The organism is Streptomyces sp. NPDC093261 (assembly GCF_044753645.1).
Classification (GTDB): domain Bacteria; phylum Actinomycetota; class Actinomycetes; order Streptomycetales; family Streptomycetaceae; genus Streptomyces.
Map to the genome: position 1 here is coordinate 80,605 of NZ_JBIVNO010000008.1, position 54,538 is coordinate 135,142.

44 protein-coding genes, 1 tRNA gene and 2 pseudogenes are annotated in these 54,538 nt (G+C 71.6%); 23 read left to right on the forward strand and 24 right to left on the reverse strand.

Annotation, left to right across the window (positions count from 1 at the left end; all coding sequences use genetic code 11):
- Window positions 1-169: 169 nt before the first annotated feature.
- On the reverse strand, window positions 170-2,452 hold the full coding sequence (locus ACIP94_RS18815; RefSeq protein ID WP_402426403.1) for a catalase: 2,283 nt from the start codon (window positions 2,450-2,452) through the stop codon (window positions 170-172).
- 216 nt (window positions 2,453-2,668) lie between these two features.
- Between ACIP94_RS18815 and ACIP94_RS18820 the strand changes: the two genes are divergently transcribed.
- Window positions 2,669-3,070, forward strand: a complete 402-nt coding sequence (locus ACIP94_RS18820; protein ID WP_402426405.1) for a hypothetical protein — start codon at window positions 2,669-2,671, stop codon at window positions 3,068-3,070.
- A gap of 12 nt (window positions 3,071-3,082) precedes the next feature.
- On the opposite strand, the gene ACIP94_RS18825 is transcribed toward ACIP94_RS18820, so the two are convergent.
- Both ACIP94_RS18825 and ACIP94_RS18830 read right to left on the reverse strand, forming a co-directional pair.
- Entirely contained in the window at window positions 3,083-3,385 is a 303-nt protein-coding gene (locus ACIP94_RS18825) for a plasmid stabilization protein (RefSeq protein WP_402426407.1), read from the reverse strand.
- 141 nt (window positions 3,386-3,526) lie between these two features.
- Window positions 3,527-5,296 (reverse strand): thiamine pyrophosphate-binding protein, encoded by a 1,770-nt coding sequence (locus ACIP94_RS18830; RefSeq protein ID WP_402426409.1) that lies wholly within the window; start codon window positions 5,294-5,296, stop codon window positions 3,527-3,529.
- Window positions 5,297-5,499: 203 nt separating this feature from the next.
- Between ACIP94_RS18830 and ACIP94_RS18835 the strand changes: the two genes are divergently transcribed.
- The 3 genes from ACIP94_RS18835 to nrfD are packed head-to-tail and all read left to right on the forward strand — an operon-like array spanning window position 5,500 to window position 9,240.
- On the forward strand, window positions 5,500-7,140 hold the full coding sequence (locus ACIP94_RS18835; RefSeq protein WP_402426411.1) for a cytochrome bc complex cytochrome b subunit: 1,641 nt from the start codon (window positions 5,500-5,502) through the stop codon (window positions 7,138-7,140).
- Between the two features lie 25 nt (window positions 7,141-7,165).
- Window positions 7,166-8,212, forward strand: a complete 1,047-nt coding sequence (locus ACIP94_RS18840) for a 4Fe-4S dicluster domain-containing protein (protein ID WP_402426413.1) — start codon at window positions 7,166-7,168, stop codon at window positions 8,210-8,212.
- The gene (gene nrfD, locus ACIP94_RS18845) at window positions 8,209-9,240 is read left to right on the forward strand and encodes an NrfD/PsrC family molybdoenzyme membrane anchor subunit (protein WP_402426415.1); all 1,032 of its coding nucleotides are present in this window, start codon (window positions 8,209-8,211) and stop codon (window positions 9,238-9,240) included. Before ACIP94_RS18840 ends, nrfD begins: the two co-directional genes overlap by 4 nt.
- Before the next feature lie 19 nt (window positions 9,241-9,259).
- On the opposite strand, the gene ACIP94_RS18850 is transcribed toward nrfD, so the two are convergent.
- Window positions 9,260-9,652, reverse strand: coding sequence for an HAD family hydrolase (locus ACIP94_RS18850; RefSeq protein WP_402426417.1), 393 nt, complete (start codon window positions 9,650-9,652; stop codon window positions 9,260-9,262).
- Between the two features lie 391 nt (window positions 9,653-10,043).
- Here ACIP94_RS18850 and fdh point away from each other — a divergent pair, with 391 nt between their 5' ends.
- On the forward strand, window positions 10,044-13,304 hold the full coding sequence (fdh, locus tag ACIP94_RS18855) for a formate dehydrogenase (RefSeq protein ID WP_402426419.1): 3,261 nt from the start codon (window positions 10,044-10,046) through the stop codon (window positions 13,302-13,304).
- A gap of 25 nt (window positions 13,305-13,329) precedes the next feature.
- On the opposite strand, the gene selD is transcribed toward fdh, so the two are convergent.
- The gene (gene selD / locus ACIP94_RS18860; protein WP_402426421.1) at window positions 13,330-14,355 is read right to left on the reverse strand and encodes a selenide, water dikinase SelD; all 1,026 of its coding nucleotides are present in this window, start codon (window positions 14,353-14,355) and stop codon (window positions 13,330-13,332) included.
- A gap of 190 nt (window positions 14,356-14,545) precedes the next feature.
- On the opposite strand from selD, the gene ACIP94_RS18865 reads away from it, so the two are divergent.
- Together ACIP94_RS18865 and ACIP94_RS18870 are read left to right on the forward strand one after the other, a co-directional pair.
- Window positions 14,546-14,641, forward strand: a tRNA-Sec gene (locus ACIP94_RS18865).
- A 354-nt stretch (window positions 14,642-14,995) separates the two neighbouring features.
- Window positions 14,996-15,589: a DUF4352 domain-containing protein gene (locus ACIP94_RS18870; RefSeq protein WP_402426423.1), complete on the forward strand. Its 594-nt coding sequence runs from the start codon at window positions 14,996-14,998 to the stop codon at window positions 15,587-15,589.
- A 74-nt stretch (window positions 15,590-15,663) separates the two neighbouring features.
- On the opposite strand, the gene ACIP94_RS18875 is transcribed toward ACIP94_RS18870, so the two are convergent.
- The 6 genes from ACIP94_RS18875 to ACIP94_RS18900 all read right to left on the reverse strand — a co-directional run bounded on the left by ACIP94_RS18875 (window position 15,664) and on the right by ACIP94_RS18900 (window position 21,142).
- Window positions 15,664-16,125, reverse strand: coding sequence for an excalibur calcium-binding domain-containing protein (locus ACIP94_RS18875; protein ID WP_402426425.1), 462 nt, complete (start codon window positions 16,123-16,125; stop codon window positions 15,664-15,666).
- Window positions 16,126-16,200: 75 nt separating this feature from the next.
- Entirely contained in the window at window positions 16,201-18,006 is a 1,806-nt protein-coding gene (locus ACIP94_RS18880; RefSeq protein WP_402426427.1) for a SelB C-terminal domain-containing protein, read from the reverse strand.
- A gap of 4 nt (window positions 18,007-18,010) precedes the next feature.
- The gene (selA, locus tag ACIP94_RS18885; protein WP_402426429.1) at window positions 18,011-19,393 is read right to left on the reverse strand and encodes an L-seryl-tRNA(Sec) selenium transferase; all 1,383 of its coding nucleotides are present in this window, start codon (window positions 19,391-19,393) and stop codon (window positions 18,011-18,013) included.
- A gap of 129 nt (window positions 19,394-19,522) precedes the next feature.
- Window positions 19,523-19,837, reverse strand: coding sequence for an ANTAR domain-containing protein (locus ACIP94_RS18890; protein ID WP_402426431.1), 315 nt, complete (start codon window positions 19,835-19,837; stop codon window positions 19,523-19,525).
- Between the two features lie 36 nt (window positions 19,838-19,873).
- Window positions 19,874-20,524, reverse strand: coding sequence for a hypothetical protein (locus ACIP94_RS18895; protein ID WP_402426433.1), 651 nt, complete (start codon window positions 20,522-20,524; stop codon window positions 19,874-19,876).
- Between the two features lie 30 nt (window positions 20,525-20,554).
- Window positions 20,555-21,142 (reverse strand): hemerythrin domain-containing protein, encoded by a 588-nt coding sequence (locus ACIP94_RS18900; RefSeq protein WP_402426435.1) that lies wholly within the window; start codon window positions 21,140-21,142, stop codon window positions 20,555-20,557.
- Window positions 21,143-21,226: 84 nt separating this feature from the next.
- On the opposite strand from ACIP94_RS18900, the gene ACIP94_RS18905 reads away from it, so the two are divergent.
- From ACIP94_RS18905 to ACIP94_RS18915, 3 genes are all read left to right on the forward strand, one after another.
- On the forward strand, window positions 21,227-21,508 hold the full coding sequence (locus tag ACIP94_RS18905; protein ID WP_402426437.1) for a hypothetical protein: 282 nt from the start codon (window positions 21,227-21,229) through the stop codon (window positions 21,506-21,508).
- Window positions 21,509-21,553: 45 nt separating this feature from the next.
- Window positions 21,554-22,021, forward strand: a complete 468-nt coding sequence (locus tag ACIP94_RS18910) for a MarR family winged helix-turn-helix transcriptional regulator (RefSeq protein ID WP_402426439.1) — start codon at window positions 21,554-21,556, stop codon at window positions 22,019-22,021.
- 128 nt (window positions 22,022-22,149) lie between these two features.
- Window positions 22,150-23,859 (forward strand): MFS transporter, encoded by a 1,710-nt coding sequence (locus ACIP94_RS18915; protein ID WP_402426860.1) that lies wholly within the window; start codon window positions 22,150-22,152, stop codon window positions 23,857-23,859.
- 113 nt (window positions 23,860-23,972) lie between these two features.
- Here ACIP94_RS18915 and sbnA read toward each other — a convergent pair whose 3' ends face one another.
- From sbnA to ACIP94_RS18940, 5 genes are read right to left on the reverse strand one after another with little or no spacing between them, the layout of a single operon-like run.
- On the reverse strand, window positions 23,973-25,001 hold the full coding sequence (sbnA, locus tag ACIP94_RS18920) for a 2,3-diaminopropionate biosynthesis protein SbnA (RefSeq protein ID WP_402426441.1): 1,029 nt from the start codon (window positions 24,999-25,001) through the stop codon (window positions 23,973-23,975).
- 37 nt (window positions 25,002-25,038) lie between these two features.
- Complete coding sequence (gene sbnB, locus ACIP94_RS18925; protein ID WP_402426443.1) at window positions 25,039-26,109, reverse strand: 2,3-diaminopropionate biosynthesis protein SbnB; 1,071 nt, start codon at window positions 26,107-26,109, stop codon at window positions 25,039-25,041.
- Window positions 26,106-27,110: a TauD/TfdA family dioxygenase gene (locus tag ACIP94_RS18930; protein ID WP_402426445.1), complete on the reverse strand. Its 1,005-nt coding sequence runs from the start codon at window positions 27,108-27,110 to the stop codon at window positions 26,106-26,108. Before ACIP94_RS18930 ends, sbnB begins: the two co-directional genes overlap by 4 nt.
- Before the next feature lie 40 nt (window positions 27,111-27,150).
- The gene (locus ACIP94_RS18935) at window positions 27,151-30,414 is read right to left on the reverse strand and encodes an amino acid adenylation domain-containing protein (RefSeq protein ID WP_402426447.1); all 3,264 of its coding nucleotides are present in this window, start codon (window positions 30,412-30,414) and stop codon (window positions 27,151-27,153) included.
- 12 nt (window positions 30,415-30,426) lie between these two features.
- The gene (locus ACIP94_RS18940) at window positions 30,427-33,036 is read right to left on the reverse strand and encodes a Pls/PosA family non-ribosomal peptide synthetase (protein WP_402426449.1); all 2,610 of its coding nucleotides are present in this window, start codon (window positions 33,034-33,036) and stop codon (window positions 30,427-30,429) included.
- A gap of 708 nt (window positions 33,037-33,744) precedes the next feature.
- Between ACIP94_RS18940 and ACIP94_RS18945 the strand changes: the two genes are divergently transcribed.
- Both ACIP94_RS18945 and ACIP94_RS18950 read left to right on the forward strand, forming a co-directional pair.
- Window positions 33,745-34,326, forward strand: a complete 582-nt coding sequence (locus ACIP94_RS18945; RefSeq protein WP_402426451.1) for a GNAT family N-acetyltransferase — start codon at window positions 33,745-33,747, stop codon at window positions 34,324-34,326.
- A gap of 103 nt (window positions 34,327-34,429) precedes the next feature.
- Complete coding sequence (locus tag ACIP94_RS18950) at window positions 34,430-34,885, forward strand: hypothetical protein (RefSeq protein ID WP_402426453.1); 456 nt, start codon at window positions 34,430-34,432, stop codon at window positions 34,883-34,885.
- Window positions 34,886-34,918: 33 nt separating this feature from the next.
- Here ACIP94_RS18950 and ACIP94_RS18955 read toward each other — a convergent pair whose 3' ends face one another.
- Complete coding sequence (locus ACIP94_RS18955) at window positions 34,919-35,983, reverse strand: biotin/lipoate A/B protein ligase family protein (RefSeq protein WP_402426455.1); 1,065 nt, start codon at window positions 35,981-35,983, stop codon at window positions 34,919-34,921.
- A 294-nt stretch (window positions 35,984-36,277) separates the two neighbouring features.
- Here ACIP94_RS18955 and ACIP94_RS18960 point away from each other — a divergent pair, with 294 nt between their 5' ends.
- Complete coding sequence (locus ACIP94_RS18960; RefSeq protein WP_402426457.1) at window positions 36,278-37,999, forward strand: SpoIIE family protein phosphatase; 1,722 nt, start codon at window positions 36,278-36,280, stop codon at window positions 37,997-37,999.
- Window positions 38,000-38,183: 184 nt separating this feature from the next.
- Here ACIP94_RS18960 and ACIP94_RS18965 read toward each other — a convergent pair whose 3' ends face one another.
- Together ACIP94_RS18965 and ACIP94_RS18970 are read right to left on the reverse strand one after the other, a co-directional pair.
- Complete coding sequence (locus ACIP94_RS18965; RefSeq protein ID WP_402426459.1) at window positions 38,184-38,390, reverse strand: DUF6417 family protein; 207 nt, start codon at window positions 38,388-38,390, stop codon at window positions 38,184-38,186.
- A gap of 218 nt (window positions 38,391-38,608) precedes the next feature.
- A pseudogene (locus ACIP94_RS18970) lies at window positions 38,609-38,800 on the reverse strand (D-cysteine desulfhydrase family protein); the annotation flags it as partial.
- Window positions 38,801-39,052: 252 nt separating this feature from the next.
- On the opposite strand from ACIP94_RS18970, the gene ACIP94_RS18975 reads away from it, so the two are divergent.
- A complete protein-coding gene (locus ACIP94_RS18975) occupies window positions 39,053-39,964 on the forward strand; it encodes an SGNH/GDSL hydrolase family protein (protein WP_402426461.1) in 912 nt (303 codons plus the stop codon).
- A 135-nt stretch (window positions 39,965-40,099) separates the two neighbouring features.
- On the opposite strand, the gene ACIP94_RS18980 is transcribed toward ACIP94_RS18975, so the two are convergent.
- Window positions 40,100-41,002, reverse strand: a complete 903-nt coding sequence (locus tag ACIP94_RS18980) for a hypothetical protein (protein WP_402426463.1) — start codon at window positions 41,000-41,002, stop codon at window positions 40,100-40,102.
- A 175-nt stretch (window positions 41,003-41,177) separates the two neighbouring features.
- Between ACIP94_RS18980 and ACIP94_RS18985 the strand changes: the two genes are divergently transcribed.
- The 7 genes from ACIP94_RS18985 (at window position 41,178) to ACIP94_RS19015 (ending at window position 47,629) form a co-directional block, all read left to right on the forward strand.
- Window positions 41,178-41,351 carry a CsbD family protein gene (locus ACIP94_RS18985; RefSeq protein WP_402426465.1) on the forward strand — a complete coding sequence of 58 codons (174 nt, stop codon included), beginning with the start codon at window positions 41,178-41,180 and terminating at the stop codon, window positions 41,349-41,351.
- A gap of 189 nt (window positions 41,352-41,540) precedes the next feature.
- Window positions 41,541-41,894 (forward strand): STAS domain-containing protein, encoded by a 354-nt coding sequence (locus ACIP94_RS18990; protein WP_402426467.1) that lies wholly within the window; start codon window positions 41,541-41,543, stop codon window positions 41,892-41,894.
- A complete protein-coding gene (locus ACIP94_RS18995) occupies window positions 41,891-42,826 on the forward strand; it encodes an anti-sigma factor RsbA family regulatory protein (protein WP_402426469.1) in 936 nt (311 codons plus the stop codon). Before ACIP94_RS18990 ends, ACIP94_RS18995 begins: the two co-directional genes overlap by 4 nt.
- A gap of 374 nt (window positions 42,827-43,200) precedes the next feature.
- Window positions 43,201-43,392, forward strand: a complete 192-nt coding sequence (gene tgmA / locus ACIP94_RS19000) for a putative ATP-grasp-modified RiPP (RefSeq protein WP_402426471.1) — start codon at window positions 43,201-43,203, stop codon at window positions 43,390-43,392.
- 16 nt (window positions 43,393-43,408) lie between these two features.
- On the forward strand, window positions 43,409-44,380 hold the full coding sequence (gene tgmB, locus ACIP94_RS19005; RefSeq protein WP_402426473.1) for an ATP-grasp ribosomal peptide maturase: 972 nt from the start codon (window positions 43,409-43,411) through the stop codon (window positions 44,378-44,380).
- Between the two features lie 129 nt (window positions 44,381-44,509).
- Window positions 44,510-45,469: a LysR family transcriptional regulator gene (locus tag ACIP94_RS19010; protein ID WP_402426475.1), complete on the forward strand. Its 960-nt coding sequence runs from the start codon at window positions 44,510-44,512 to the stop codon at window positions 45,467-45,469.
- Window positions 45,470-45,631: 162 nt separating this feature from the next.
- Window positions 45,632-47,629, forward strand: a complete 1,998-nt coding sequence (locus ACIP94_RS19015; RefSeq protein WP_402426477.1) for a collagenase — start codon at window positions 45,632-45,634, stop codon at window positions 47,627-47,629.
- Between the two features lie 109 nt (window positions 47,630-47,738).
- Here the strand turns inward: ACIP94_RS19015 and ACIP94_RS19020 are convergent.
- Both ACIP94_RS19020 and ACIP94_RS19025 read right to left on the reverse strand, forming a co-directional pair.
- Window positions 47,739-48,110, reverse strand: a pseudogene (locus ACIP94_RS19020) (aldo/keto reductase); the annotation flags it as partial.
- A gap of 40 nt (window positions 48,111-48,150) precedes the next feature.
- Window positions 48,151-48,903, reverse strand: a complete 753-nt coding sequence (locus tag ACIP94_RS19025) for an SAM-dependent methyltransferase (RefSeq protein ID WP_402426863.1) — start codon at window positions 48,901-48,903, stop codon at window positions 48,151-48,153.
- 143 nt (window positions 48,904-49,046) lie between these two features.
- On the opposite strand from ACIP94_RS19025, the gene ACIP94_RS19030 reads away from it, so the two are divergent.
- Together ACIP94_RS19030 and ACIP94_RS19035 are read left to right on the forward strand one after the other, a co-directional pair.
- Window positions 49,047-50,453 (forward strand): PP2C family protein-serine/threonine phosphatase, encoded by a 1,407-nt coding sequence (locus ACIP94_RS19030; protein WP_402426479.1) that lies wholly within the window; start codon window positions 49,047-49,049, stop codon window positions 50,451-50,453.
- 274 nt (window positions 50,454-50,727) lie between these two features.
- A complete protein-coding gene (locus tag ACIP94_RS19035; protein ID WP_402426481.1) occupies window positions 50,728-51,432 on the forward strand; it encodes a hypothetical protein in 705 nt (234 codons plus the stop codon).
- 22 nt (window positions 51,433-51,454) lie between these two features.
- Here the strand turns inward: ACIP94_RS19035 and ACIP94_RS19040 are convergent, their stop codons facing one another.
- Together ACIP94_RS19040 and ACIP94_RS19045 are read right to left on the reverse strand one after the other, a co-directional pair.
- Complete coding sequence (locus tag ACIP94_RS19040; RefSeq protein WP_402426483.1) at window positions 51,455-52,189, reverse strand: LmeA family phospholipid-binding protein; 735 nt, start codon at window positions 52,187-52,189, stop codon at window positions 51,455-51,457.
- 2 nt (window positions 52,190-52,191) lie between these two features.
- A complete protein-coding gene (locus ACIP94_RS19045) occupies window positions 52,192-54,408 on the reverse strand; it encodes an MMPL family transporter (protein ID WP_402426866.1) in 2,217 nt (738 codons plus the stop codon).
- Window positions 54,409-54,538: the final 130 nt, after the last annotated feature.

Consider the following 54,538-nt stretch of genomic DNA (forward strand, 5'->3'; position numbering starts at 1 on the left):
CGCCGGGGGGGGGGGGGGGGGGGGGCGGGGGGGGGGGGGGGGGGGGGCGCGGCCCCGCCCCGGGGGGGGGGGGGGGGCCCGGGGGGGGGGGGGGGCCCGGGGGGGGGGCCCCCCGGCCCCCCCCCACGGCCTGGGAGGAGCCCGGGTCCGGTGCCGGTGGCACCAGCCCTCAGCCTCCCGAGGTGAAGCGTTCCCAGACGCGGTGGGCGCCCAGCAGGCCGGTGAGCTGCTGCAGGGTGGCGGTGCCCCTGTCGCCGATCACCACTCCGGGCGCGTCCGTGGGTACGCCGGCCGCGTTCAGAGCGGCCTCGCCGCCCGCCCAGGCCCCGATGGCCTTGCCGTGGCGGAAGGCTTCGGACAGCAACAGGCTCACCCGCGGATCGGATGTCGCCTGCCGGGGAGCGGCGGGGGCGCCCTTGGCGTCCCGGGCGCCGTAGGCGTCGCCGCCCACGCCGGGTGTTCCGGCCACGAGGAGGGCGTCGAACTCGACGGAGCGCGCGGTGACGTAGGTACGCTGCACCGTCAGCGCGCCGTCGCCCGCCCCGACCTTGCCGCCGGTGGGCGCCACCACCAGTGGCACCATGCCCGCTTGAAGCACCGCGTCGCGCACGGCTCGGACACCGTCGAGGTCGCCGTCCGAGCCGGTCACGATGCCGATGACGCGTCCGCTCGTGGGCCATGTGTGGCCGACCTGGGAGAGTGCCGGGCTGGGCTCGACCTCGGCCAGGGGCATGGTGGGCTTGGGCTCCGGCAGCCCGAGGCCGACGGCGACCTGCGCGCACAGTTCGGGATCGATATTGGCCAGGACCTGCAAGGCCCGTTCCTTGACGGCCTGTTCGTAGCACTTGCCCAACTCGAAGGTGTAGGCGCCGATGATGTGCTCGCGTTCCACCGGGCTCATGCTCAGCCAGAAACGGCGGGGCTGGCTGAAGTGGTCCGCGAACGACTCCGGGGCCTGACGGACCTTGGTGGCTTCCGGAACGCGCACCGGCGCCTCGACATACGCACCGTTGTCCGCTCCCGCGACGAACGGGCAGCCGCCGTCGAGTGAGTTGGGCCGGTACGGCGCGACGCCCCGGTGCACGGCCGTCTGGTGCATGCCGTCGCGCAGCATGTCGTTCACGGGGGCGTGCGGGCGGTTGATCGGCAGCTGCGGGAAATTGGGGCCGCCGAGGCGCGTGATCTGGGTGTCCAGATAGGAGAAGAGCCGCCCCGCGAGCAGCGGGTCGTCGGTGATGTCGATGCCGGGGACGAGGTGGCCCACGTGGAAGGCGACCTGCTCGGTCTCGGCGAAGAAGTTCGACGGATTGCGGTTCAGGGTCAGCAGCCCGATGGGCTGCACGGGGGCGAGTTCCTCCGGGACGATGTTCGTCGGGTCCAGCAGGTCGATGCCCTCGAAGGTCTGGTCCGAGGTGTCGGGGAAGGTCTGGATGCCGAACTCCCACTGCGGATGGGCACCCGCCTCGATGGCGTCGGCGAGATCCCGGCGGTGGAAGTCGGGGTCGACGCCGTTGATGATCTGCGCCTCCTCCCACACCAGGGAGTGGACGCCGAGCTTCGGCTTCCAGTGGAACTTCACCAGTGTCGTCCCGCCCTTCGAGTCCACCAGGCGGAAGGTGTGAACGCCGAACCCCTCCATCATGCGGAACGAGCGCGGGATGCCGCGGTCGGACATGTTCCAGAGCGTGTGGTGGGTGGCCTCGGTGTGCAGGGTGACGAAGTCCCAGAATGTGTCGTGCGCGCTCTGCGCCTGGGGGATCTCCCGGTCGGGATGCGGCTTGCCGGCGTGGATGACGTCCGGGAACTTGATCGCGTCCTGGATGAAGAACACCGGGATGTTGTTGCCGACCAGATCGAAGACGCCCTCGCTGGTGTAGAACTTGGTGGCGAATCCCCGGGTGTCGCGGACGGTGTCGGACGATCCACGAGATCCCAGCACCGTGGAGAACCGGACGAACACCGGGGTCTCGATGTCTTTGGCGAGGAAGGCGGCCTTGGTCACGGAGGCCGCCGTGCCGTAGCTCTGGAAGACACCGTGCGCGGCCGCGCCACGGGCGTGCACCACCCGCTCCGGGATGCGCTCGTGGTCGAAGTGCATGACCTTCTCACGCAGGTGGTGGTCCTGGAGCAGTACGGGGCCACGGGGCCCGGCCTTCAGCGAGTGGTCGGTGTCATACAGCCGGGCGCCCTGCGCGGTCGTCAGATAGCTGCCTCCCTGGGCCATCACCGCCTGGTCGGCACCCGTGGGCTGACCCGTCGGTGACATGGTGTCGGGACCGCTCTGGTCCGGCTTCGGCGGAAGCGGGTCCCTGGGCTCGGTCGGCTCCTCGAGCGGCGGTGACTCAGGTCCGGGCTTCCCCGGAATGCCCTCCTCCGGACCTGCGCCGTCGCTGCCGTGCATGCTGCCCGCGAGCTTCCGCGCCGCACGCTTGGCGGGATTGGCCTCGGCCATACGGTTCCTCCTGAACATAACAAACGGGGTAAATGGGCGAATTCCGCGGTAAATCTCTCACGCCGCATGGCCGCGCGCAGCGGCGCGCCCCCAGAGACGAGCCGGTGCGTTTCGCCGTCGGCACGCCGGGCAACTCGTAGGACTCGACTGTCCGGGGAGTCGGCACGCCCGCGTCGGACAGTGCGCACGGTGTCGCTTTCCTTCCCGGGAGGCCCGATGAGCAGGCGGAAGAAGGGCGCAGCACGCGCCGAGACATCTCCGGTGGAGTTGTGCGATCTGTGCGCCGCGACCTTGCCGGCCGGCGACGCGGTGCGCGGCTATGTTCCGGACTCCTCCTCCGCGCAGTCGGGTGACGACTGGTTCGACGGTCTGCGCCTCGTCACCGCGTGCGGCGACGCTCATTTCCAGGCCGTCCGTGAGACGTACCGGCGTCGCCCCTTCGTGACGGAGGAGCTCTGGGCGGCCAAGATCACCCGGGCCCTCACCAACGGCCCGCCGGTGCTGTCCCTGGTACAGCTCGCATCCCGCACCGGCTTGCAGGAGCCACAGATCCGGCGGGCCGTCGCGTGGCACAACGAACGGCTGCGGCGGCAACGGCAGCGGCCAGTCGATCCCTGACCCGCCTTCCGGTCAGCGCCCAAGGGCCCTGGACAGCTGTGCCTTGTTCATCGAGGACCGTCCCTCGATGCCCTTGCGCTTGGCCTCTTCGTACAGTTCCTCGCGGGTGGGTCCCGACCGCGAACCGGCACCCGAGGAGCCGCTCCTGCTCGAGGAGGACCGGGACGACTTCGCCTGGCCCGCCTGGGCTCGCTGCTTGTTCACCGTTCGCGCCGCCATCTCCTTGGCCCGCCCGGTCGAGGCCCCGCGTTCCTGGGCGCTCTCCTTGATGTGCTCGTACTGCCGTTCCCGCTTGGAACCTGACTTCGCCGCCATGAGGGACCAACTCCTTAGGTTCGTGCGGCGCCGCCACCATCCCGCCGCGACGCCGCTTCCTGGGTTTCCCGCCTCACGGCACCGAAACGGCGGCACGCACGCCATTCGGGTGATGTCGTCGGCCAACTTCTCCCCCGCCCGTCACGAGGAAGGGAACAGGTCCCCGACCGCCGCGTGGACCTTCCGACGCAGAAGGCCGCGGGAGATCCTCGGCAGTGGCCGGTCCCCGCCACGCCGTGTTCCCTCGGCCGCCGCCCAGTCCGGCGGTGTCTCGCCGTCCACGACGAACTCCAGTACGGTCGGCCCCGCCGTCGCCAGGGCCTCCTCCCAGACCGCGCCCACCGCGGCCGGGCGCTCGCAGCGGACTCCCGTCAGGCCCAGCAGCCGCGCGTACTCCGCGTACGAGACATCGGGAACCTCCTGCGACGCGGGCAGAAGCGGGTCGCCGGCCTCGGTGCGGCGTTGCCAGGTGAGCCGGCTGAGGTCGTGATTGTTGAGGACGCAGAACACCAGTGGCGGCACCCCTTTCAGCCGGGCCCCATGGCGCCGCACGGTGATCAGCTCGTTCAGGCCGCTCGCCTGCAACGCGCCGTCACCGACCAGGGCGATCACCGGGCGGCCGGGGAACGCCAGCCGGGCGGCGACCGCGCCGGGCACGGACGCCCCGGGCATGGCCGGGTGCCCCGACACCACGGCGCTCATTCCGCTGCGGAGTTCCAGGTGCCGCGTCCACCAGTCCAGCGCGGTGCCGGAGTCCGCGACGACCACGGCCCGGTCGGGGAGACGCGCCGACAACTCGGCCACCACGGAGCGCGGATTGACCGTAGTGCCGAAGAACCGCTTCGCTCTCGCCCTTCCCTCCGTCCGCCACTCGCGCACCGCGCGTTCGACGTCCCCGCGCCATCCGCGGTCGCTCTTGCGCCGCAGCAGCGGCAGAAGCGCCTCGAGCGCCGTGACGACATGGCCCGTCACCCGCACCGGACCGTCGGGGCGCAGGCCGGCTCCGGCGTCCGTGTCGACGGTGACGACGCGCGACGAGGCCGGGTGCCGCACCCGGTCGAGATCGGTGTCCCCCGCTCCCACGAGCAGCAGCGTGTCGCATTCCCGCAGCAGGGCCGCGGCCAGCTCGCTGCCGAACGGGCCGACGACGCCCGTGGAACAGGGCAGGTCATCGGGCAGCGCATCACGGGCGAGAGGGGTCTTGGCCAACCCCGCACCGAGAAGTTCCGCGATGCCCGCCACCTGTTCGGAGGCTGCCACACCGTCGCGTCCCACCACGACGGCGACCCGGCGGCCCTCGTTCAGCACCTGGGCCGCCCGCGATACGGCCCGCTCCTCGGGCCGCCGCACCGGGGGCCGGAAGCCCACGCGCGCGGACCTCGGGCCGTCCTCACCGGCCAGGCCGCGCGCCTCCGCCTCGAGGAGACGGCGGGACATGACGAGTGTGCCGACACCCCGGTCACTCAGCGCGGCACGGAACGCCCGGTCCAGCGCGTCACCGACCACCTCGGCGTCGGTCACCAGCTCGCAGAACTGGGACACTTCCGCGCAGAGGCGGGTCGTGCGGACCGTGCGCCGCCCGCGCTCCACCCCCGGTACCGGGTCCTCCTGGCCCACGATGGCCACCACCGGCTCGTGGTCCAGCGCCGCGTCGTACAGGCCGCCCAGCAGACGCAGCGCGCCCGCACCCGACGGGACGAGACAACATCCGGCCGTGCCGGTCAGCTTCGCATGGGCACCGGCCATCAGAGCGGCCGACTCCTCGTGCCGCACCTGGACAAACTCCGGGCGGCCCTTGCCACCGCCGAGCGCGGTGACCAGCGCGTCGACCTCACGGCCGGGAAACCCGAACACCCTGTCCACGCCCCAGGTCCGCAGACGCGTCGCGACAAAGTCCGAGACAGTGGGCACGTGGGACCTCCCGCACCGGCCGGCGGCCGCTCCGCACCCGAGTAGCCAACACCACCACCGCCAAACAACGACCCCGCCGGCGAAACCGCGTTCCCGGCGGTTTCCCGCGCGCGACCCCGGGGGACTCGTGCCAGGCTCGAGGCGAAGGCGCACCATGGCGCACGGCGAGCGGCGAGGACGACCGGCAGGAGGGCGGACGCACCGTGGCGGTGTCTGACGAGGACGGCTCATCCCGGGCCGCTGCGCGCGGGCAACGAGTGGTGACGGCGCTCGACAAACGGCTGCCGGTCAGCTCCGCCTGCAAGGAGTTCCTGCGCAAGGCGTTCCCCGACCACTGGTCGTTCCTGCTGGGCGAGATCGCTCTGTACAGCCTGCTGATCCTCGTCCTGACGGGCGTGTTCCTGACCTTCTTCTTCCATCCGGACATGACGGAGCGGCCCTACACCGGCTCCTACGGGCCGCTGCGCGGCGTGATCACCACCGAGGCGTACGCGTCGGTCGTCAACCTCGGCTTCGACGTCCGCGGCGGCCTGCTCATGCGGCAGATCCACCACTGGGCCGCGCTGGTGTTCGTCGCGGCGATCGGTGTGCATCTGCTGCGGATCTTCCTCACCGGCGCCTTCCGGCGGCCCAGGGAAGTGAACTGGACGATCGGCGTCACGCTCTTCCTGCTGTCCCTGCTGGAAGGCTTCTGCGGTTACTCGCTGCCCGACGACCTGCTGTCCGGCACGGGCCTGCGCACGGCCCAGGGCATCATGCTCTCGATCCCCGTGGTCGGCACATACGCCTCCTTCTTCGTCTTCGGCGGCCAGTTCCCGGGGCAGCAGATCATTCCGCGCATGTACGCGGCGCACATCCTGCTGCTGCCCGGTCTGCTCCTCGCGCTGGTCACGGTGCACCTGGCGTTCGTGGTCTACCACAAGCACACCCAGTGGGCCGAGCCCGGCCGCACCAACCGGAACGTGATCGGCAAGCCGATGGTCCCCCAGTACACGGCGAAGTCCACCGGCCTGTTCTTCGTGGTCGCCGGCGTTCTCGCCCTGATGGGCGCGGTGATGCAGATCAACCCGATATGGGCCTTCGGCCCCTACCGTGCGGACCAGGTCACCCTGGACGCCCAGCCGGACTGGTACGTCGGCTTTCTTGAGGGCGCACTGCGCCTGATGCCCGCCGCGGAGACGAACTTCGCGGGGCACACCCTCGTGTGGGACGTCTTCCTGCCGGGTGCCGTCCTGCCCACGACAGTGTTCCTCGTGCTGTACGTCTATCCGTTCTTCGAACGGTGGATCACCGGCCCCCGGCCCGAGCAGCATCTGTGCGACCGGCCCCGCAACCAGCCCACCCGCACCGCCCTCGGTGCCGCCGCGGTCTCCGCCTATGCCGTTCTGCTGCTGGCGGGCGGACAGGACGTCATCGCCTACGTGTTCAAGGTTGCGTTGGAAGGGCTGACGTACACCCTGCGTGCCGCCCTGTTCGTCGTGCCCTTCCTGACCTATCACGCCACCAGGCGGGCCTGCCTGGGCCTGCAGGCGGCCGACCGCCGCCGTCTGCTGGAGGGTCAGACCGCCGAGGAGGTCCGGCGCACGGCCCGCGGCGGGTACCAGGAGGCGCGCATGCTGCTGCCCGCGGCCGAGGCGTACCGCATCCTCGTACGCGACGAGCCCCGGCCGCTCGCCCACGGGACGGAGGTCTGGCGCTGGTTCCGCAGGCACCGGATCCGCAACGCGCTGAGCCGGTGGTACTACGGCCGACGGGTCGAGATGCCCGCCACCGAATGGCAGCGCCGCCGCATCGACCTGGTGCGGGCCGGTCCGGGCGAGGCGGGCAGCGGCGACGAAAGCTGAGCAAGGCGAGCAAGGAGATCTGAGGATGACGCAGGTCAGCGCCGGGAAAGCAGGGGGGCCGGCCGGGGACGCGGTGCGCGGCAACCTGCTGTTCGGCCCGCAACCGGATGTGGCGGCGGCATCCGGGTACACCGACACCCCGCCGCGCATGGGCTTCTTCACGGACACCTCCGTCTGCATCGGCTGCAAGGCGTGCGAGGTGGCGTGCAAGGAGTGGAACGCCGTGCCGGAAGACGGCCTCGAGCTGACCGGCATGTCCTACGACAACACGCAAGGGCTCAGCGCGGACACCTGGCGGCATGTGGCGTTCATCGAGCAGCGCAAGCAGCTCGGCGGGCAGGAACCCGGCGTCGGCCACCAGGACGTCGACGTCTTCGACGCGGCCCGGCGGCTCGGCACCTCCCCTTCCTCCCCGGGCCCCGGAGCCACCGCCCCCGCGCCGGACGCGGCGCCCGCCGGCGCACCGAGCGGGGAGATCTCGCCGGTGTCGCCGGACGGACGCACCGAACTGCGCTGGCTCATGTCCTCGGACGTCTGCAAGCACTGCACGCACGCGGCCTGCCTGGACGTGTGCCCCACCGGCTCACTGTTCCGCACCGAGTTCGGCACGGTGGTCGTCCAGGAGGACATCTGCAACGGCTGCGGATACTGCGTGCCCGCCTGCCCCTACGGTGTCATCGATCAGCGCCCCGGCGACGGGCGGGCGTGGAAGTGCACCCTGTGCTATGACCGGCTCGGCGTCGGGATGGAGCCGGCCTGCGCCAAGTCCTGCCCCACCGACTCCATCCAGTTCGGCCCGCTGGAGGAGTTGCGCGAGCGTGCCGCCGTCCGCGTGGCGCAGCTCCATGCGGCCGGCGTGACCGACGCCCGCCTGTACGGGGAGAGCCCCGACGACGGTGTCGGCGGCGACGGGGCGTTCTTCCTGCTGCTGGACGAGCCGGAGGTGTACGGACTGCCGCCCGACCCGGTCGTCACCACCCGGGACCTGCCCGCCATGTGGCGGCACGCGGCGGCGGCCGCCGTGTCGCTCGCCGCGCTGGCCGTCGCCGGCTTCGTCAGGAGGCCACGATGAGCGGATCGGATGTCACCCGGGGCGGGATGGAGGGGGCCCGGCCCGGACGGGACGCCCTCACCGGCGCGTCCACCGGTCGCCGCCGGCGCCGCCGCGGACGCGGCGAGCAAGCCATGGTGCCCGAGGCGCAGTTCTCCTCCTACTACGGCAAACCGATCCTGAACCGGCCGACCTGGTCGGCGCTCGACATCGCGGGTTATCTGTACCTGGGCGGTCTAGCCGGCGCGTCGTCGCTGCTCGCCGCCGGGGCGCACGCCACCGGCCGTCCGGCACTGGCCCGGACGGCGAAGCTGGGCGCGGCGGGGGCGATCTCCTTGTCCCTGGCGGCGCTCGTGCACGACCTGGGCCGGCCCGCCCGCTTCGTCAACATGCTGCGCGTCCTCAAGCCCACGTCGCCCATGAGCGTGGGCTCGTGGCTCCTGGCCGGATACGCGCCGCTCACCATGGCCGCCGCGGCCACCGATGTCGCGCGCCGCTACCGCCTCGTCGGCGCCGCCGCCACGGCGGGAGCCGCGGTCCTCGGCCCCGCGGTCGCCACCTACACCGCCGTTCTGGTCGCCGACACCGCGGTTCCCTCCTGGCACGAGGGCTACCGCGAGTTGCCGTTCGTCTTCGCGGGATCCGGTGCGAGCGCCGCCGCCGGACTGGCCCTGGCCTGCGCACCGGCCGGGCAGACGCAGCCCGCGCGCCGCATGGCCGTGCTGGGAGCCGGCCTGGAGCTGTGCGCCTTCCGGGTGATGAAGCACCGGATGGGTCTGGCGGCCGAACCGTACGAGCAGGGCAGGCCCCGTGCGCTGCTGCGCTCGGCGGAGGCTCTCACGGCGGGCGGCGCCGCGCTGGCGGTCCTGGCGGGGCGACAAGCGGGCCTACGACAAGGACGGCTGCTCGCGGCGGCGGCCGGGGCGGCCCTGATGGCCGGCTCGGCCGCCCTGCGGTTCGGGGTGTTCCATGCCGGGGTGGCCTCGGCCGAGGACCCCAAGTACACCGTCGTACCCCAGCGGGAGCGGCTGAACGGGCGCTCCCGCTGACGGCCGGCCCGAGGCGGGCTCACCCGAGGGCCAGGCGACGCGCGAGATCGGCGAGCCCGGTGGCCTCCCGGTCGGCGGGACGCAGCGCTGCCGGGTAGGGAACGGGTGTCCGCCGCAGCCAGGCGGTGGACAGACCCGCCCGTCCGGCGCCGTCGACGTCCCAGGGGTGCACCGAGACCAGCATGGCCTGTGCGGCCGGTGCGCCCACCGTGCGCAGCGCGTAGGCATAGGCGGCCGGGGCGGGCTTCCAGCTGCCCGCGCCCTCGACGTCGAGGTGCGTCTCGAAGCAGTCCCCGAGTCCGGCCCCCTCCAAAACCGCCCGGGTGATGTCGGCCGAGCCGTTCGTCAGGGTCACCAGGCGATGTCCGGCCGCGTGCAGGGCTCGTACACCGTCGGGCACGTCCGGGTGCACGGGCAGCCCGGGCAGGGCGGACAGGCCAGGGCCACCCGGACATTACGGGCGGGACGTGCGCTCCGCGAGGGGACACACCGCAGGCCGGAGTCCCCGGCGGTCCGGTTTCACACCTGGCCGCCGGGGGCACCGGTTTGGCCGGACGGGCGACGGGTACCCAGCAGCGACCGGGCAGGGAGAGTGGCACGGAGGCGTGGCATGACGTGGCGTTCGGGGATGCCGCGTTCGCCCCGCTGCGGGAGAATCCGGCACAAGGACGAATCGGAGCACCCGCTCTGCCACAGAAGAGGAACCGTGTGAGCGGGGTCCACACCGGCTGAACACGACGGCCGGCGAACGGTCGGACGCCGCCGAGCAGTACCGAACGGGCATCACCGAAAGGGCCGACGACATGGGCGTGCGCACATGGATCGACTCCTGGCCGGTCTACCGCCAGTTGACGGGGAAGGATCCCCTGGGCCGCGGGGCCGCGGCCAAGAGCGGCACCAGCGCACGGCTCGCTCCCCGGGTCGCCACCGCGGACCGGGTGGTCAAGTCGGTCTGCCCCTACTGCGCCGTCGGCTGCGGTCAGAGCGTCTATGTCGAGGACGAGCGGGTGACCCAGATCGAGGGCGACCCCGACTCGCCCATCTCCCGCGGCCGGCTGTGTCCCAAGGGTGCCGCGAGCCTTCAGCTGACCACGGGTGAGGCCCGCCGGCACTGCGTCCTCTACCGGCGTCCGCACGGCACCGAGTGGGAGCGCCTCGACCTCGACACGGCGATGGACATGATCGCCGACCGGGTGATCGCGGCCCGCCGCGAGGGCTGGCAGTGGGAGGTGGACGAGACCCGCACCCGGCGGACGCTCGGCTTCGCCAGCCTCGGCGGTGCGACGCTGGACAACGAAGAGAACTATCTGATCAAGAAGCTCTTCACCGCCCTGGGAGCGATTCAGATCGAGAACCAGGCGCGTGTTTGACACTCCTCCACCGTTCCCAGTCTGGGAACCTCGTTCGGACGCGGCGGCGCGACCAACTTCCAGCAGGACCTGCAGAACGCGGACTGCATCGTCATCCAGGGCTCGAACATGGCGGAGTGCCATCCGGTCGGGTTCCAGTGGGTGATGGAGGCCAAGGCCCGCGGCGCGAAGGTGATCCACGTCGATCCGCGGTTCACCCGCACCAGCGCGCTTGCCGACCTTCACGTGCCGTTGCGCGCGGGCTCGGACATCGCCTTCCTCGGCGGAGTCGTCAACTACGTGCTGCAGAACGACAAGTACTTCCGCGACTACGTCGTGGCCTACACCAACGGGCCGGTCATCCTGCGGGAGGACTTCCGTGACGCCGAGGACCTCGCCGGCGTCTTCTCCGGGCTGGACGTCGACAGCCGCAGCTACGACAACAGCGGCTGGCAGTACGAGGGCACGGAGGTGCAGGCGGCCTCCGGCGAACGCGACCAGGAGTACGAGCAGCGCACCGAGGGCGGCAGCTCGGTGGCCGAGGCGGCCCGTGGCGAGGCGCACGGCGCGGGCGGCGCCGTCATCGGCGAGGGCGAGCCCGAACGCGACGAGACGCTGGCCCATCCGCGCTGCGTCTTCCAGGTCCTCAAGCGGCACTACGCCCGCTACACGCCCGACATGGTGGAGAAGATCTGCGGCGTACCGCAGGACCTCTTCCGCCAGGTGTGCGAACTGGTCACGGAGAACTCCGGGCGCGAGCGGACCACCGCCTTCGCCTACGCGGTCGGCTGGACCCAGCACACGGTGGGCGTGCAGTACATTCGCGCGGCAGCGATCCTGCAGAGCCTGCTCGGCAACATCGGCCGGCCGGGCGGCGGCATCCTGGCCCTGCGCGGGCATGCCTCCATCCAGGGCTCGACCGACATTCCCACCCTGTTCAACCTGCTGCCCGGTTACATCCCGATGCCGCACGCGCACAAGAACGAGGACCTGGAAGCCTTTGTGAACGCCGAGGCGGCCCACAAGGGCTACTGGGGCAACATGCGCGCGTACCTCGTGAGCCTTCTCAAGGCCTACTGGGGTGACGCCGCCACCCCCGACAACGACTTCTGCTTCGACTATCTGCCGCGGCTGACGGGCTCGCACTCCACCTACGAGACGGTGATGGCCCAGCTCGAGGGCACGTGCAAGGGCTATTTCCTGATGGGTGAGAACCCCGCGGTCGGCTCGGCCGACGCCAAGATGCAGCGCCTCGGCATGGCCAACCTCGACTGGCTCGTCGTACGGGACTTCTCCCTGATCGAGTCGGCCACCTGGTGGAAGGACGGGCCGGAGATCGAGACAGGCGAGTTGCGCACCGAGGACATCCGCACCGAGGTGTTCTTCCTGCCGGCCGCCGCGCACACCGAGAAGGACGGCAGCTTCACCAACACCCAGCGGCTGCTGCAATGGCACCACACGGCCGTCGAGCCGCCGGGCGAGGCCCGCAGCGACCTGTGGTTCACCTTCCACCTCGGCCGGATCATCCGCCGAAAGCTCGCCGGGTCGACCGACGAGATGGACCGTCCGCTGCTCGATCTGACGTGGGACTACCCCACGAAGGGTGAGCACGCCGAGCCGGACGCGGAGGCAGTCCTCGCCGAGATCAACGGCCACGACGCCGAGGGGAACCCACTGGCGTCCTACGAGCAGCTCGCGTCCGACGGCTCCACGGCCTGCGGCTGCTGGATCTACTGCGGGGTCTACGCGGACGGCGTCAACCAGGCGGCCCGGCGCAGGCCGGGCGGGCAGCAGAACTGGGTGGCCAACGAGTGGGGCTGGGCCTGGCCGGCCAACCGCCGCATCCTGTACAACCGTGCTTCGGCCGACCCCGACGGCAAGCCCTGGAGCGAGCGCAAGGCGCTGGTGTGGTGGGACGAGGACCAGGCCGAGTGGGTCGGCCACGACATCGCCGACTTCGCCCACGACAAGTCCCCGTCCCACCGGCCGTCGCCGGACGCGACCGGGGCGGAGGCACTCTCGGGCACCGACCCGTTCATCATGCAGGCCGACGGCAAGGCCTGGCTCTATGTGCCCTCCGGGCTGACCGACGGCCCGTTGCCGACGCACTACGAGCCGCAGGACTCGCCGTTCCCGAACCTGCTGTACGACCAGCAGCGCAATCCGGTGCGGCAGTTGCTGCCCCCGCATCCCGACAACCGCTACCAGCCCAGCGGCGGCGACCCGGGAACGGAGGTGTTCCCGTACGTGGCCACCACCTACCGGCTCACCGAGCACCACACCGCGGGCGGAATGTCCCGCTGGCAGCCCTATCTGGCGGAGCTGCAACCGGAGTTCTTCTGCGAGGTGTCCCCCGAACTCGCGGCCGAGCGCGGCCTCGAGCACACCGGCTGGGCGACGATCGTCAGCGCGCGGAACGTGATCGAGGCGCGTGTGCTCGTCACCGACCGGGTGCCGTCCCTGACCGTGCACGGGCGCACCCTGCACCAGGTCGGACTGCCCTACCACTGGGGTCCGAACGGCTACAGCCGCGGCGACGCGGCCAACGAGCTGGTGCACATGGCCCTCGATCCCAACACCCACATCCAGGAGACCAAGGCCTTCGCCGTCGACATCCGGCCGGGACGCCGGCCGCGGGGCCCGGCTGCCCTGGAGCTGGTGCGGGTCTACCAGGCGCGGGCCGGTATCGACGACCGCACCGGCAGGGAGCCGTGATCCGGGAACGGCCGGGCCGGGAACCTCACTTCAGCACGACCGAGTGCGGCCCGCGCCGGACGAGCTCCCCGACCACCGGCGCCCCGGGCACCTCGCCCGCCACGAGCAGTCCGCCCGAGGTCTGGGCGTCGGCCAGGAGCAGCCGGGTGTCGGCGTCCGTGTCCCCGAAGTCCGTGAAGGGGGCGACCCACTCCAGATTGCGGCGGGTACCGCCGCTGACGTAGCCGTCGCGTACGGCCTCCCATGCCCCGTCGAGGTACGGCACGGCGGATGTGTCGATCACGGCTGTCACGCCGGACGCCCGCGCCAGCTTGTGCAGATGGCCGAGGAGGCCGAAGCCGGTCACGTCCGTGGCGCAGCGGGCACCCGCGTCCAGGGCCGCGGCGGCCGCGTCCCGGTTGAGGGTCGCCATGGTGGCGATCGCCTGCTCGAACCGCTGACCGGTGGCCTTGTGCCGGTTGTTGAGGACACCGAGGCCGAGGGGCTTGGTCAACGACAGCGGCAGGCCCGGCCGGCCGGCGTCGTTGCGCAACAGCCGCGACGGATCGGCCAGTCCGGTGACGGCCATCCCGTACTTGGGTTCGGGATCGTCCACGCTGTGGCCGCCGCCCACATGGCAGCCGGCCTCGGCCGCGACGTCCAGTCCGCCGCGCAGCACCTCGCGCGCCAGGTCGAAGGGCAGCACCTCACGCGGCCACGCGAGGAGGTTGACGGCGACCAGTGGACGGCCGCCCATGGCGTACACGTCGGACAGGGCGTTGGCCGCGGCGATGCGCCCCCAGTCGTACGGGTCGTCGACGACGGGGGTGAAGAAGTCGGCGGTGGCCACCACTGCGGACGCGGCGGCGGTGCCGTCGGCGGCGGGCAGTGTGACGACGGCGGCGTCGTCGCCGGTGGCCGGCCCGACGAGGAGCGAGCCGTCGCCCACGACGGGCGGCGCCGTCAGCGCGCCGACGATGTCCTCCAGCTCGCCGGGCGGGATCTTGCAGGCGCACCCTCCGCCGTGCGCGAACTGGGTGAGCCGAACGGGTGTCTCACGCGTCAGGGTCATACGGGGCGTCCTTCGTCCGATGGTGGGTCGCGGCCACACGTCTGTGCACCGGGCTTGGGGTACCGCCGTACGGCCTTGTCGAACCTGCCGCCGTCGATTCCGGCGGGGCGGAAGGGAATCGAGGCCGCCTGCACCAAGGGTGTGGCCGGTGCGGGCGGCAGCGAGACCTTCCAGTAGCCTGGCGGGCGGTGGAGGCGTGTGGGTGCCTGGTGGCCCTCCCGGTCTTCAAAACCGAGGTGTCCGAGGATCTCGGGCAGGCGGGTTCGATTCCCGTCCGCCTCCGCCAAGGTATCCGCCACCGCCCGTCCAGGGGCGGAGCCACTCGCACGCCGGGCCCGACACGGGCCGATCACGGTCGCCTCACAGCTTGGTGCCGGGCATCAGGAAGCGTGCGCACAGGGACTGCACGTCGTTCCCGTCCGCGTCGCAGCGGTGCACGCTCCGAGAGCCCCTGGCGTAGACCCCGCCGCATTCCCCGTCACAGCGGAGCCGCCCTATGCGGGCGCCGGCCTCGACGTCAGGGGGCGACGACAGAATGGGGGTCCAGGTTCCCTCAACGCTCAACTTTTTTCGTGGACTGTGCAACCATACGGTTCCTTCACATGTCCTTCATGTGTAAACCACAGCCCTGGGGGGACCTATGCGCACCCGCACTCACATCAGACTCGCCACCGCCGCCGCCATCGGGGCGCTCGCCCTCACCGCGTGCAGCTCCGGCAGCTCCGTGGTCGACAAGCCCAACGCCAGTGCCCCCGCCAAGGCCGACACCGGCAAGAACACCGCGAAGAAGGCTGCCAAGAAGAGCGCCGCGCCCAAGGTGGCCAAGGTCGGCGACACCATCACCGCGAAGGGCATGGATGACGGCAGCCAGCTCGACGTCACCCTGGTCAAGGTCGCCGACCCGGCGAAGTCCAGCGACGAGTTCACGACCCCGGAGGCCGGGAAGCGGTTCGTCGGCGTGCAGTTCAGGCTCGTCAACACCGGAACCAAGGCCTACAGCGACAGCCCCTCCAACGGCGTCCAGATCGCCGACAGCGAGGGCCAGCAGTTCGAGACCACGTTCGCCGACATCACGGCCGGCCCGTCCATGTCGTCCGACGTGAGGCTGAAGCCCGGCGCGAAGGCGCTCGGCTGGATCGTCTTCGAGGTGCCGAAGAACTCGAAGGCGGCGACCGTCCAGTTCACGATGGACTCCGGATTCTCCGACCAGAGCGCGGAGTGGAAGCTGTCCTGACCTGACGCCGGCCCGGCCGCGGTGGGGCGCGGCCGGGCTTGGTGCTCACCCGGCGTCTCGGCGGCTCCCCGCCCTCACTCGCACGCGACGCCGTCGCCGTCCCGGTCGAGATGGGAGTCGTACCCAGGCTGGCCCCGGTACAGGGGCGCTGCCCCGGCCGCGCGGGCCGCGCTGCAGTTGGCGTAGTAGACGCTTCCGCCTCCTCCGCTGCCGCTGTCGTCGCCGCCGGATCCCCCACCCGCGGCCAGGGCCTTCGCGGTGACGGTGACTCGGACCTTCACCGTCTTGGTGGCGGTGACGGTCGGAGCCGCCTGTGGCGTTGCGGTCGCTGTCGCGGTGACGGTGACGGTGACGGTCGGCCGGATGTTGTCCGCTGCGGCCTTCGTCTTGGTGGTGGTGTCGGTGCCCTGACCGCTGCCGCCCGCGCCGACACCGATGAAGAACGCGAGCGCCAGTGCGGGGAGCACGTAGCGCTTCCGCGCCCACTTCGGCGCGGGTCTGACCGGCTGTGATGGCAGGGTGTACGGGTTTGTCATGTGGCCCCACACTGTGTCGGAGCGATGACGGTAGCGCCTCGTGGGGGTACCCGACCGGACTGGGACAGCGGTGACCTATTCGTCATCGTGCACGCTTTCGTGGACGCTCTCCGCGCAGCGGCGGCGCTGGGCGTCCACCCGTTGTGTGTAGCCCTTGGCGTCCAGGAACTCCAGCAGCGGCACGGCCACTCTGCGCGTGGTGTCCAGGGCTCGGCGGGCCTCGCTGAGGGTGAACGGCTGGGGCAGCCGGCGCAGGATGTCGGCTGCCCGGGCGTCCGCGCCGGGGAGCAGCACGATGCCGTCCGTGACCGCCAGCAGCGCCCCCGCGGAGACCGCGGCGGCCACCGCCTTGCGGGTGAGCCCCAGTTCGCTCAGACGGTCCGCCTCCGGAGCGCGGAACGGTGCCGCCTGAAGTTCACGCCGTACGGCGTCGACGGCCGCCGCGACGGGCGGTGGAAGCGTGGGCCGGTCACGGCCGGGCCCGTACAACCGGCCCTGGCGCCGACTCAGTTGCGTGGCGCCCGGCGTCCCGGCCAGGGCATCCACCAGCGATCTGTCGGGCAGGCCGAGGAGGCGACGGGCCGCCTCGGCCGGCAGGCCCGGCTCCAGAGGGTGCCGGCGTGCGTAGCGTTCCACTTCGGTGGCCAGCCGCTCGCGCAACCCCGCCCAATGGGTTGCGTCCACCAGCCAGTCCTCGACGACGGGCGCCGTGGGCGGCGGCACGCCCATCGCCAGCAGCTCGGAGCGGCGCACGAGTCGGCGCCGCCGTAGCTCCGCGACCCCGTCCGGCCGGCCGGTCATGGCGGCCAGCTCCGCGGCCCTGGCCCGGCCCGCTCCCCGCCGGGCCAGCCGGGGCGGGCGCACGTCCAGCACGGTCACACCGCAGGGTGGGCGCCGGCCGCCCGGTTCGCGCAGCACCGCGCGGTCGCCGACGCGCAGGGGCAGTCCGTGCCGCAGGGTCAGCCTCGCGGTGTCCTCGCCCAAGGGTCGTACGGTCACGGGGACGGCGGCCGTGCCGATGTGCAGGGTGACCTCACGGGGCAGTTCACCGGCCGGTTCTCCGGTGATGCGGACGTCGATCACGTCGGCGAGCAGCCAGCGGTCGGGGGCCAGCAGCACCTGCCCCCGCCGCAGGGCGCCGGCCGCTGCGCCGTGCACATTGACGGCCACGCGCGCCACCCCCGTGACCGCGGACCGTTCCTCGTGCAGGCACTGGAGCCCGCGCACCCGCAGCACCGCCGAGTTGTCCCCCGTCACCAGGCGGTCCCCGACCCGCAGGGTGCCCGCGCCGAGCGTGCCGGTCACCACGGTGCCGTGGCCACGTACCGTGAAGGCGCGATCAAGCCACAGCCGTGTGTCCGCGTCCGCGGGCGGGTCCGGCAATCCACCGGCCAGCCGGGTCAACTCCGTGCGCAGCTCGTTCAGTCCGGTGCCGGTCACGGCGCTCACGGCGACGGACGACACGCTGCCGAGCGAGGTGGCGGCCATGCGCTCGACGGCGTCGGCCCGTACGGGTTCGGGGTCCGCCAGGTCGCTGCGGGTCACCGCGAGCACGGCGTGGCGCACCCCGAGCGCGTCGAGGATCGCCAGGTGCTCCTGCGACTGCGGCTGCCAGCCCTGGTCGGCGGCCACCACGAACAGGACGGCGGGCACGGGGCCGACCCCGGCGAGCATGGTCGCGACGAACTTCTCATGGCCCGGCACGTCGACGAAGGCGAGGTGCTCCCCGTCCGGGACGAGCCGGGTCCATACAAAGCCGAGATCGAGGGTGAGGCCCCTGCGGCGTTCCTCTTCGTAGCGGTCGGGTTCCATTCCGGTCAGCGCCCGTACGAGAGCGGACTTGCCGTGGTCGACGTGCCCGGCGGTGGCCAGCACCCGCATGACGCTACCCCCTCGCGGCCGACCGCACGGCGTCGGCGAGCCGCTTGTCGTCCTCTCGCGGCACCGCCCTGAGGTCGAGGAGGCAGCGCCCCGCTTCCAGGCGCCCCACCACGGGGACGGGGCCGGTGCGCAGTACGGCCGCGAAGGGCTCCGGCAGGGACAGCGCGGCGCTGGGCAGAGCGACACCGGGCGCGCCTCCGCCCCCGACGGTCGCGGCGCTCTCCACGGCCCGTACGTCGATGCCGTCGGCGCTCAGCTCGTCGGCGAGCCGGGTGGCGCGTTCCATGAGATGTGCCGGCTCGGCGGCCAGAGCCGCGGCGGTCGGGGTCGGCGGCCCGGTGAGCGTCGCCTCCAGGGCGGCCAGTGTCAGCTTGTCCACCCGCAGGGCACGGGCGAGGGGATGGCGGGACAGGGTGCGGACCAACTCCGCTTCGCCGAGGAGCAGTCCGCACTGCGGTCCGCCGAGCAGTTTGTCGCCGCTCGCGGTGACGAGTGAGGCACCGGCGCGCAGTTGGGTCTCGGCATCGGGTTCCTCGGGCAGCAGGGGATGCGGTGCCAGCAGGCCTGAGCCGATGTCGACGACCACGGGGACGCCCAGCGTGGCCAGTTCACCGGTCTCGGCGGCGCGGGTGAAGCCGGTGATGCGGAAGTTCGAGGGGTGCACCTTCAGTATGAAGCCGGTCTCCGGTCCGATCGCGGCGGCGTAGTCGGCGACGCCGGTGCGGTTGGTGGTGCCGACCTCGCGCAGCCGGGCCCCGGTGGAGACGAGGAGGTCCGGGAGCCGGAAACCGTCCCCGATCTCCACCATCTCCCCCCGGCTGATGACGATGTCCTTGCCTGCGGCCAGCGCGGTGGCGGCGAGGGCCAGCGCGGCGGCACCGTTGTTGACGACGTGTACCGCGGCGGCGGAGGGAACCTGTTCGCTCAGGGCGCGCAGCGCCGTGCGTCCACGGCGGGCGCGTACGCCGGTGTGCAGGTCGAGTTCGACGTCCGTCGGTCCGGCGGCCTCCTGCACCGCCTCCCGGGCGGCCGCCGACAGGGGCGCACGCCCGAGGTTGGTGTGCAGCACGACGCCGGTGGCGTTGATCACGGACCGGAGCCCGCCGGCCGTCGAGGGCAGCAGGGCGACCGCCGTGTCCCCCACCTGCGCCGGCGCGATGCTGCCTTCCCGGGCCTGCTCCTGCGCCCGCCGGACCGCCTCCTTCACCACGGGCGCTCCCAGCCGGCGCGCGGCCTGGGACAGACGCGGATCCCGCAGTACGACGTCGGTGCGCGGAATGTGCCGTCGCGCATCGGTGGTGTCGCGGCGCGACGACGGCCCTTCGGCGTCGAGCGCGGTCGTCCCGGTACGCTCGCCGGTCCCGTCCGCTGCGCTCTGGCGCTCCATGCAGCCCCTCCCTCTCCGGCCCGCTCCGGCTGTCCGGGAAACCCATCGTCTCCCAGTGCCCACGGCCGGCCGTTCGACACGCCGGGACGGGTGCGGGCGCGGTACCGGGTGGTGGCCGCGATACGGGGATCAGGGATCTGTGCGGGAGGCGATTCTGTTGCGCTCCAGGGCCCGCCTGAATTCGTCCAGCTCCGGCTGCGGGAGGTCACCGCCCTGGGCGAACTTCAGGACGTGTTCGGCGATGAGACTCAGCTTGGTGTTGGTGTGCTGCGACACGTCGCGCAGTATCCCCCAGGCCTCGTCCCGCGGGACCCGTCCCAGGACGACCACAGCGCCGATCGCCTGGTCGACTTGGGCGCGCGAGGACACGGCACGCCTCAGCTGCCGGTTCTCCGCCCGCAGCCGATCGCACTCCCGGACGAGTTCGGTGGCGCCTGCTGTCACAGTTCCACCTTCCCCCAGGAGACCTCCGAGCACGACTCAAGCGCGGGGAACGCCTTGTTCACGGTGGCGGTTGCGGTGCCCCGGGTCCACCGTGGTGGTGACGCGCACAACGCAGGGCCTGCGCGGCGTCGAACCGAACCCGAACCGTACGGGGGGCCCGACCGGGGCGAGCCCGCCCAGGTCCTCGTCCTCGTAGCGGGCCGCAGCGGCGGTGATCGGGTGCAGGTCCCTCGCCCCGTACCACTCGTAGCGGCCGGCGCCCGCGCTGCCGCAGGTGCGGGCGCCCAGCAGCAGCCACGCCGGCAGGGCCGTCCACGCGGCCCAGACGGGACGGGCGGCGAGCGGCCCGGGCACGGCCCTGAGCAGCCATCCCACGGGACCTCGGCGGCCCAGGGTGAAGCGCAGACGCAGCGGGGCGGCGGTGACCGTCCAGTCCTTGCCGGCGGTATCCACCCGGACCGGTGCCACCCGCACCTCGTCGAAGGCGTAGAGGCCGGCGATGAACTGCGCCGTCCGCACGGTGGGGGCCAGCAGGAGGCGGTGGCCGTCCCGCCGCTCCAGCATCACGTCACTGAACGCGCCGAACGGCGAGCGCGCCCAGCGCCCCACCACCACACGAGTGCCGGACGACGTACCGATCCCGGCGATCCAGCCGTCGAAGCGCAACCGGTCCCGGCGCTGCGTCACCACCCCTCCGGCCCGCCCGGCGTCGCCGGGTCAGCTGCCGCCCCGCGATCGGGTGAGGGCGTCCTTCACCCGGTCGACCATGGAGACGAAGGGCCCGGTCAGCCACTGGGCGGTGGTTGATCCCGCCGCGGTGGGGTGCGGATGGGTGGGTGCCATCTTCTCCGCCGCCTCGAGCAGGGTGCCCATGCCCTTGAGCTTGTCCTCGTCACAGCCCTGGCGCACCGCGGGGAACTCCTCCTGCTCCTCGTGCTCCGCGTGGTCGATCACGGCACGCTCGAAGGCGGCGATCCTCGTGTCGAACTCGGGGCTGCCGACGTCCATCTTCTCCAGCTGGGCGAGCACCTTGTTGGCTTCCTCCTCCTCGTGGTTGCGAGCCTCGGCCTCGGCCGCACCGGCGGTCTTCTCCGCCACCGGCCGCAGGATCATCTCCTCCGCGGTCTCATGGACGGCCAGCAAAGCCCTCAGCTCGTCGAAGATCTCTTTCTTCTCATCGCCCTGCGCGCCCTTGACCTCGGCGAACAGGTCTCGGATCCGGGCATGCTGCTCCAGCAGGATGCGGACCACGTCACCCTCCGGAAGCCGCGCCGCCTCCGCGCGTTCCATCGTCGCGTTGCTCACGGCAACGCCTCCTCTCCATGTCGGCCGTCGGCTTCTTCCCGGCGGGTAACCCTGGCAGGGTCGGGCAAACGGGGCGAAGACGACGTGCTGCGCCTCCCTGTGCCGCCCTGCACCAAGGTGCTCACCCGCCGCTACTCCGTCGGCGGGCAGGGCGCGGGAAGCGGCTCCCTCGGCCTGGTGCTCGCCCTCGACACTGCCCCGACGACCGTCTTCCTCCTGGCCGGAGAAGTCCTCGCGGACCTGCTCTCACGGAGCCGGATCGTCCTCGGCGACCTGCCGGCAGCCGCCGCGGCGGACGCACTGGTCGCGAGCAGTGCGTCCCCCGACGTGTATCGCGTCAACCGGCGGCGGCTCGATGATTACTAACATCTGCTTGAACAGTCCAGGCTGATAAACCTACTGTTATTACCTATGGAGGCAGACGAAGAGACAGGGCCCGATCGCATCGCCGCAGAGCCGGACACCGCCCGCCTCGCGACCGGCCTGCGACTGGCCGTGGGCCGGGTCACCCGGCGGCTGCGCCAGGCGCACGCCGTCGGCGATGTGACGCTCTCCGGCGTGTCGGTGCTCGCCAGGCTCGAGGCCGAAGGCCCCGGCTACCCGGGGTCCCTCGCGGACCTGGAGCGCGTGCGGCCGCAGGCGATGGCCGGCACGCTGGCCGGGCTGGAACAGCGCGGACTGGTCCGCCGTACACCCGACGCGGCCGACGGACGGCGGGCCGTCGTGACGATCACCGAGGAGGGGCGGGCGATGCTGGCGGAGCGGCGCTCCGAGTCCGTTCACCGCCTCTCGGCGGTCCTCGAGGAGTTCACGGCCCAGGAGCGGCAGACGCTCGCGTCGGCCCTGCCCCTCCTCGACCGGCTGGCGGCACGGCTGTGAGCGCGGGCAGCCCCGGCGGCGAGCGGTCCGGGAACCGTGCGAGCGGCGGCGGGACGGCCGCCGTCCGTCTCACGCGCTCCGCGCGCCGGCGGGACCAGCCTCCGGGCCCCGGCTACAAGTGGGTCGCCCTGTCCAACACCACACTCGGTGTGCTGATCGCGACGATGGACGCCTCCATCGTGATCATCTCGCTGCCCGCGATCTTCCGCGGGATCGGTCTCGACCCGCTCGCGCCCGGCAACATCGGCTATCTGCTCTGGATGATCCTGGGCTATCTGCTGGTGTCGGCCGTGCTCGTCGTGGTTCTCGGCCGCCTCGGCGACATGTACGGCCGGGTCAGGATCTACAACCTCGGCTTCCTCATCTTCGCCTGCGCGTCCGTCGCCTTGTCCCTGGACCCGTTCCGGGCGGGCGCGGGAGCCCTGTGGCTGATCCTGTGGCGCATCGTGCAGGCGTTCGGAGGCTCGATGCTGACCGCCAACTCGGCGGCCATCCTCACCGACGCCTTCCCCGCCCGGCAACGCGGCATGGCCCTCGGCATCAACCAGATCACCGCGCTCGCCGGGCAGTTCCTCGGCCTCCTGGCCGGCGGACTGCTCGCCGCCGTCGACTGGCGGGCCGTGTTCTGGGTGAGCGTGCCGGTCAGCATCACCGGGACGATCTGGTCGTATCTGAGCCTGCGCGAGACCGCGACGGGGCGCCGCGGCCGCATCGACTGGATCGGCAACATCACCTTCGCGGCGGGCGCGGGGATCCTGCTCGCCGGCATCACCTACGGCATCCAGCCCTACGGTTCCAGCGCCACCGGCTGGGGCAACCCCTGGGTGCTCGGCGGGCTGATCGGCGGTGGGGCCCTGCTGCTGCTCTTCTGCTATACGGAGACGCGCGTCGCCGAACCCATGTTCCGGCTGGCCCTGTTCAAAGTGCGAGCGTTCGCCGCGGGCAATCTGGCCGCTCTGCTGACCGCGATCGCGCGCGGCGGGCTGCAGTTCATGCTGATCATCTGGTTGCAGGGCATATGGCTGCCCCTGCACGGCTACGCCTTCGAGGACACCCCGCTGTGGGCGGGCATCTTCATGCTGCCGCTGACGCTGGGCTTCCTGATCGCCGGTCCCCTCTCCGGCTATCTGTCGGACCGGTTCGGCGCCCGTGTGTTCTCGACCGCGGGTCTGGTCGTCGTGGCGGGCTCCTTCCTCGGACTGCTCACCCTGCCGGTCGATTTCGACTACGACGTGTTCGCGACGCTGCTGCTGCTCAACGGCCTGGGCCAGGGCATGTTCTCCTCGCCGAACACCTCGTCGATCATGGGCAGCGTGCCGCCGGAGTACCGGGGCGTCGCCTCGGGCATGCGCTCGACCTTCCAGAACTCGGGCACCGCCCTGTCCATCGGCGTGTTCTTCTCGCTGATGGTCTCCGGGCTGGCCTCGTCGCTGCCCACGACCCTGCGGGCCGGACTCACGACGCACGGCGTCCCGGTCGGCGCCGCCGCGCACGCCGCGTCACTGCCGCCGGTCAGTACGCTGTTCGCCACCTTCCTCGGCAACAACCCCGTCGAGCACCTGCTCGCCTCCGGCGGGACGCTCGCCCACCTCTCGGCCGCCCAGCGTGCCGCCCTGACCGGTCACAGCTTCTTCCCGCGACTGGTCGCCGGGCCGTTCCACCAGGGGCTGACCATCGTCTTCGCCGTGGCCGCGGGCATGGCCCTGGTGTCCGCGCTGGCCTCGGCGCTGCGCGGCGGGCACGCTCCCACGCGGGATCGCGCACCACAGGACGGGCCGCCCGCCGGCGCCCTCGCCAAGGAGGCGGCACCGGGACGGCACAACGCGCCCTCCTCGTGACGTCCCGCCCCGGGCCCGGTCCCACCGCGGATCGTGTCACGCTACGACGCTGAGCGCGGGGCCGATCCGGCCGTCGGTCACCGCTGCGGTGGCCGACGGCGTCCGCGGGTCGGCTACGCTTCCGGACGCCGGCGTGACGCCCGTGACCTCGGCTCACCTCCCCGGGGGTCCTTCGTGAGCTCTTCGAAGTCGAGGAGAATCCGGTCGCCGTACAGCGCCTCCAGCCAGTTCGTCTGGTAGATGGTGTCCAGGTAGCGCTCTCCGAGGTCCGGGGCGATGCCCACCGCTGTCAGGCCGCGCGTGTCATGGCGGGACAGCCAGTCCATCGCGCCGCTGACCACGGTCCCGGTGGAACCGCCGAACAGGAACCCACGGCGGGCCAGACGGTGGCAGGCACGGATGGTGTCCGCCTCCTCGACCCGGATCACCTCGTCCACATAGGACTCGTCGAGCAGCGGCGGGCGCATGCTCATGCCCAGGCCGGGGATCATCCGGCGCCCGGGCTTGCCGCCGAAGGCCACCGAACCGACGCTGTCCACGGCGACGATCCGCACGGGCCTGTGCCACTCGCGGAAGTAGCGCGCACAGCCCATCAGGGTTCCGGTGGTGCCGGCCCCGATGAACAGCACGTCCAGCCGCGGGAACTCCTCGGCGATCTCCGGCGCCGTGGTGCGGTAGTGCGCCCGCCAGTTGCCCGGGTTGGTGTACTGACCCAGCCACACATAGCGGTCGTCGGACGCGCACAGCTCCCGTACGTAGTCGATCCGCGCACCGAGGAAGCCGCCGTTGGCATCCAGGTCGGCGACGATGTGCACCTGGCTGCCCAGCGCCTCCATCAGGAGTCGGGTCGAGAGGTTGCAGCGGGAGTCCGTGACGCACAGGAACCGGTAGCCCTTGCTGGCGGCGATCATGCTGAGCGCCACGCCCAGGTTTCCGGACGAGGACTCGACAAGGATCGAGTCCGGCTTCAGGACTCCCTCCCGTTCGGCGGTCTCCACCATCTCGATCGCAGCCTTCAGCTTGATCGATCCCGCGAAGTTGAAGCCCTCGCACTTCAGGTAGAGAGAACGGCCGAAGATCGGCTGGAGGTCGACGTACAGCTGGCTTTCGTTGAAGGCGTGAGGAGCGGTTATGACGGGCACGGTGGCCTCCTGGTGCCAGGGCTGAGGGAAGGCTTGATCAGCCGTACCGGCGCAGTTCGTGGAAGAAGTCGTCGATGAGATGAAGGTGTCCGGCCCGTGCGGCTTCGTCGTAGACGTACTTGCCGACGGCGAGGTCGAGGACGCCGAGTCCGAAGGGCGAGAAGATCACCGGCCGGTCTGCCGGCGGGGTCACCCGTCCGGTCATGACGTCGTTGAGAGTGCCGTCCAGGAAGTCGCGGTTGCCGGTGGCCTGCTCCACGAGGTGAGGGGATGTGTCGGCTTTCAGGCAGTGCTCGACGTCGTCGACGTAGTTCGCCGAGGCGAGCAGCACCTGGGGAGCGAGGTCCCGCAGGGAGACATGCAGGACCAGCGGGTTGTGGCTGAACCATGCCGGGTCGGTGACATGGGGCGCACCGGCGACGGTGGCGAAGACCACGAGGTCGCTGGAGCGGATCAGCTCCTCGGCACGGTCGTGGACGGTGACCCGGGCGCTGGACGAGGACTGCCGCAGATAGCCGCAGAAGCCGGCGGTGCTGTCGGCGGACAGGTCGTGCACCCCGATCGTGTCGAACGACCAGCCGGTGCCGATCAGGAACGAGTGGATGTAGCGGGCGATCAGCCCCGCACCGAAGAATCCGACGCGGGTGGGGCGGGTCCGGGTGCGGCTGAGCCAGTCCGCCGCCAGCGCGGCCGACGCCGCGGTCCTGGTGGCGCTGATGATGGAGCTTTCCAGGCAGGCCAGCGGGTAGCCGGTCTCCGGGTCGTTCAGGATCAGGACCGCGGAGGCCCTGGGAAGCCCGGCGGACACATTGCCCGGGAAGCTGGAGATCCATTTCAGGCCGTCGACCCGTACGGACCCGCCGATGGAGGCCGGCAGCGCGATGATGCGGGCCGTCGGCCGGTCGGGGAAGCGCAGGAAGTACGACGGCGGGTTGACCGATTCCCCCGCACCGTGCAAACGGTAGGTGGTCTCGACCAGCTCCACGATCTGTCTCTCGCGTCCGGCGAGTGCTTGCTGCACCTGCGCACCGGAGATCACCGCGAAGGTCGGCACGGGAGCCCGGGACGGCGGGGCGGACGGGGTGGCGGGGGACGGCAGAGTCGTCATCGCGGACTCACCTCCGGGGTCGGGCGGCTGTCGGAGAGGCGCTGCGGTTCGGCCATGGCGACCAGCACCTGACGGTCTCCGGCGAAGGCCTCGCGACTGTGTGCGGTGCGGATGTTGTCGACGAGCATCACGTCCCCGGGCTGCCAGGGCTCGCGCCGGGTGTGGTCCTCGTAGGTGGTGTTGAGCAGCTGGACGACGTCCTCGCCGATGGGGCTGCCGTCGCCGTAGCGGGTGTTGAACGGCAGTCCGTCCTCGCCGTATTCGTCGACCAGGTACTCGCGCACGTCCGGGGCCAGCGTCCACTCGTTGAGGAAGGCGATCTGGTTGAACCAGCAGCGCCGGCCGGTCAGGGGGTGCCGCACCACGGCGCTGCGGCGCTGGCGTGTCCGCAGCGACCCGTCGGGCTGCCAGGCGAAGTCGATGGCGTGGTCGCGGCAGTACTGCTCGACGGCGGCGCGGTCGTCGGTGCCGAACGACTCCTCCAGGGACGCCCCGATCTCGTCGTTGTAGCTGCGGGTGAGCAGCCAGCCCTCGCGTTCGAAGCGTTCGCTCAGCGTGGCGGGCAGCGCCTGGAGCACACGCTCCGCGTCGGCGACGGCGGTCGCGCCGCCCTGGCTGGGCGCGCGCAGACACGCGAACAGCATCAAGCCGGGGACCTCCAGCGTGTAGCTGAGCTCATGGTGCATGCACATCGGCTGGTTGTCCGGCCAGGCCGAGGAGGAGTACAGCCCCGCGCCGTGGCTCTCCCGCGGGGCGAAGGCCTCCCGCTCTGTCATCAGGCCGTCGGCGAGTCCCGTGAAGACGGCGCCGACCTGGTCCGGCTCTCGTACGCCCAGGCCGCGGACGAGGAGCGCCCCGTGCTCGGTGACCTGCGCTCGCAACGCGTCCCGGTGCTCGGCCGCCCAGCCGGCCGCGTCGCCGGATGCCTCGACGTGCAGGACCGGGGGCTTGTCCGGCAGCAGCTCCACCTCGAGCAGTGATGCCGGGGATGAGGACGACATCTCGGTTTCCTTTCGATTGCGGCTCGGGAGACTCGGAGGCTCAGGAGGAGGTCAGCAGGTCGGCTGCGCCGAGGACGGCCCGTGCTGCCTCGGTCGGCCGGGTGCGGGGGAAGTAGTGGCCGCCCTCGGCGAGTTCGTGCAGGTCCACGTGCTCGGCCAGGCGCTGCCAGTCGCGGTGCCGGTCGGGGCCACCGCGCGTGTGCGGGTCGTCGGCGGCGAGGACGACGGTGACCGGCGCGGCCAGCTTCACCGTCGGCGGGCTGTCCAGGGCGTCGGCGAAGTAGCGGTGCGCGGACACGCAGTCGTGCCGGTAGGCGGCACCGACGTGTTCGGCGTGCTGCGGGTTGAGTTCGCCCAGTTCGGTGTAGCCGCTGTCCGCGGTCAGCTGCGCGGCGATCTCGGCGTTGCTCCGCTGGGTCAGCTCGGCGATGGCCGAACGACGGTCGGCGGCGGTGCCCAGCAGCTGGGCGCCGACGAACACCCGCGTGACGTCCACCCCGGCCTCGCGCAGCCTCCTCGCCGTCTCCAGCGCCGGGGCGGCACCCGAGGAGTGCCCCCAGAGCATGACCCTGGTGAGACCGCGCGCGGCGATCTCGGCGCTGACCTGCTCCACCACCCGGGTGATCGGCGCGAACGGCTCGTTCTTGACGGCGAGGTCGTGACCGGGCAGGTCCACGGCGTAGACCGCCGTCCCGCTGCCCGCCAGGGCACCGGCCATCGGCTGGAAGTTGACCGCGTTGCCGCCCGCGTAGGGGAAGCACACCAGGGCGCAGTCCTGCCCGCTCTCGGGTGCGGACAGCGGTTGGAGCAGTTCGGGACGCCGCTGGGTCGCGCCGTCGAGGAGCGCGGCGAGGTCGGCGAGCACCGGGTGGCGGGTGATGTCCTTGAGGGACACCGCCCGGCCCAGGGCGATGGTGAGTTTCACTGCCGACAGCGAGGTGCCGCCGGAATCGAAGAAATGATCCTGCCGGCCGATGTGGTCCTGGGGGACGCCCAGCAGCTCGGCCCAGGCGGCCGCCAGCCTCCGCTCGGAGGAGGTGCGCGGTGCCTGGAACTGCTTCCCCGAGGCGCCGGTCTCCGCGGCCGAGGCGGTCTGCTGGGCCAGCGTGGTCAGGGCCTTCCTGTCGATCTTGCCGTTGGCGGTCAGCGGCAGGCTCTGCTGCCAGTGGAAGGCCGAGGGGACCATATAGGCGGGCAGGACGGCGTTCAGGGCCTGGCGCAGCGCGTCCGCGGGCTGGCAGCGGCCGGTGTAGAACGCGATCAGATGGGCGCTGCGGCCCGCCAGCTCGGCCACGACGACCGCACCGTCTCGTACGCCGGGCACCCTGAGCAGGTTGTTCTCGATCTCGCCGATCTCGATGCGGAAGCCACGGATCTTTACCTGGTTGTCGCGGCGCCCCAGGAACTCCAGCTTGCCGCCGGGGTGCCAGCGTCCCCAGTCGCCTCCCAGGTACAGCCGCTCCCCCGGCCGGTACGGATCGTCGAGGTACGCCTCACGGGTCCGCTCGGGGTCGTTGACGTACCCGCGGCCCACACACACCCCGGAGAACGCGATCACGCCAGGGGCGCCCAACGGCACCAGGGACAGGTGCTCGTCGACGACGAGGACCCGCACGTTGTTGACGGCGCGCCCCAGCAGGACCCGGTCCGGCACCCGGTCCATGACCTCGTGGTTGGTGTCGTCGGAGGTCTCGGTCAGCCCATAGGCGTTGACCAGCTTGATTCCCGGCTGGATGGTGAACCAGCGCTGGACCAGCTCCCGCTTGAGCGCCTCGCCGGTCACGGACACACACCTCAGGTCCGGCAGTGCGCGGGGGTGCTGTTCCAGGTAGGAGACCACCACCTCCAGATAGGAGGGCACGACCTGCACGACCCCGACGCGGCCACGGGCCAGCGTGTCGACGAACTGTTCGACGTCCACGATCACGTCCTGCCGGACCAGCAGGGTCCGCCCGCCGACCAGCAGCGCGGCGAGCAGCTGCCACAGCGAGATGTCGAAGCACTGCGGGGCCGTCTGCGCCACCACGTCCCCCTCGCCGATGCCCAGGTCGTCGATCTTGGCGAAGAGGTGGTTGAGCATGCCCGCGTGCTCGCACATGGCGCCCTTCGGCTCGCCGGTGGAGCCGGAGGTGAAGTAGATATAGGCCAGCTGGTCGGGGGTGACCTTGACCGCGACATCGGTATCGGCCTGCTGTTCCGCGTACGCCGTCTCGACCGTCAGCCTCTCGATGTCGGGCAGCAGCGCCAGGGCGTTGTCGAGGGTGTGGGTGCTGCCGGACTCGGTCAGCACCAGCCGGCAGCCGGACCGCGAGAGCGTCGCCTCGATACGGCCGGCCGGGAAGTGCGGCTCGATGGGCAGATACACGCCTCCGGCCTTGAACACCGCCAGAACGGCGGCCAGCCAGTCCAGGTTGCGCTCGGTGACCACGCCGACGATGTCCTCGCGGCCGAGCCCTCGGACCAGCAGCGCCCGGGCCAGCCGGTTCGCGCGGGCGTTGAGCTCCCCGTAGGTCCAGGTACGGTCGCCGTGCACGGCGGCCACGGCCTCGGGATGGGCCCGTGCCCGCTGCTCGAACAGCTCGTGCACCCGGTACTCCGGCAGCGTGCGCGCGGGCCCGGCCAGCCCTTCGAGCTGCTGTCGCACTTCCTCCGCCGACAGCAGACTCTGCCGTGCGTGCTCGGCGTCCGGATCGGCGGTCAGCAGGCGCAGCGCCGTGAGGTGGTAGCCGCCGATGCGGGCCGCGCACTCGGCGTCCAGCGCCTGAGTACGATGGCGCAGCCGCAGCAGCGTTTGCTCGCCCCGGTCGTCCCAGTCCACCGCCAGCACCGTGTCCTCGGCGAGTGCGCCTCCGGCGCCGTCGGGATCGAGGACGACCTCGTACGGCGGCCCGGCCATGCCCAGTTCCCGGCGCAGTTCCCGCACCGGGAACTCCCGGTGCGCGAGCAGCTCCGCCGCCTCGCGATGGGTGCTCGTCACCAGGTCACGCCAGGTGGCGGGAGCAACGGTCAGCCTGCAGGGCAGCGGATCGCCGTCCGGCCCGGCGGCAAAGCCGGTGACCACGTCCTGCTCACCCGACAGCGCGGCCAGCACCTTGGCGTACGCGGCCAGCACCACCGCGCTGACCGGCACCCCCAGCTCTCCCGCCCGCGCGCGCACCGCCTGGGCCGTCTCGTCCGGCACCACCACCTCGTGCACGGCGACACCCACGGCCGGCTCCGGCGCCCACCGCGGAATCGCGGTGCTGCCGCCGGCGGCCAGGACACGGCTCCAGTACTCCCGGTCCGCGTTCAGGTGCGCTTCCATCGCAGGCCTTCCTCAACTCACCGTCGGCGCGGCACCGGGTGCCGGGGACGTCGCTGTCGTCGCGGCCGGACCGACGCCGAAGGGCCGGCCGGGAGCGTCCGGGTTCTCCGCCGCGGGGTTTCCGCCCCACCGTGCGTACGGGGGGACTTCCTCGCCCTTCATGAGGAAGGAATCCGGTGCCAGCTCGGCGTGGTCGCCCACCATCACGCCGTAGTGGACATGTGCGGCGACCCCGAGGGTGCAGCCGGCACCGAGCGTGGTGCGGTCGGACTTGAAGGTGCCGTCCTCCTGGGAGTGGCACTGGATCTTGGTTCCGATGTTGAGGGTGCAGTCGTCACCGATCGTGGTGAGCGTCCGCTCCGTCACATAGCAGCCGTCGTCGAAGACCCTGCGGCCGATGCGCACGCCCATCATCCGCCAGATCAGATTCTTGAAGGGGGTGCCGTTGAAGACCATCACATGGCGGTCCGGCACCTTCCACATACGCTCGTGCCACCAGAAGTACGGGTCGTAGATGGAGCACAGCCGGGGGCTCAGCGGACGGAATCGGGCGATACAGCGCTCGACCAGGGCGAAGTACGCGGCGGTGAAGGCGAGGGTGAACGCCAGATAGCAGGCGATGATGACGTACCAGAGCGCTCCGTACAGATTGAGGGTGGCGAGACCGGCCGCCGTAAGGACAAAGGCGTGCAGCCATCGGACGCAGAGAAAGAAAGCCATGGAGCGCAGGTTGTAACGATTCTTCCGGGTGAGGTGCCGACGCAGTTCGTCGCCCGTCCTGAGGTGGTCGAACCGGGAGTCGCGCTCGACTGTGCGGGGAATGTCGAAGCTCGGCGAGCCGAGCAGCCCGGTGTTCTCGCGCGCCTCGCCGTCGAGGGGAATGTTCACCTTGGTGGCCAGCAGGCAGTTCTCGCCCGTCCTGGCTCCCGCGGGATAGGCGATGTTGTTGCCGAGGAAGTTGTGCGGCCCGATCGTCGCCCGGGTCACCCGGAAGGACGTGCTGGAGAAGTCCGCGTTGATGATGGAGAGGCCGTCGGCCACCATCGTGCCCCTGCCGATGGAGACCAGATACGGGGTCTCGTGCACCACTTCGGTGCCGAAGTTGGAGCCGGTCTGCTCCACCTGCGTCAGGTCGTATCCGAGAGCCCTCAGGTAGTGCACGATGTACGAGCTGTCGCCGAAGAGCCAGGTGAAGAACCTGATGTTCGTCATGAGAGCGATGCCCCGTTGCGCCGCGTAGCGGATGCCGCACAGCGGATAGACCCTGTCGGGCTTGATCGCCAGGTTCAGCAGGCGGGGAAGGGTGAAGACCGCGACGAGACCGCCGACGACGAGGCCGAAGAACAGCACGAGGGAGATGTACAGCGAGTCGGTCAGGAGTTCCGAGAAGGAGTCGACGTCGTCCGGGTTCAGGCGGTCGTCGAGCGCGGGAACCCAGCTGAGCACCATGTACATACCGCCGACACCCAGCGGAATGTACACCAGGAAGAGCTGGAGCAGGGTGGCGGCGCCGAACCAGGCCCGGCGCAGCGTGCCGCACTTGGCCGGCTCGACCCGCACGAAGTCGATGTCCGTGGGTTGCGCCGGGGATCCGTACCGGCGCTCGCCGTCCGGGATGGACTGGCCCCGGTACAGGGAGGACGCGTGGCCGAGCTGGGCCCTGTCGCCCATCGAGGTGTCGATGTCGAGCACGGTCTTCTCACCGACGAGCACATCGCGGCCGAGGGTGACCCGCCCGGTCTGGATACGCCCCGCATGCGCTCGGTAGCACAGGAAGAACGCGTCCTTGCGGATGACGGTGCCCTCGCCGACCGTGAGCAGGTCGGTGCAGACCGGCACGGAGCGGGAGAGGATCGTGACTCCCTTGCCGATCCGGGCGCCGAGGGCCCGCAGGTACAGCACGAACAGCGGGTTGCCGGCGAGAAAGATCATCGGATTGGCATGGAGCAGCGCCTTGATGATCCAGAACCGCAGATAGGTCAGACTCCAGATGGGGAACTCACCCGGCTTCCAGCGGCCGACGAGAATCCACTTGGCCAGGATCGGGAACACGCACACGACGAGGAATCCGCTCCCGCCGAACAGGAGGGAGCGGAGATAGATGTTGAAGGGCCCCGCTCCGTTGGATACCCAGTCGTAGCCTCGGGCGGCGACGAGTCCGGTGACGAAGGAGTACGCCAGGAAAGCCAGCAACTGGAGCGTCCCGCACAGCACATAGGCCGACGTGCTCGCCCGTGTCACCGGAGCCTCCGCGGCGGTCACCGCCGATTGCGCCGAGCGGGCCGTCAGCGTGTGTCCGTCGACAGGAGTGGAGGTGGCGTCCGCGAGTGCCGCTGCCAGGTTCCGGATCGTGGGGTTGCGATAGATGTCCTTCATGGACACCGAGGGCAGATCCGACCGCTTCCTGACGCGCGCGCAGAATTGCGCCATGACCATCGAGTTCGCACCGAGATCTTCGAAGAAGTGGCTGTCGGCCGAAACGCGTTCGACACACACGACATCGGCCAGTACTTCGGCGAGCTTCCTCTCGGTCTCCATGGTCGACGGGCCTGCGCTGCTTCGCCTGGCGGTCGGAGGTTCGTCCGGGCCGGGTATCAACACCTCGGCAGACTTCTCTCCCATGCTCACTCCTTGCGGATATATCGCTGATCATCGCGTCGCGATGATCAGGCCCATGTCCTGGCGCCCGGCGGGGGCCGAACCCGGTGAATCCCTGGAGTCACCGGTCGTGGCGCTCCTTTTGGCTGATCTCGAAACCGTGCGCTTCAGTTTCAGTCGGTCACGATCAGGAGGCCACTTGGAATCGATCTCGACAACTCGACACTATCGCTCAACGAGCCGGTATTCCTGGGCTCACCCCGCGCCGGACATGGACGAGATGCACTCGGATGGACGCTGACCCCCACACCGAACAGCCATTTCGGCACGTCGGCGACCGTCTGGGGAGATGCGTCTGACGGGAACGCGACAACACAAGACGACCCCGCCCTTCTCTCAGCTCCCTCTCAGCTTCCCCCCTTCCAACTTCCCAACGGCGGTTATGGATGCATAAGGTGAACGTCCGACAAGCCAGAGTGACTGGTCCGAACGGGTGAATTCAGCCCCCCGTTCGATTGCGCCGCGCGGCACGAATTGCATCCCACTCGGCGAATTCATCGCCTCCGAAAGGTTTCAGCGCAGATGTCGAACGTGCGCTCGCAGAGCGCGCACAGGGTGTGAGACCCTCACCGACACCGGACGGCAGGCTCCGGCACAGCCACCGGACCACCTCCCGGGACGCCGACCCCGAAAAGGGCTTGCGCTCCCGTGCCGGGCGAACAGAATCAACGCGTGCAGATCCTGTCGTATCCCGAAGAGGCCACCCCGATCGAACTGCGCACGCAGGTGCGCGACCTCCAGGAGCAGGCCTGGCCGTCCCCCGCGGGCCGGGTCGCCCCTGTCGGGGCCCCAACCCACGATCCGCTGCTGCGCCCCCGGTCGATGCTGCTCGTGGACGAGGGGGCGGTGCTCGCCGCTCTGGACGTCCTGTCCAAGGAGATCTCCCATGCGGGCGCGCGCTACGCGGTGGGCGGATTGAGCACGGTGGTGACACGGCAGGACCGACGCGGTCTCGGACACGGCCGACGCCTGGTCGCCGCGGCGCGGGAGACGATGATCGCCCGGCAGCTGGATCTCGGGCTGTTCACCTGCGACCGCCCCCTCCAGGCGCTCTACGAGCGTGCGGGCTGGCAGACGCTGCCCGGCACGGTGCTGATCGGCGGGATACCGAGCGACCCGTTTCCCAGTGACCGGCCCGGCTTCGACAAGGTCACCCTGGGCGACTTCTTCTCGGCCAGGGCCCGGCAGGACCGGATGGCGTTCCACGACAGCCGCGTCGAGCTGTATCCGGGGGAGATCGACAAGCTCTGGTGACCGAGCTCTGGTGACCGACACGGGGCGCGTACGAGTGGTGCTTTCCCCCCTCGTGGCCGTAGCGTCATCACACCAGCGCCTGCACGGAGGGCCAGGAGCGAACATGCGGATCCACACGGTGAAGACGGCGGTCGCCTTGGGTGCCGTCGCCCTGCTCTCAGCGGCCGTGGGCACGGCCTCCGCCGCCCCACCGGCCGAGGACGCCGCCCAGCGGCAGCCCGTTCGCCCCGTGCTCGTCGACTGCGTATGGCACGCGCAGGTACGACCCGCCGACTTCATGATCGCCTGCGGGGACGGCAACAGCCGCCTGTCCTCGCTCCACTGGTCACACTGGGACCCGGGCTCGGCGACGGCCAGCGGCATCAACGTGGTCAACGACTGCAAGCCGTACTGCGCGGCGGGCAGGTTCCACTCGTACCCGGTCGTCGTGCGGCTCGGCGACGCGCAGCCCTGGAAGAAGGATCCGCAGCTGCGGCACTACACGCAGATGACCCTCGTCTACACCGATTCGAGGCCCGACGGATTCCGTCGCGTGGTCACCTATCCGCTGTGGGATTGACGCCGGCCGGGCGCACGGAGGAACCGCACGCCGCTACGGCACGCGCGCGGTCCACTCCGGGGCGGAGAATTTCACGGCGGCCAGTTCCTCGGCCCGCTCCAGCTCCTGCGGGGTGATGTGGCCCCTGGTGAGGCCGTAACGGGCCCCGAACGAGCGGATCATGCGCTCGATGACGGTCTCCCGGGAGAGCCCTGTCTGCCGCCTCAGCGGGTCGACTCGCTTCCTGGCGCTGCGGGTGCCCTTGTCGGACAGCTTCTCCCGGCCGATGCGCAGCACCTGGACCATCTTGTCGGCGTCGATGTCGTAGGACATGGTGACGTGGTGCAGGACCGCGCCCGGGCCGCCGTCGGGACCGACCATACGCTTCTGCGCGGCTCCGGCGATCTTGCCGGCGTCGGTGGCGATGTCGTTGAGGGGCTGATACCAGGCCTTGATTCCCATGTCGTCCAGAGCGCCCAGCACCCAGTCGTCGAGGTAGGCGTAGGAATCGGCGAAGGACAGGCCGGACACGAGGGAGACCGGCACGGACAGCGAGTAGGTGATGGTGTTCCCGGGCTCCACGAACATGGCGCCTCCCCCCGAGATGCGTCGTACGACGCTCATCCCGTGCCGGTACGCGGCCTCGGCGTCCACCTCGTTGCCCAGGGACTGGAAGCTGCCGATGACGACGGCCGGGCCGCCCCACTCCCACACTCGCAGAGTCGGCGGCCGGCGCCCGGCGGCGACCTCTGCCGTGAGCACCTCGTCCAGCGCCATGTGCAGGGCGGGCGGCTGGGGCTCCTCGTGGATGAGCTGCCAGTCGTAGTCGGTCCAGTCGGTGGCCTGGGCGAGCGCGCGGCGGACGGCGGTCGCGACGCCCTCGGGGGTCAGGCCGTACATGACGGTTCCCTCGGGCAGGCCCGCCCGGATGCGCTCGGCGAGTTCGGGGGCCTCCGTGGTGGCGGGGACGCCCTCGAGAGCCCGGTCGATGGCGACAAGGGCCTCGTCGGGTTCCAGGAAGAAGTCTCCCGCGACGCGCACATTGCGCAGGACACCGTCGTGGTCGTCGAGATCGACCACCACCAGCTTGCCCCCGGGGACCTTGTACTCGCCGTGCATGCCGACCGCCTTGATCGTTCCTGTACGCCGTCACGGTAACGCCGGTCGCATGGCTCCTGTTCCGGGCGCCCGTGCAGCCGGTCCTCGGGGCGAGGCCGTAGGGCCGTAGGGGCCGTAGGACCGTAGGGCCGTAGGGCCGTAGGGAGGAGAGGAGTCGGATGTGTGCGAAGTGGGAGACGTGCGCGCGTGCTGGTGGGGAAGCCGGTGAGAATATCGGAACAAGTGCGGTCGCCCTCGGTCCCTGCACGGGCAGGGCGGGTCTGGTCGGCCGCGGCGCGGAGGGGAGGAGGCCGGATGATGGACCTCGACGGCACCGACACCGTTGACGAGCCGTCTCGGCGACCCGGTCAGGAGTCGCTGAAGCCGGCGCTCGATGCCCTGGGCGCGGGCGCCTACGTCCTGGACGAGCAGGGACACGTCATCGCCGTCAGTTCCCGTGCCGAGCAGCTGCTCCTTCGGTCCGCCGAGGAACTCCTCGGACAGGACGCCCACGACCTGCTGCACCGCAACCACCATGGGGAGCCGGTGCCCACGACGCAGTGTGTGCTGAGACGGGCCTTCCTGGGCAAGCAGACGGCCCAGGGCCAGGACGTCTGGTTCGCCCGCGGCGACGGTTTCCTGCTGCCGGTGTCCTGGCTCGTCACCCCGTACGACATCGGTGAGCAGGAGGAGAGCACGCTGGTGCTCTTCCATCCGGCCCACGACGTCGACACCCCGCGTGGCCGACCGGAGTCGACCGCGGCGCCGCTCTCCGAACTGGAACGTCTGGCCCTGCTGGCCGAGACGACCACCCAGCTGACCTCGACGCTCGACGTGGACGAAGCGCTGAGGCGGCTGGTGGCCCTGGTGGTGCCACGGCTGGCGGACTGGGCCGTCATCGACCAGATCACCGAGCGCGACGAGGTGTGGCGAACGGCCGTGGTTCATGCCGAGGACTCACTCCTGGTACACCGGGAGGATCTGCAGGGACCCATGCCGCCCGTGCCCGAGGACTCCCCGATGCCGCTGTCCCGCGCCCTGCGCGGCGTCGCGTCGACCCTGACGGGCCCCGAGACCTACCGGGGCGCGCCGGATTCGGGCATCGCCGTCGCACAGCGCGGGCTGTTCGAGGCGACCGGCATGCATTCCGCCGCCATCGCCCCGATCCGCGGTCTGCGTGAGGTGCTGGGCGCCCTGACCCTGGGGCGCTCGGAGCGGCCCGAGGCGTTCACCCTCGCAGACCTCGCGCTGCTCGAGGACATCACCCGCCGGGCCGGGCTGGCCCTGGACAACGCGCGCCTGTACCAACGGCAGCGCAAGGTCGCCGAGACCATGCAGCGTCATCTGCTGCCCCAGTTGCCGCGGCTGTCCGGGCTGGAGATGACCGCGCGCTATCTGCCCGCTCCCGACGCCTCACAGGTGGGCGGGGACTGGTACGACGCCTTCACCCTCGCCGACGGCGACACGGCGCTCGCCATCGGGGACGTCGCCGGACACGACCTGGACGCGGCGGCCGGCATGGCGCAGGTGCGCAACATGCTGCGTGCCTACGCATGGTCCCAGAAGGAACCGCCGAGCCGCATACTCGAGTGGCTCGACGAGGCGATGACGCGCCTCACCGACGTCCCCATGGCCACCACGGTCTTCGCCCGGACGACGGTCGGCAGCGACGGACGATGGACCCTGTCGTGGACCAACGCCGGCCATCCCCCGCCGCTGCTGGTGACACGTGAGGGCCTGACCGAGTACCTCACCGAGGGGCACGGCCCTCTGCTCGGCATCAGGCCCCGGCGGCGCCGTTGTGACGCGACCGTGGTGCTGCCGCCCGAGTCGACGCTGCTGCTGTACACGGACGGTCTCATCGAATCGCCGGGTCACTCGATCGACGAGGGACTCGACCGGCTGCGCCGGCATGCCGCCGCCCTGGCCCGCCGCTCGCTGGAGTCGTTCGCCGACCAACTGGTCGAACGCACGCGTCCCGCCGACAACGACGACGACATCGCCGTTCTGGCCCTGCGCACGCCCGCGGTGCCATGACAGGCCCATCTCACGCCCGCGGTACCGTGCCGGCCCGCGGTGCCATGACAGGCCATCTCACGCCCGCGGTACCGGTACCGTGCCCGCCCGCGGTGCCGTGACGGCCCCGTCTCAAGCCCTTGGGACTGCCGGACCCGGAGACACGGCATCCGGGCCCGGCAGTCCCGGCAGGCCGAGGCGACGGTCAGTTCTCCGAGGGAATCCGGGCCGCGATCTCCCGGGCCAGCCGTTCCGCCTCCGCGGACAGCGGGCCGCCCTCCTCGGCCACCGTCGCCAGGAGTCTCAGCAGATCATCCGCCTCCTCGCGGCTCATCAGTGCCAGCCGCTCCATCGTCCGCTCGGCGGGGGCGGACTCGAGGTCGTCGAGGCTGAGGGGGTCGTTGTCGTCCATGTCCTGGGCAACGTACCCGGCCGTCGGCTGGTCACGCGCGGCACGCCTGCCGAGTGAGGGGGACAGCGACGTCCCCCTCCTCGCCGTGAACCTACGAGGCCGGGCCTGACGGAGCTCAGCCGGCCGGGTGAGAGAGCGCAGTGCGGTGACGGCGCGCCGCACGGTCTCCGCGTGGCCGAACAGGCCGGGGAGCCCACCGGTGTGGAGCAGCACGGTGCGTCGGCGCCTTCCGCGAGGGCGGCACCGACGGTCCACTCCAGTTTGCGGACCTTGTTGCCGCCGCCCCCGAGGCCGATGAGATCGTCCCTCTTCACCCACAGGTCGTCCTCGCCGAGGGCCGGCGCCGCCGCCAGGCGGGGCATCGGCTCCAGCGGGGTGGGCCACGTCGACAGGGTGATCCTGTCACTCATGCGATCTCCGGCGGACGGTCGGAGGAGGACCACCCGGAGGGTCCGGGTGATTGGCATCATCCACCGCGGCCGAGGGGCGGGGCGGGAGCGGGGCGGCGGCGCACGGGGCCCGCCGATTCGTTACGGCACAGCAGGTACCGCGGGCGGGATTTCTTTGTGATCCTCAAAGTCCGGCGGGGCCAGGCGAGTTGTCCTCCCGCCGCTCCGGCCGCCCGGCCGGAGGCCCTGTCCCCCTCCACGAAAGGACCGGCCGTGGCGAAGAAGGCACGGCGTCTCGGTGCGAGACGCGCGCTGGCGTTCAGCGCGGCAGTGATCAGCGGAGCCGCGACCCTGGCGGGCACGGGCACCGGCCCGGCGAGCGCGTCCCCCGCCGGCACGCGTGGCGGTGACTACGTCGCCCTCGGCGACTCCTACGCATCGGCTCCGGCGGTCCCCGGCCAGGTGGATGCCAACTGCAAGCGGTCCGACCACAACTACCCCTCCCTCGTGGCCGTGTCCGAGCGGGCTCGGCTGACGGACGTGACCTGTTCCGGGGCCACCACCGCCGAGATGACGGCTCCTCAGGGCACGGCCCCGGCGCAGTTCGCCGCGCTCAGCCGCAGGACGGACCTGGTGACCGTGAGCATCGGCGGCAACGACGTCGGCTTCACCACCGTGCTCGGTACGTGCGCCCGCCTCACCTCGTCCGATCCCGCCGGTGCCCCGTGCCGTGCCTACTTCACCAGCGGCGGGAGTGACCGGCTCACGGAGACGGTCGAGCACACGGCCCCGAAGATCGCCCGGGTCCTCCGCGGCGTCCGGCAGCGGTCCCCGCACGCACGGATCCTGGTGGTGGGCTACCCGGACCTGTTCCCGGAGAACGGAGTCGGCTGCACGAGCAGCTCGGTCCCGTTCGCCGCGGGGGACTTCCCCTATCTGCGGGACAAGGAGAAGGAACTCGACGGGATGCTGGCGCGCGAGGCGTACCGGCATGGCGCGCGCTACGTCGACACGTACACGCCGACCATCGGGCACGACCTGTGCCGCCCGACCGGGCAGCGCTGGATCGAGACCCTCGCCCCGGCCACGCCCGCCGCGCCCCTGCACCCCAACGCCGAGGGAGAGCAGGCGATGGCGGCGGCCGTCGAGCACGCCCTCGTCTGTCACGGGTGGCGGCACCGGTGACCGTCTCTCCCGGGCCGCGGCCCGGGTTGACACAGCCGCCGGCCGGCCCACGGAGGCCGTGAGCCGGCGCCCGGCACTCATCGCGGCCCGTCCCGCACCGCTCGCGAGCGGGCCCGCTCATGGGCCTCAGGTCCGTCAGGTCGCGGCTGCGGGGCGGGCGCCGCCGGAGTCACCCAGCAGAGCACCTGTGAGCCCCACCGGGTTGCCCGAGGGGATGACTCCGGACTCCACCACCGTCCGGGCCCATGGAGCGAGCAGCTCTGCCAGCCGTGCGGTGGCATCGTGGCCCAGAGCCCGCCACGGCCCTTCGGCGGCCGCGTCGGTCGCGTCCTCGATCGCGCGGCGCTCGGCCGCTCCCCGGGTGGTCAGCCGCCCGCTGCCGTCGATCCATCCACGATCCCGCAACGCGGCCTCGGTGGCGTGCCAGGTCGCGTCGTCCCACTTCCGGCCCTCACGCAGCAGCGCACCGTCCGACTCCCCCGCGGCGGCTTTGAGCACCAGCGCCTCCACCGGTCCTACGCCCCGGCTCACCAGAACGGCGACATGCCCGTCGCCGCGGTGCTCACGGAGTGTGGTCGCGCCCTGCCACAGCCGCAGATGCGGCTCGGCCGGGCGCTCGAGGGCCTGGTTGGCGGCGCCCAGCACCCGCCCCGCGGTGTCGGCCGCCTCGGCCGCGGCCCACGCCAGGTCCGCCGCCTCGGCCATCCGGGCACTGCGCAGGGCGTCCTCCCCGTACAGCCGCCGCATGGCGAGAGCGACCCCGCGCCCTCGCGCGGCGAGGACGTCCGCCACCGTCGCGTACCCCCATGCGTCCGGCAGCGCCCGCCTCACCCGGCTGGGGTGGAACACATAGAAGCTGCTGGTCACCACCGCCGGCTCGACCGGTCCCAGGGGCGCGGCGCGCAGGGCGAAGTACCCCATCCAGAAGCCGCGCATACCGATCTCGTCGGCCGCGCGTCGTACCTCCGGCGTGAAGTACACGAGGCTGTGCACCGGCTCGGCCAGCTCCCACATCAACCGGGATACGCCCTCACTCACTGTGCTGCCCTGCCCGGGACGGTCCCGCACCCCACTGCGTCATGACGGCTGTCATAGCACAGCTCCATGACGACTGTCATGGGAACGGGATGGCCGGACGCCCGGGTTTGAAGAGCGGGTTCAGGGCCACTCGGTGTAGTGCCCCCGTAGTCAAGGTGACGTGGAGTGAGCAAAGGTGGCTGGAGAGCAGAAGGCCAAGGGAAAGATGGAACAGGCCAAGGGCAAGGCCAAGGAGACGATCGGCCGCGCGGTCGGCAACGAGAGGTTGACGGCCGAGGGCCGGGCGGAGAAGGCCAAGGGCGACGCTCGCCAGGCGAAGGAGAAGACCAAGGACGCCTTCAAGCGTTGACGCGTCTGACGCCCGAACCGGGGTCCCCGTGCATGGAACGGGGACCCTTCCGCGTACCGGGAAGCCGCCTCCGCAGTCCGATCGCCCGGACGCGGACGGCGCCGCGGCGCCGCCGAAGGCGCTGTCGTCGGTCCGTCAGGGGCTATGGTGCTCGTGCGTGGACCGGCACGAGGGCTGAAGAGGTGAAGCGTGGACGTGTCACTCGGGGAACTCACGGCCACGCCGCCGCGCGGTGGGGCCCGGCTGGAGACCCATTCCCTGCCGGAACGCCCCGGTGTACGGGTCACGGGGGAAGTAACCCTCGAGACCCGGCGCGTCTGGCGGGCGGCGCTCGGCCGGCTGATGCGGCACGGGGAACCAGCGCTTCACGTGGAGCTGTCGGACCTTGCGTTCATCGACGTGGCAGGGGTCACGGACCTGGTGACGGCCGCGCGGTCGCTGTCCGATGGACAGCACATCGTGCTTCACCGGCCGCCGCCGCAGATGACGCGCGTACTCGACATCTTCTGGCCGGGACTGGGCGGGATCGAGGTGACACCGTGACCGATGTGGTCACCACACGGGAGGCGTTCGTCCACCCGGCTCTGTTCTATCGCGGTCCTCAGCAGTATGTGGCCGGGACGGTCCCCTTCGTTCTCGCCGGTCTCGCCGCGGGCGAGCCCGTCGCCGTGGCCGCGCCTCCGGACCGCCTCGCACTGATCCGGGACAGCCTGGGCGGGCGGGCCGACGAGGTGTCCTTCGTGGACATGACCCAGGCAGGCCGCAACCCGGGATGGATCATCCCGGGAGTGCTGCGCAGGTTCGCCGACACCCATGGCGAGGGGCGGGTGCGGATCATCGGTGAACCCATCTGGCCCGGCCGCAGCACCGTGGAGTATCCGGCGTGCGTGCAGCACGAGGCGCTCATCAACGCCGCGTTCGCCGGGCGCGAAGTGACGATCCTGTGCCCGTACGACGCCGCCGGACTCGACGGCAGTGTGCTCGACGACGCCTGGGCCACCCATCCGGTGGTGATCGACGAGTACGGGGAGACACCGTCCGCGGTCTACAGCCCCGAGGCGGTCGTCGCCCGCTACAACGAGCTTCTGCCGGTGCCTCCGGACGCCGTGACGTTCGCCTTCCAGGGCAGCGGGCAGCTGTCCCGGGCGCGTGAGTTCGCCGTCCGGCACGGCGCGCGCATGGGCCTGCCCGGTCCGCAACTGGAGGATCTGGCGCTCGCGGTGGCCGAGTTGACCACCAACAGCGTTCTGCACGGTGCCGGGGGCGGAACGCTGCGGATCTGGACGGAGGACGGGCAGGTCGTCTGCGAGGTGCACGACGCGGGGCGGCTGATCGACCCCCTGGCCGGCCGGCGCCCCCAGGCGCCCAGCCGGCCCGGCGGCCGGGGGCTGCTGCTGGTCAATCATGTCGCCGATCTCGTCCGTGTCCACACAGGCGATCCCGGCACCACCATCCGCTTCTACCTCGGCCGCTGACCTCTCTTCAGACGGATTCCCGCCGCGATGCCTCCATGGCGGCGTGAACAGGCGCGGCGGCGGCGACTCTACGGAAGCCTCCGGGCCGTGACATGCCCGGCACCGCCGGGGCTCTTTCGCGCCCATGCGGCGGGCCGCGTCCCGCTTGCCCACGCGATCCGATGGCGCGCCGGCCGGCCGTCCGGAAGGGGGGTCCCCGCCCGGAGGAAGCGAACGCTCCAGGGGTCGGTCGCCGCTCCCGTGACGGAACGTGACGCAACCATTCACTCGTTCGATTCGTATAAGTGGGTGGAGCCATGGCGGCCCGGCAGCCGACGGTCACGTCGGAGCGTCACCGTCCGCCTGCCGAGGAAGCACCCGAACAAGGAGAGACGATGCGACCGTTCGCGCTGGACTACGCTCGCCCGGCCGAGGAGTGGGAGGTCAGCATTCCGTACAGCTACGACTCCGCCCTGCAGTTGAACGTCCTCCCCGACGGACGGATAGCCGTCCATGACTACGCGGTGTTGCGGGAATGGGGAGCCACGACCTCCACGGCGGGCTCGAAGACGCACTTCGACGACTGAACGCGGAGCGCCGACGATGACCGTGCTGATCCTCACCTGTGAACAGGATGTGACCGCGGACATGGTGGTGGCCGAGTTGCACGCGGCGGGTGTGCCCGTGGTCCGGCTCGACCCCGCGGACCTCCCGGGCGCCGTCGCCCTCTCGGGGGAGTATGTGCACGGCGCCTTCCAGGGGCATCTCTCCGCCGGCGGCCGTCTGGTGAGCACGAGCGGGCTGCGGTCCATCTGGGTGCGCCGGCCCGGGGTTCCGGCCACACGGGTGGCCGAGCCGTCGGCCTGGCTGACCGAGGAGGCCTCACAGGCGCTGTACGGGATGCTGGACGGCACCGGCGCCCGCTGGATGAACCGCCCCGACGCTGCCCGCCGGGCCCGTCTCAAGCCGTGGCAGCTCCATCTCGCCCAGCGCAGCGGACTACCCGTGCCGGCCACCCTGATCACGACCTTTCCGCAGGCCGCCCGCGACTTCGCCGAGCGCTTCCCCGACCTGGTGGTCAAACCCGTCTCCGGAACGCACCCGCAGGACCCTCCCCGGGCGGTGCCCACCAGCCGAATCGCGCCGGACACCGACTTCGCCGCCGTGGCCTTCGGCCCCACGCTGCTCCAGCGGCGGATCGCCAAGCGCGCCGACATCCGCCTCACCGCCATCGGCGAGCACCTGCTGGCGGCGCGCAAACCGGCCGTCCCGGACGCCGATGAGGTGGACGTCCGATTCGCTCCCTCCACCGGTCCCTGGCAGCCCGTCGACGTCCCGCCGCGCATCGCCCCGGCCGTGCACGCCTATCTGCGCCGGGCCGAACTGGCCTACGGTGCCTTCGACTTCGCGGAGGACGCCGACGGGATCTGGTGGTTCCTGGAGTGCAACCAGTCGGGCCAGTTCGGGTTCGTCGAGCTGGACACCGGCCAGCCCATCGCCCGCACCCTCGCGCACTGGCTGGCGGGGCAGGAACCGGAGGCGGAGGCGCCGCCCTCCCCCGGCCCACCGCACTGACCGGCCACCGCGCCGGAGGTAGGCGGATCCGCCTCTTGTGGGTGCGACGGCACGATGGAACGCTTCCCCTCCGCCGGTGCGACGCCGGTCGACGGACCGACCGGGCGACGAGGAGGGGGAAGCGGGCGGATGGAGTTGGAGCTTCGGCATCTGCGCGTGCTGTGCGCGATCGCCGACGCGGGCGGCGTGGGCCGGGCCGCGTCGGAGCTGGGGTACTCGCAGCCGGCCCTGAGCACCCAGCTCCAGCGCATTGAACGCTTCTTCGGCAAGCCGCTGTTCGAGCGCGGGGTATCGGGTGCGACGTTGACGCCGTACGGGCTCGAGGTCGTGGCCGAGGCACGGGATCTCCTGGCCCGCGCGGAGGCGATCGGGCACCGCCGGGCGGCAAGCGACACGAGCGCGCGTCCGGTGCTGCGGCTGGCGGCGACCAACTCACCGGTCCTGCCCGGCATGGTCACCCGCGTCCGCGACCGGCTGCCGGGGTTGTCGCTCACGGTGAGCAGCGTGTACGCCTCCTCGGAGATCGTCGAGCTCCTGGAGCGGGGCGAGGTGGACGCGGCCGTCGCCGCGGACTACCCCGGCAGCGAACTGCGCCACTCCGCGGCGCTCGAGCATCGCGGCATCGTCACCGAGCCGTCCTTCGTGGCCCTCTCGGCCCGTCATCGGCTCAGGCACCGTTCCCAGGTCGCGCTCGCCGACCTGGCCGAGGACGCGTGGTTCGTGACCCCCGATGACGGGGCCGGCTGGCCGGGCGTCTTCTACGCGGCCTGCGAGGCGGCCGGCTTCTCACCGATGACGGTCCATCAGTACCTGGGCGACCGCCAGCAGTTGCTGAGCATGATCGCCGACGGCCTCGGGGTGTCCCTGGTGCAGGCGACTCTCCGGCCGATCCCGGATGTGCTCGTCAGACCGCTGAGCGGGACTCCGTTGTGGTGCCGCTATGTGCTGGTCTGGCGGCGTGACGCGGTGCCCGGCGAGATGGCGGAGACGCTGTTCTCCTCCGCGACGGCCGCCTACCGCGATCTCGTCGCGCAGTCTCCGCACTTGAGGGCCTGGGCCACGAGGACATGGAGCGTGGCGGGGCGGTAGGGGCGGGACTCGACGGAAGCTGCCGTGCGCGCCGCGCGTGTTATGGGACCACAGTGCAATGTGCTATGTCACACCCCATTGTTGCCGCATCAGGGCACTGAGATGGTGCCTCTCACGCCTCATCACCGCTTCCGAGGCGCATCTATCCGTGAAGGAGTCCGGATGCGCTACTTCGCCCTGCCCGGACGCGTGGCCGGCGCCCTCGCCGCCGGGGTCACGCTCGTCGGCCTGCTGGCACCGCCCGCACTCGCCATGCCCGGCACCGGCGCCCCCGTCCAGGTCCACGCCTCCCCTCCCCGTGCCGCCGTCGGCACCCCCGCCGCCGTACCCCACTTGGCGCCGCCCGCTCCCACCGGCTCGACCCTGGTGACCCCGGGGCACGCCGTGCAGGGCCGGCCGATGGCTCCCGCCCAGCTCCCGCCGCTGCGGCCCGCCGTGTCCCCGCACGACCCCGGCTCCCCGGCCGGCCCGGTCACGGCCTCGAAGGCCGGCTGCTCTCCGGCCGATTTCGGCGGCAGGACCGGCTCCGCACTCGTCGCGTTCGTCAGAGCCTCGACCGTCGAGTGCGTCAACAGCCTGTTCACCGTGACAGGTGCCGACGCGGGCCGGGTCTTCAAGGAGCCCCAGATGGTCACCGTCGCCAAGGCCTTCACCAGCGCGGCGCGGAGATACGACGGCGACAACGCGACCGGCATCTGGCAGTTGGTGCTGTTCCTGCGGGCCGGCTACTACGTGCAGTTCAACGACCCCTCGGACACCGGCCCCTACGACGCACAGCTCACCGCGGCCGCGGCCCGGGGCCTGGACGCCTTCTTCGCCCGGCGGCACGCGCGGGACGTCAGCTCCGCGAACGGTGACGTCCTGGGCGATGTCATCATCCTCACGGACAGCGCGGATCTGCAGGGCCGTTACCTCAACGCCTACCGCCGGGTGCTCGGCGGATACGACGGAACCTACGACGCCGTCGCGAGCATGGTGGCCGCCGTCAACGACGTCTACACCCCCCTGTGGCGCGGAAACTGGAACCCCGCCTATGTGGACGCCGTCACCGCCGACCCGCGCATCATCGGCACCCTCCACACCTTCGCGCTCCACCACCTGGACCTGCTGGGGACCGACCGCGCCTACCTGGACTCCAACGCCGGGATGAGCCTCGCCCGCCATGTCGAGCACCCCGCGCTCACGGCCCTGGTCCGGCCGCCCGCCAAGAACCTGCTGGACTCCTCGCGGATCACCGGCCCGACCGCGCAGTTGTGGGTGGCGGTCGCGACCCAGCTGGACGCCTATGACAAGGCCGACTGCTCCTACTACGACGTCTGCGACCTGCCGGTCCGGTTGAGCAGTGCGGCACTGCCGGTCACCCGCGCCTGCGACGCCGCGCACACCATCCGGGCCCAGTCGCCGACCGCCGCCGACCTCGACGCGGCCTGTGCGAGCGTGCTCGGCCAGGACCCGTATGTGCACGCTCTCGTCAAGGACGAGGGACCCATACCCGGTCAGTACGAGTCGACCGTCCAGCTCGTGGTGTTCGCCAGCCGGACCGACTACCAGACCTACGCCGGGGCGATCTTCGGCGTCGGCACCGACAACGGCGGCATCACGCTTGTCGGGGACCCGGCCGACCCGCGCAACCAGCCGCTTTCGGTCATGTACCAGAAGGCGTACGACGACGGCTTCTCGGCCCGGATCTGGAACCTCAACCACGAGTACACGCACTACCTCGACGCGCGCTATGACATGAAGGGCGATTTCGGGCAGCAGACGGCGGTCCCGGACATCTGGTGGATCGAGGGGCTGGCCGAGTACGTCTCCTACAGCTACCGGGGCGTCACCGACGACGAGGCGATCACCGAGGCAGGCAAGCACACCTACACACTGAGCACGCTGTTCCAGAGCACCTACGCCAACAGCGATGTGACGCGCACCTACCCCTGGGGCTACCTGGCGGTCCGCTACATGGTCGAGAAGCACCCGGACGACATCCAGCGCATGCTCGCCCGCTTCCGGGTCGGCGACTACCTGGGCGGCTACGCCGTCTACGCCACCGACATCGGTACCCGCTACGACGCCGACTTCGACGCCTGGCTCACCGCGTGCGCCGCGGGCGCCTGCGCCGGGCCGGGAGCGGGCGGCCCCCGCCCCGGCGGCCTGACGCGATAGCACGGCCGACAGACCGGCCGGCCACGGCCACGGCAGCGGGGGCCCCGCCACGTGCCCAGGCAGGAGTCCTCGCCCCCGCGCCCGTCGGCCGGCCTCGTCGATACCGCCGGCGGTTCACGGACGACATGCCCGCCTCGTCGTAGCGCTTCCCCGCGACCTGGGGAAGTTCGGCGTCGATGCGCGCGAGGTCGTCCTTCGTCAGTTCGACGTCCGCCGCGGCCGCGTTCTGCTCGAGTCAGGTGCGGCGCTTGGTGCCCGGGATCGGGACCAGGTCCTCGCCCTGGGCCGGCACCCAGGCGATCACGAGCTGCGCCGGGGTGACGTCCTTCTCCGCCGCGATCTCCTTGACCTTCTCGGCGAGCCTCAGGTTCGCCTTGAGGTTGTCCCCCGTGAAGCGCGGGCGGGTGCGCCGGAAGTCCCCCTCGTCGAGGTCCTCGGGACAGGAGAACCGGCCGGCGAGGAAGCCGCGGCCCAGCGGGGAGCGGATGCGCTCGCGGGCTGCCGGCGCGTGCCCGGCCCGGTCAGGGGCGCTTGCGGCCGACACCCGCGTACACCCAGTACTCCGACGGGTTGTCCGGGACCGGCTCGCCCGGGTCGGGACGCCACAGGGGCACATGGACCAGGCCGGGCTCGACCAGGCCGAAGCCGTCGAACAGGGAGAGGATCTCGGTGCGGGGCCGCGCGGTGACCGGCGAGGTGGCCCAGGACCGGTACAGCTGCCCCACGGCGGCGGCGGTGTCCGGGCGGTCCTGGTTGGTCGCGTGGGTCAGCGCCAGCCAGCCGTCCTCGGGAAGGGCGTCCCGGAAGGCGGCCACGATGCCGGCCGGGTCCTCCTCGGGCGTGATGAAGTGCAGGATGGTGACCATCAGTACGGCGACGGGCCGGTCGAAGTCGATGAGCCCCCGCACCTGCGGGGAGGACAGGATGTCGGCCGGACGCCGGATGTCGCCGTCGACGATGACCGCGTCCGGGTTGCCGGCGAGCAGGGAGGCGCTGTGCGCAACGGCGACCGGGTCGTTGTCCACGTAGACCACACGCGCCCCCGGGCTGGCGGTCTGCGCCACCTCATGGACATTGCCCTGGGTGGGGATGCCCGAGCCGAGGTCTATGAACTGCCGCACTCCGGCGCCGACCAGAAAGCGCACCGCCCTCTGGAGGAAGGCACGATTGGCCCGCGCCAGGGTGCGCACCTGGGGGTCGATGGCGGTGAAGGCCGCGAGGGCCTCCCGGTCGATGGCGAAGTTGTGCTCCCCTCCCAGCATGGCGTCGTACATCCGGGCGACGCTTGCCTTGCCGGGCTCGACGCCCTGGGGGAGCAACTCATCACCCTGCACAGCGACTCTCCCCTCGCCTAACGATCTTGATGTTCCATCATATAGTTGCCATCTGACCCGCGGTGAGGAGATGCCGCAGCCGCGTGGTCGCGACCGGCCCCACCCGGAAAGGCACGACCCTGCGGAACCAAGCGCGCAGCCATCCCGACGCAGCACCGGCCGCCGCACGCTCGGGCCGTCGGCCGGCCTTCTCCCCCGCGGCCGATGTCATCGGGTCGGAGCTCGACCTCGACCTGACGGGCCGTCATATCGTGCGGGCGCTGACACCCGGTTTCTGCGACGCGGCGTCGGTGTATCTGCTGGAGCGCTGGCTCGTCGAGGAGAACGCCTACGCGGCCGGGGATCCGCCCCATGTCGCGGCCCGCCGGCTGGCGCTGCGCGTGGGTGCGGAGGCCTCCGCGAAGTGGGAGGGCATACTGCCCGTCGGCGAGGTGATCGTCTTCCCGCGGGAGACGCCGTACGCGCGCTCCCTGGCCACCATGCGTCCGCAGCTGCTGGACGCGGTCGACGCCCACACCTCCGAACGGCTGCGCGCCTCGAGCGGCGACGACGCCGCCATCGGCCGTCTGCTCCGGACGGTCTCCTTCCTGGTGGTGCCCCTGCATCTGCGGGGCGCCGCCGTCGGTTTCGTCGTCTGCGGTCGCGGCCCGGACCGGGCCCGCTTCCTGCCGGAGGACGCCGCGGCCGTGGAGGCGCTGACCGCGCGGGCCTGTGTGGCCCTGGACAACGCGCGCCGGTACGAACGCGAGCGCCGCACCGCGCTGGCCATCCGGCAGAGCCTGCTGCCCGCCACCGCCCACACGTTCGACGGCTGCCGTATCACCCACGGCTCCGTGCCCGCCGGCCACGACACCATCATCGGCGGCGACTGGTTCGATGTGCCGCCGCGGCCGGGCGGCCGCATCGGTCTGGTGGTCGGCGACGCCATGGGACACGGCCCGGAGTCGGCCGTCGCGATGATTCAACTGCGCACGGCCGCCCGCACTCTGGCGGGCATCGACATCACCCCGGCCGAGCTGATGCGCCGGCTCGACACGCTTGCCTGTGACACCCCGGGTGCCTCCTTCGCGACGTGCGTGTACGCGGAGTGGGACGCGCAACGCCACACCTGCACCCTCGTCGGGGCCGGTCACCCGCCCCCGCTGATCCGGGGCCCGGACGGACGGGCCGCACCCGTCACGCTCACCAGCGCGGGGCTGCCGCTGGGACTCGGCACCGGCACCTACGAACCCACCGTGCTCGAGGTCCCCGAACCGGCGTTGCTGCTCCTCTACAGCGACGGCATGGTCGAGTCACGTCAATCCGACATCGACCAGGGCATCACCCGCCTGGCAGGTCTCTTCGCCCAAGCCGTTGACGCGTCCGCGGACATCACCGCCCCCGACACCCTGCACGCGGGATGCGAGCGGCTGCTGCACGACACCTCGGTCACCGGCGGCACGGACGACCGGACCGTGCTGCTGGCCGCGCTGATGCCCTCGTCGGAGTGAGGGCGGCGCCCGCGAGGGAGTGAGGGCCGAGGCCCGTTCCGGCCCTCCGGCCCGGCTCGGGCTCAAGGGCCCGCGAAGCAACGCACAGCCTGAACCCTCAAGCTCAGCTCGAGGAAAAGACATGACTCCAGTGGGCCAAGAGGCTCCACTCATCCGTACCATCACTACGCCGGGGTGTGCGCGTAGTTACCGTCGCCGTCACACGGACGCCAGCCCGAGAACATGTGCTTGTGGCCTGCTGCGCCGCACCAGGAGCACCGAGAAAGGTCGACCCATGTCCGAGACCACCACCGCCGCCACCGATCTGACATCGCAGTACGCCGCCCAGGTGACCGACGACCTCGAACGCAATGTGAAGGAGCAGGAGCGCGTCAGCGCGGAGATCGCCGCGCTGCAGCAGCAACTGGCCGCCCTCCAGCACGACCACGTCGTGCTGGTGAACATGCAGCAGGCACTCGGTCTGACGCCGCCTCCCGCCGCACCCGCGGCCCCGTCCGACCGCGCCACGGTGCCGGCTCCCCGCGGGAAGCCCGCCGCCACGACCGGTACGGACAAGCAGACGAAGCCGAAGAAGAGCGCCCCTGTACGTGGCCGTACCACGGCGGGGAAGTCCGCCGCCAAGAAGCCTGCCAGGAAGCCCGCCGCCCAGCCCACCACCCAGGGGAAGCCGGCCGAGCCCACGCTGGTGGAACTGGTCCGTCGTCATCTCACCTCGCAGAGCGAGCCCCGCTCCGCCGCGGAGATCGCCACGGCCCTCGGCCAGGTCCATCCCGAGCGCGGCGTCAAGACCACCGTGATCCGCACGACGCTCGAGGGACTCGTGGCCAGGAACCAGGCGCAGCGCGCCAAGCAGGGGACCTCGGTCTTCTACACCGCCCCGGACTCGGCCGGGCGGAAGGCCGGGGCGAAGCCCGAGGAGAAGGCCGAGGAGAAGGCCGCGCCGACCGAGGGCGCCGCCGGCGCGGAGCGGAGCGAGTAGGCCGCCTCGGCCGGGGCGGTGCTCAGGAGGTGGTGTTCCGGGTGGGCAGTCGGGCGTGGCCTCCGGCCAGAGTGACGTCGAGACCGGATTCGGTGATGTCGAGCGCCGTGGCTTTGAGGCCCAGGGGATAGGCGGCTCCGGTGCGGTCGGACAGCGTGCCGCGGATGCGGTCGACGAGCGCGGCGGGGGCGGGGCCGCCCAGGACCTCCGCGCTGTCCACGGCGAGCGTCAGGCGTCCGTCCTTCAGCCCGGGCCGCAGGGTCACCTGGGCCAGGCCGCCCTGGCCGAGATCGAGGGTGAGGGTCCCGTCCTCGGGGTCGGGGCGGACGCCGGTGACCGGGAGCCTGCCGCCGGAGGCGGCGGCCAGGGCCTGAAGGGAGGCCGCGGGCACCGCGACCTCGGCGTGGGTGCGGGCGACGGTGCCGGAGTGCCGACCGTTCAGACGGATGTCGTCGAGGCGGGCCCGTACGGCCACATCGGGGATGCGGCCGAGCCGGGCGTGGTCGCTGCGGATGGTCACGGCGTCAAGGTGCCGCTCCCAGAGGTCGAGCAGGGCCGGTCCGCCGTCGATACGGATGTCACTGCCCCTGCCCAGGACCCTTCCGGCCACGGTGGCCAGGCGGTCGTGGAGCAGGGTGCGGGCGGTGAGTTCGGCGCCGGTGACGGTGAGCAGCAGCGCGAGGGCGACAGTGGTGACGGCGCGGTGTCGGCGCGGGAGTGAGCGCAGCGCCGTCGCCCGGGTCAGTGAGCGGCTCATCGTCAGTGGTCCCCCGAGGCAGCGGTGGAGGCCGCGTCCCGGGAGCCGGCCGGCGCCGGGCGCGGGAGACAGGCAGGTGAGGGGCGCTCGGGGTCGAAGTGGGGCAGGAGCCGGTCGAGCCGTCGGGGAAGCCACCAGTTGGCCCGGCCGAGCAGGTACATGGTGGAGGGCACCAGGACGAGCCGCACGAGCGTGGCGTCGATGACGACGCTGGTGCCGAGGCCCAGGGCCAGCATCTTGATCACCACGTTGGCGGAGAGCAGAAAGGCGAGGAAGACGCTGGTCATGATGAGGGCGGCACAGGTGATGACGCGGGCGGTGCCGGCCAGTCCGGTGGCGACGCTGCGATGGTTGTCGCCGGTGTGCAGCCAGGCCTCCCGGATGCGGGACAGCAGGAAGACCTCGTAGTCCATGGACAGTCCGAAGACGATCGCGAACATCATCATCGGGACGTAGGACTCGACCGGCACCGGCTCCGGGACGCCGAGGAGTGAGGCGCCCCAGCCCCATTGGAAGACGGCCACGACGATCCCGTAGGCGGCACCGATGGACAGCAGGTTGAGCAGGGCCGCCTTGAGCGCGACGACCGGGCTGCGGAAGACGGTGAGCAGCAACAGGAAGGCCGCCGCGACGACGACCGCGATGATGACCGGCAGCCGGTCCTCCACCACGTCCCGGAAGGTGAGTTGGGCCGCGGTCGTGCCGGTGACATGGCCCTGTGCGCCGGAGTGGGCGAGCGCGCCGGGCAGGACGTCGTCCTCCAGCCGGTGCAACAGATCGGAGGTGCCCTGGTCCTGGGGACCGGTGGCGGGGGTGACGGTGGCGACCAGCAGGGTCCGGTCGTCGGTGGCGACGGGAGTGGACACCTGGGCGACGCCGGGAGTCCGGGCCAGTGCGTCGTGGAGGGTGGTGGACAGTGCGCGTATCGCGTCGGGGCTGCCGGTGCGGTGGCGGTCGAGGGCGGCGACGACGGTGAACTGGCCGTTGGTGCCGGGGCCGAAGCCGTCGGAGATCAGGTCGTAGGCGCGGCGGTCGGTGTAGCCGGCCGGATCGGCGCCGTCGTCGATATGGCCCAGGCGCATGGATGCGGCGGGGACGGCGAGCACGGCCAGGACCAGGACGCCGACGACGAGGAACGGCCAGGGGTGGCGGCCTACGAGGGCGGCCCAGCGATGCCAGGTGTCGGCGGTCCCGTTCGGCTCGTCGACCGGCGGGCGCACCCGCCAGCGGTCGATACGGCGGCCCGCGATGCCCAGCAGGGCCGGGGCGAGGCTCAGTGCGGCGACGGCGGCCAGGACGACGGTCAGGGCGGCCGCGATGCCGAGGGTGCCGATGAAGCCCACGCCCGACGCGTACAGGCCGCCGAGCGCCAGCGCCACCGTCGCCGCGGCGACGATCACCGCACGGCCGCTGGTCGCCACGGCCTGTCCCGCGGCCTCGGCCGGGTCGTCGACGTCGTGCAGCAGCCGGCGGTGGCGGGTAACGAGGAACAGGGCGTAGTCGATGCCCACGCCCAGGCCCATCATCGTGGCGAGCGTCGGCGCGGCGGTGCCGAACGTCCAGGCGGCGGCGAGCAGCCCGAGGAGGCACACGCCGCCCAGCAGCCCGATCACTGCGGTGAGCAGCGGGAATCCGGCCGCGGCCACACTGCCGAACCCGGCCAGCAGGACGACCACGGCAGTGGCGAGACCGATCGCCTCCGACACCCGGTCCGCGGCCTTGGGACGCGCCAGCCGGCCCAGCGGGCCACCGTACTCGGTCTCGACGCCATCCGCGCGCAGCGGGTGCACGGCGTCGTCGACCCCGCGGAGGTACGACGTCTCGAAGCGGACCGGGTTCCGGTCGAAGTGGACGGTGACGATACCGGTGGAGCCGTCGGCGGAGACCGCGCCGGGTGTCCCGAGCGGATCGGCCACGGCTGTCACCTCGGGCAGCTTCCGCAGAGCGGAGACGGACTGTTGGACGGCCGTGCGGTGAGCGGCGAGCGATCCACCGCGGGTGTGCAGCACGATGGGTGAGGCGGTGCCGCGCACGGCGGCCGAGCCGTGCGCGTCCAGCAGGTCGGCGCCGGTCTGCACGGACGTGCCGGGCAGGGAGAAGTCGTCGTCGTACGACCCGCCCCAGGCCCGGTCGGCGCCGAGCGCGGCCAGGGTGACCAGCAGCCAGGTGCCGAGAACCCCCCACGGCCTTCGCGCACACCAGCGGCCGAGCCGGTGCAGCCGCCCGACGGGCGGGCGGGTGCCCGGGGTCTCGGCGGGCGGGCGGGTGCCCGGGGTCTCGGCGGGCGGGCGGGTGCCCGGGGTCTCGGCGGGCGGGCGGGTGCCCGGGGTCTCGGCGGGCGGGCGGGTG

Excerpts from the sequence above, each read along its gene's own strand:
- ACIP94_RS18815 (WP_402426403.1), bottom strand. The coding sequence starts at position 2,452 with ATGGCCGAGGCCAATCCCGCCAAGCGTGCGGCGCGGAAGCTCGCGGGC.
- ACIP94_RS18820 (WP_402426405.1), top strand. The coding sequence starts at position 2,669 with ATGAGCAGGCGGAAGAAGGGCGCAGCACGCGCCGAGACATCTCCGGTG.
- ACIP94_RS18825 (WP_402426407.1), bottom strand. The coding sequence starts at position 3,385 with ATGGCGGCGAAGTCAGGTTCCAAGCGGGAACGGCAGTACGAGCACATC.
- ACIP94_RS18840 (WP_402426413.1), top strand. The coding sequence starts at position 7,166 with ATGACGCAGGTCAGCGCCGGGAAAGCAGGGGGGCCGGCCGGGGACGCG.
- nrfD (WP_402426415.1), top strand. The coding sequence starts at position 8,209 with ATGAGCGGATCGGATGTCACCCGGGGCGGGATGGAGGGGGCCCGGCCC.
- selD (WP_402426421.1), bottom strand. The coding sequence starts at position 14,355 with ATGACCCTGACGCGTGAGACACCCGTTCGGCTCACCCAGTTCGCGCAC.
- ACIP94_RS18870 (WP_402426423.1), top strand. The coding sequence starts at position 14,996 with ATGCGCACCCGCACTCACATCAGACTCGCCACCGCCGCCGCCATCGGG.
- ACIP94_RS18875 (WP_402426425.1), bottom strand. The coding sequence starts at position 16,125 with ATGACAAACCCGTACACCCTGCCATCACAGCCGGTCAGACCCGCGCCG.
- ACIP94_RS18880 (WP_402426427.1), bottom strand. The coding sequence starts at position 18,006 with ATGCGGGTGCTGGCCACCGCCGGGCACGTCGACCACGGCAAGTCCGCT.
- selA (WP_402426429.1), bottom strand. The coding sequence starts at position 19,393 with ATGGAGCGCCAGAGCGCAGCGGACGGGACCGGCGAGCGTACCGGGACG.
- ACIP94_RS18910 (WP_402426439.1), top strand. The coding sequence starts at position 21,554 with ATGGAGGCAGACGAAGAGACAGGGCCCGATCGCATCGCCGCAGAGCCG.
- sbnB (WP_402426443.1), bottom strand. The coding sequence starts at position 26,109 with ATGACGACTCTGCCGTCCCCCGCCACCCCGTCCGCCCCGCCGTCCCGG.
- ACIP94_RS18930 (WP_402426445.1), bottom strand. The coding sequence starts at position 27,110 with ATGTCGTCCTCATCCCCGGCATCACTGCTCGAGGTGGAGCTGCTGCCG.
- ACIP94_RS18935 (WP_402426447.1), bottom strand. The coding sequence starts at position 30,414 with ATGGAAGCGCACCTGAACGCGGACCGGGAGTACTGGAGCCGTGTCCTG.
- ACIP94_RS18940 (WP_402426449.1), bottom strand. The coding sequence starts at position 33,036 with ATGGGAGAGAAGTCTGCCGAGGTGTTGATACCCGGCCCGGACGAACCT.
- ACIP94_RS18950 (WP_402426453.1), top strand. The coding sequence starts at position 34,430 with ATGCGGATCCACACGGTGAAGACGGCGGTCGCCTTGGGTGCCGTCGCC.
- ACIP94_RS18955 (WP_402426455.1), bottom strand. The coding sequence starts at position 35,983 with ATGCACGGCGAGTACAAGGTCCCCGGGGGCAAGCTGGTGGTGGTCGAT.
- ACIP94_RS18960 (WP_402426457.1), top strand. The coding sequence starts at position 36,278 with ATGATGGACCTCGACGGCACCGACACCGTTGACGAGCCGTCTCGGCGA.
- ACIP94_RS18965 (WP_402426459.1), bottom strand. The coding sequence starts at position 38,390 with ATGGACGACAACGACCCCCTCAGCCTCGACGACCTCGAGTCCGCCCCC.
- tgmA (WP_402426471.1), top strand. The coding sequence starts at position 43,201 with ATGCGACCGTTCGCGCTGGACTACGCTCGCCCGGCCGAGGAGTGGGAG.
- tgmB (WP_402426473.1), top strand. The coding sequence starts at position 43,409 with ATGACCGTGCTGATCCTCACCTGTGAACAGGATGTGACCGCGGACATG.
- ACIP94_RS19010 (WP_402426475.1), top strand. The coding sequence starts at position 44,510 with ATGGAGTTGGAGCTTCGGCATCTGCGCGTGCTGTGCGCGATCGCCGAC.
- ACIP94_RS19015 (WP_402426477.1), top strand. The coding sequence starts at position 45,632 with ATGCGCTACTTCGCCCTGCCCGGACGCGTGGCCGGCGCCCTCGCCGCC.
- ACIP94_RS19025 (WP_402426863.1), bottom strand. The coding sequence starts at position 48,903 with ATGTACGACGCCATGCTGGGAGGGGAGCACAACTTCGCCATCGACCGG.
- ACIP94_RS19035 (WP_402426481.1), top strand. The coding sequence starts at position 50,728 with ATGTCCGAGACCACCACCGCCGCCACCGATCTGACATCGCAGTACGCC.
- ACIP94_RS19040 (WP_402426483.1), bottom strand. The coding sequence starts at position 52,189 with ATGAGCCGCTCACTGACCCGGGCGACGGCGCTGCGCTCACTCCCGCGC.